At 60.9% G+C, this 57,671-nt stretch carries 47 protein-coding genes and 1 pseudogene (2 of these 48 running past the window's edge); 10 read left to right on the top strand and 38 right to left on the bottom strand.

Annotated elements, in window-relative coordinates; genetic code table 11:
• Positions 1-982, top strand: the 3' portion of a protein-coding gene (locus tag FJ972_RS26015) for a glycosyltransferase family 4 protein (RefSeq protein ID WP_140498441.1). The gene continues 149 nt to the left of window position 1, outside the view; the window shows 982 of its 1,131 coding nt (coding positions 150-1,131); its start codon lies off the left edge, out of view; it ends in the stop codon at positions 980-982.
• Between the two features lie 36 nt (positions 983-1,018).
• Here the strand turns inward: FJ972_RS26015 and FJ972_RS26010 are convergent, their stop codons facing one another.
• Positions 1,019-3,316, bottom strand: coding sequence for a GumC family protein (locus FJ972_RS26010; RefSeq protein ID WP_140581298.1), 2,298 nt, complete (start codon positions 3,314-3,316; stop codon positions 1,019-1,021).
• Between the two features lie 279 nt (positions 3,317-3,595).
• On the opposite strand from FJ972_RS26010, the gene FJ972_RS26005 reads away from it, so the two are divergent.
• Positions 3,596-4,936 carry an O-antigen ligase family protein gene (locus FJ972_RS26005; protein ID WP_181165376.1) on the top strand — a complete coding sequence of 447 codons (1,341 nt, stop codon included), beginning with the start codon at positions 3,596-3,598 and terminating at the stop codon, positions 4,934-4,936.
• Positions 4,937-5,041: 105 nt separating this feature from the next.
• Here the strand turns inward: FJ972_RS26005 and FJ972_RS26000 are convergent, their stop codons facing one another.
• A complete protein-coding gene (locus tag FJ972_RS26000) occupies positions 5,042-6,496 on the bottom strand; it encodes a hypothetical protein (RefSeq protein WP_140525320.1) in 1,455 nt (484 codons plus the stop codon).
• A 20-nt stretch (positions 6,497-6,516) separates the two neighbouring features.
• The gene (locus tag FJ972_RS25995) at positions 6,517-8,781 is read right to left on the bottom strand and encodes a nucleoside-diphosphate sugar epimerase/dehydratase (protein ID WP_226880442.1); all 2,265 of its coding nucleotides are present in this window, start codon (positions 8,779-8,781) and stop codon (positions 6,517-6,519) included.
• Between the two features lie 330 nt (positions 8,782-9,111).
• Here FJ972_RS25995 and FJ972_RS25990 point away from each other — a divergent pair, with 330 nt between their 5' ends.
• A complete protein-coding gene (locus tag FJ972_RS25990) occupies positions 9,112-9,990 on the top strand; it encodes a sulfotransferase domain-containing protein (RefSeq protein WP_140513519.1) in 879 nt (292 codons plus the stop codon).
• 98 nt (positions 9,991-10,088) lie between these two features.
• On the opposite strand, the gene FJ972_RS25985 is transcribed toward FJ972_RS25990, so the two are convergent.
• The 8 genes from FJ972_RS25985 to FJ972_RS25950 all read right to left on the bottom strand — a co-directional run bounded on the left by FJ972_RS25985 (position 10,089) and on the right by FJ972_RS25950 (position 22,581).
• A complete protein-coding gene (locus FJ972_RS25985) occupies positions 10,089-12,152 on the bottom strand; it encodes an acyltransferase family protein (protein ID WP_181171809.1) in 2,064 nt (687 codons plus the stop codon).
• Positions 12,153-12,441: 289 nt separating this feature from the next.
• On the bottom strand, positions 12,442-13,659 hold the full coding sequence (locus tag FJ972_RS25980; protein ID WP_140498434.1) for a glycosyltransferase family 4 protein: 1,218 nt from the start codon (positions 13,657-13,659) through the stop codon (positions 12,442-12,444).
• 6 nt (positions 13,660-13,665) lie between these two features.
• The gene (cysN, locus tag FJ972_RS25975; RefSeq protein WP_140513523.1) at positions 13,666-15,597 is read right to left on the bottom strand and encodes a sulfate adenylyltransferase subunit CysN; all 1,932 of its coding nucleotides are present in this window, start codon (positions 15,595-15,597) and stop codon (positions 13,666-13,668) included.
• On the bottom strand, positions 15,597-16,592 hold the full coding sequence (gene cysD, locus FJ972_RS25970) for a sulfate adenylyltransferase subunit CysD (protein WP_226880440.1): 996 nt from the start codon (positions 16,590-16,592) through the stop codon (positions 15,597-15,599). The genes cysN and cysD overlap by 1 nt, the downstream gene beginning before the upstream one ends.
• Positions 16,593-17,996 (bottom strand): lipopolysaccharide biosynthesis protein, encoded by a 1,404-nt coding sequence (locus tag FJ972_RS25965; protein WP_226880438.1) that lies wholly within the window; start codon positions 17,994-17,996, stop codon positions 16,593-16,595. It lies immediately after the preceding gene.
• A gap of 288 nt (positions 17,997-18,284) precedes the next feature.
• Positions 18,285-20,105, bottom strand: coding sequence for a sugar transferase (locus FJ972_RS30285; RefSeq protein ID WP_140513525.1), 1,821 nt, complete (start codon positions 20,103-20,105; stop codon positions 18,285-18,287).
• Between the two features lie 371 nt (positions 20,106-20,476).
• The gene (locus FJ972_RS25955) at positions 20,477-21,580 is read right to left on the bottom strand and encodes a glycosyltransferase family 4 protein (protein WP_140525323.1); all 1,104 of its coding nucleotides are present in this window, start codon (positions 21,578-21,580) and stop codon (positions 20,477-20,479) included.
• 17 nt (positions 21,581-21,597) lie between these two features.
• Positions 21,598-22,581, bottom strand: a complete 984-nt coding sequence (locus tag FJ972_RS25950; RefSeq protein WP_140513529.1) for a sulfotransferase domain-containing protein — start codon at positions 22,579-22,581, stop codon at positions 21,598-21,600.
• Positions 22,582-23,014: 433 nt separating this feature from the next.
• Between FJ972_RS25950 and FJ972_RS25945 the strand changes: the two genes are divergently transcribed.
• Complete coding sequence (locus tag FJ972_RS25945; protein ID WP_140513531.1) at positions 23,015-23,914, top strand: formyltransferase family protein; 900 nt, start codon at positions 23,015-23,017, stop codon at positions 23,912-23,914.
• Between the two features lie 57 nt (positions 23,915-23,971).
• On the opposite strand, the gene FJ972_RS25940 is transcribed toward FJ972_RS25945, so the two are convergent.
• The 3 genes from FJ972_RS25940 to FJ972_RS25930 all read right to left on the bottom strand — a co-directional run bounded on the left by FJ972_RS25940 (position 23,972) and on the right by FJ972_RS25930 (position 27,558).
• Positions 23,972-25,000, bottom strand: coding sequence for an NAD-dependent epimerase/dehydratase family protein (locus FJ972_RS25940; RefSeq protein ID WP_140513533.1), 1,029 nt, complete (start codon positions 24,998-25,000; stop codon positions 23,972-23,974).
• Positions 24,997-26,346, bottom strand: coding sequence for a UDP-glucose dehydrogenase family protein (locus FJ972_RS25935; RefSeq protein WP_140525324.1), 1,350 nt, complete (start codon positions 26,344-26,346; stop codon positions 24,997-24,999). The genes FJ972_RS25940 and FJ972_RS25935 overlap by 4 nt, the downstream gene beginning before the upstream one ends.
• A gap of 537 nt (positions 26,347-26,883) precedes the next feature.
• Complete coding sequence (locus FJ972_RS25930) at positions 26,884-27,558, bottom strand: hypothetical protein (protein WP_140498426.1); 675 nt, start codon at positions 27,556-27,558, stop codon at positions 26,884-26,886.
• Positions 27,559-28,160: 602 nt separating this feature from the next.
• Between FJ972_RS25930 and cysT the strand changes: the two genes are divergently transcribed.
• The 3 genes and pseudogenes from cysT (at position 28,161) to FJ972_RS25915 (ending at position 31,177) form a co-directional block, all read left to right on the top strand.
• Positions 28,161-29,024 (top strand): sulfate ABC transporter permease subunit CysT, encoded by an 864-nt coding sequence (cysT, locus tag FJ972_RS25925; protein ID WP_140581282.1) that lies wholly within the window; start codon positions 28,161-28,163, stop codon positions 29,022-29,024.
• Positions 29,017-29,903, top strand: a pseudogene (cysW, locus tag FJ972_RS25920) (sulfate ABC transporter permease subunit CysW). Before cysT ends, cysW begins: the two are co-directional and overlap by 8 nt.
• A gap of 125 nt (positions 29,904-30,028) precedes the next feature.
• Positions 30,029-31,177 (top strand): sulfate/molybdate ABC transporter ATP-binding protein, encoded by a 1,149-nt coding sequence (locus FJ972_RS25915; RefSeq protein ID WP_226880436.1) that lies wholly within the window; start codon positions 30,029-30,031, stop codon positions 31,175-31,177.
• Between the two features lie 309 nt (positions 31,178-31,486).
• Here the strand turns inward: FJ972_RS25915 and FJ972_RS25910 are convergent, their stop codons facing one another.
• The 10 genes from FJ972_RS25910 to FJ972_RS25865 form a co-directional block, all read right to left on the bottom strand.
• Complete coding sequence (locus tag FJ972_RS25910; protein ID WP_140514973.1) at positions 31,487-32,722, bottom strand: UxaA family hydrolase; 1,236 nt, start codon at positions 32,720-32,722, stop codon at positions 31,487-31,489.
• Positions 32,719-33,015 (bottom strand): UxaA family hydrolase, encoded by a 297-nt coding sequence (locus tag FJ972_RS25905; RefSeq protein WP_140498421.1) that lies wholly within the window; start codon positions 33,013-33,015, stop codon positions 32,719-32,721. Before FJ972_RS25905 ends, FJ972_RS25910 begins: the two co-directional genes overlap by 4 nt.
• Positions 33,016-33,022: 7 nt before the next feature.
• Complete coding sequence (locus FJ972_RS25900) at positions 33,023-33,712, bottom strand: RraA family protein (protein WP_140498420.1); 690 nt, start codon at positions 33,710-33,712, stop codon at positions 33,023-33,025.
• A 28-nt stretch (positions 33,713-33,740) separates the two neighbouring features.
• Positions 33,741-34,502, bottom strand: coding sequence for an SDR family NAD(P)-dependent oxidoreductase (locus FJ972_RS25895; RefSeq protein ID WP_140514976.1), 762 nt, complete (start codon positions 34,500-34,502; stop codon positions 33,741-33,743).
• Positions 34,499-35,533 (bottom strand): zinc-binding alcohol dehydrogenase family protein, encoded by a 1,035-nt coding sequence (locus FJ972_RS25890; RefSeq protein ID WP_140498418.1) that lies wholly within the window; start codon positions 35,531-35,533, stop codon positions 34,499-34,501. Before FJ972_RS25890 ends, FJ972_RS25895 begins: the two co-directional genes overlap by 4 nt.
• A gap of 5 nt (positions 35,534-35,538) precedes the next feature.
• Positions 35,539-36,648, bottom strand: a complete 1,110-nt coding sequence (locus tag FJ972_RS25885) for an enolase C-terminal domain-like protein (protein ID WP_140514980.1) — start codon at positions 36,646-36,648, stop codon at positions 35,539-35,541.
• Positions 36,649-36,717: 69 nt separating this feature from the next.
• A complete protein-coding gene (locus FJ972_RS25880; RefSeq protein WP_181173461.1) occupies positions 36,718-37,494 on the bottom strand; it encodes a transporter substrate-binding domain-containing protein in 777 nt (258 codons plus the stop codon).
• 34 nt (positions 37,495-37,528) lie between these two features.
• Positions 37,529-38,188, bottom strand: a complete 660-nt coding sequence (locus FJ972_RS25875) for an amino acid ABC transporter permease (RefSeq protein WP_210239844.1) — start codon at positions 38,186-38,188, stop codon at positions 37,529-37,531.
• Positions 38,185-38,856 (bottom strand): amino acid ABC transporter permease, encoded by a 672-nt coding sequence (locus FJ972_RS25870; protein WP_140524822.1) that lies wholly within the window; start codon positions 38,854-38,856, stop codon positions 38,185-38,187. Before FJ972_RS25870 ends, FJ972_RS25875 begins: the two co-directional genes overlap by 4 nt.
• Positions 38,857-38,871: 15 nt before the next feature.
• On the bottom strand, positions 38,872-39,555 hold the full coding sequence (locus FJ972_RS25865) for a GntR family transcriptional regulator (RefSeq protein ID WP_140524821.1): 684 nt from the start codon (positions 39,553-39,555) through the stop codon (positions 38,872-38,874).
• Between the two features lie 119 nt (positions 39,556-39,674).
• Between FJ972_RS25865 and FJ972_RS25860 the strand changes: the two genes are divergently transcribed.
• Positions 39,675-40,421: an amino acid ABC transporter ATP-binding protein gene (locus tag FJ972_RS25860; RefSeq protein ID WP_140524820.1), complete on the top strand. Its 747-nt coding sequence runs from the start codon at positions 39,675-39,677 to the stop codon at positions 40,419-40,421.
• A gap of 27 nt (positions 40,422-40,448) precedes the next feature.
• Positions 40,449-41,567 (top strand): mandelate racemase/muconate lactonizing enzyme family protein, encoded by a 1,119-nt coding sequence (locus FJ972_RS25855; protein ID WP_140524819.1) that lies wholly within the window; start codon positions 40,449-40,451, stop codon positions 41,565-41,567.
• 38 nt (positions 41,568-41,605) lie between these two features.
• Here FJ972_RS25855 and FJ972_RS25850 read toward each other — a convergent pair whose 3' ends face one another.
• The 13 genes from FJ972_RS25850 to FJ972_RS25790 form a co-directional block, all read right to left on the bottom strand.
• Entirely contained in the window at positions 41,606-42,499 is an 894-nt protein-coding gene (locus FJ972_RS25850; RefSeq protein ID WP_140498410.1) for a carbohydrate ABC transporter permease, read from the bottom strand.
• 1 nt (position 42,500) lies between these two features.
• Positions 42,501-43,400 (bottom strand): carbohydrate ABC transporter permease, encoded by a 900-nt coding sequence (locus tag FJ972_RS25845; protein ID WP_411908976.1) that lies wholly within the window; start codon positions 43,398-43,400, stop codon positions 42,501-42,503.
• Between the two features lie 145 nt (positions 43,401-43,545).
• A complete protein-coding gene (locus FJ972_RS25840; protein WP_140524818.1) occupies positions 43,546-44,871 on the bottom strand; it encodes an ABC transporter substrate-binding protein in 1,326 nt (441 codons plus the stop codon).
• A 38-nt stretch (positions 44,872-44,909) separates the two neighbouring features.
• Positions 44,910-45,992, bottom strand: a complete 1,083-nt coding sequence (locus FJ972_RS25835; RefSeq protein WP_140524817.1) for an ABC transporter ATP-binding protein — start codon at positions 45,990-45,992, stop codon at positions 44,910-44,912.
• 230 nt (positions 45,993-46,222) lie between these two features.
• On the bottom strand, positions 46,223-47,200 hold the full coding sequence (locus FJ972_RS25830) for a branched-chain amino acid ABC transporter permease (RefSeq protein ID WP_140524816.1): 978 nt from the start codon (positions 47,198-47,200) through the stop codon (positions 46,223-46,225).
• Position 47,201: 1 nt separating this feature from the next.
• Positions 47,202-48,089, bottom strand: a complete 888-nt coding sequence (locus tag FJ972_RS25825) for a branched-chain amino acid ABC transporter permease (protein WP_140514993.1) — start codon at positions 48,087-48,089, stop codon at positions 47,202-47,204.
• Positions 48,090-48,096: 7 nt separating this feature from the next.
• Complete coding sequence (locus tag FJ972_RS25820; protein WP_140498404.1) at positions 48,097-48,801, bottom strand: ABC transporter ATP-binding protein; 705 nt, start codon at positions 48,799-48,801, stop codon at positions 48,097-48,099.
• Positions 48,794-49,594, bottom strand: a complete 801-nt coding sequence (locus FJ972_RS25815) for an ABC transporter ATP-binding protein (protein WP_181167435.1) — start codon at positions 49,592-49,594, stop codon at positions 48,794-48,796. The genes FJ972_RS25820 and FJ972_RS25815 overlap by 8 nt, the downstream gene beginning before the upstream one ends.
• Complete coding sequence (locus tag FJ972_RS25810; RefSeq protein ID WP_140514995.1) at positions 49,591-50,799, bottom strand: ABC transporter substrate-binding protein; 1,209 nt, start codon at positions 50,797-50,799, stop codon at positions 49,591-49,593. The genes FJ972_RS25815 and FJ972_RS25810 overlap by 4 nt, the downstream gene beginning before the upstream one ends.
• 238 nt (positions 50,800-51,037) lie before the next feature.
• Entirely contained in the window at positions 51,038-52,147 is a 1,110-nt protein-coding gene (locus tag FJ972_RS25805) for an ABC transporter ATP-binding protein (protein WP_140498401.1), read from the bottom strand.
• A gap of 13 nt (positions 52,148-52,160) precedes the next feature.
• Positions 52,161-54,371: an ABC transporter permease gene (locus tag FJ972_RS25800; RefSeq protein WP_226880430.1), complete on the bottom strand. Its 2,211-nt coding sequence runs from the start codon at positions 54,369-54,371 to the stop codon at positions 52,161-52,163.
• 78 nt (positions 54,372-54,449) lie between these two features.
• Positions 54,450-55,496, bottom strand: a complete 1,047-nt coding sequence (locus FJ972_RS25795; protein WP_140524815.1) for an ABC transporter substrate-binding protein — start codon at positions 55,494-55,496, stop codon at positions 54,450-54,452.
• Between the two features lie 35 nt (positions 55,497-55,531).
• Positions 55,532-56,332: an inositol monophosphatase family protein gene (locus FJ972_RS25790; RefSeq protein WP_181168461.1), complete on the bottom strand. Its 801-nt coding sequence runs from the start codon at positions 56,330-56,332 to the stop codon at positions 55,532-55,534.
• A 236-nt stretch (positions 56,333-56,568) separates the two neighbouring features.
• Between FJ972_RS25790 and FJ972_RS25785 the strand changes: the two genes are divergently transcribed.
• Positions 56,569-57,594 carry a substrate-binding domain-containing protein gene (locus FJ972_RS25785; protein ID WP_140498399.1) on the top strand — a complete coding sequence of 342 codons (1,026 nt, stop codon included), beginning with the start codon at positions 56,569-56,571 and terminating at the stop codon, positions 57,592-57,594.
• Positions 57,595-57,635: 41 nt separating this feature from the next.
• On the opposite strand, the gene FJ972_RS25780 is transcribed toward FJ972_RS25785, so the two are convergent.
• A protein-coding gene (locus FJ972_RS25780; RefSeq protein ID WP_140498398.1) for an aspartate aminotransferase family protein crosses the window boundary here: on the bottom strand, positions 57,636-57,671 show its 3' end. The gene runs 1,296 nt beyond the window's last position; 36 of the gene's 1,332 nt are visible here — the last part of the coding sequence; its start codon lies off the right edge, out of view — the gene reads right to left on this strand; it ends in the stop codon at positions 57,636-57,638.

Raw genomic sequence — 57,671 nt, 5'->3', positions numbered from 1 at the left:
GGCAATTGGCGTGACCTTCCGACAGATTCCGATGGCCAGGACGGGTACCAGTCCGCTGGCCGATTTGCGAACGCTCAAGGCGCTTTACAAGCTCATCCGCGGCTTGGCGCCCGAAATCGTCCTGGCGTATACGATGAAGCCGATCATCTATGGTGGATTGGCTGCCCGCCTTGCCCGTGTACCGCGCCGGTTTGCGCTCTTTACAGGCTTCGGCTTCATATTCAGCGGCAGCATGACGGGACTGCGCGCAACCATCTTGCGCCGGTTGAGTATTGGTCTCTACCGCTCGGCTCTGGTCGGCTGCGAAGCAGTTTTCGCTTACAATGACGCCGACGCTTCCGACATCCGGCGCCATGGGATGGTTTCTGCGACGACGCCAGTGATCATGATCCCAGGTTCAGGAGTGGACCTGACACTGTTTGCCGCAAGCCCCCCACCTTCAGGGCCTCCCGTCTTCCTTCTGATCGCTCGCTTGCTTCGCGAAAAGGGAATTGCCGAGTTTGCTGCCGCCGCGCGTATCCTGAAGACCAAGTATCGCGCTGCACGCTTTCAGATTCTCGGGCCCTTCGATCCCAGTCCCCTCTCCATCTCGAAAGCCGAAATGGACCAGTGGACCAAGGAAGGCGCCGTTGAATATCTCGGCGAAACACACGACGTCGGTCCCTATTTGACCGCGTCCACCGTGTTCGTGTTGCCGTCCTATTACAGGGAGGGCATTCCCCGCAGCGCGCTGGAAGCCTTGTCGACCGGTCGGCCGATAATCACGACCAACGCCCCTGGCTGTCAAGAAACGGTGATCGAGGGCGAGAACGGTTTCCGGGTCGAGCCGCGAGACGTGGAAGCTCTCGCCTCGGCGCAGCGGGCTTTTCTCGAGGATGAGGAACTCGCTGCAAAAATGGGCGCCAACTCAAGAAAGCTCGCGGAAGACCGGTTCGATGTTCACAAGGTGAACCAAACCCTGCTCGAGGCGATGGGGATATAGTCGGCCGCGCCTGATCGGCCGCGCGGCCGATGGCGGTCAAGCGGGAAAATAACGACGAATCTGCTGCCGTTTCAAATAGGCTTTCCGCAGGGCACCACGGGCCTGTCGGAAGGGGTCGACGCGGTTGAACACCCAGCCGATCGATGGACCGCCGGCGAACCGCAGGCGCTCGACAACCTGGGAGAGAGCCTCTTGCGTGGTGTTGTCGCACGCGGCCACGACCACGACGGTATCCACCGAGGCGGCAATCCTGATTGCGTCTTCGACGACGAGCACAGGCGGCGCGTCGATGATCACCACGTCGTATTCGAGCCGGAACGCCTCCAGCAATTTCGCGAATTGGCTGGAATTGAGGAATTCAGGCAAGGTCTGGTCGTCGGCAGATGGCGCCAGCACATCCAGTCGCGGAACTTCAGGAAGCGTCTGAACGATCTCTGCCAGGGTGCAACCACCATGTAGGTAGTCGTTGAGTGTCTTGTCGGCGGGCCCAAACTGCATGGCGCTATGGATGCTGCGGGTTCGCAAATCCAGATCAATCAGCGCTGTCAGGGCGCCGTCCATTCCAGCTGCCACGGCGAGGCCCATGGCCGTCGTTGTCTTGCCTTCCTGTGGTAGTCCTGAGCTGACCAGGATCACCTGTTTGCTCCGGCCACCGTTCATCCGGGTGCAGGCCATGTACAGCGACCGGAAGGCATCGGAGAAGGCCGACCGTGGTTGCGACAACAAGGTTTCAAGAGGAGGCGTGGCGCGTTGCAGGAATTTCTTGGGCAGTTGCGGAATCGACGCCAGCAGTGGCGCACGGATAAGCTTCGATACCCGTTGTGACTCGCGTATTCTCACATCCATGCTTTCAAGCGTCAGCACAAGGATCAGGGCTAGGATCAGCGACGCGGCGAAACCGCCTGCCGTCATCAGACGAAGTTTGGGAAAGGAAGGGCTCGTCGGAATCTCGGCAGCGGAAACCGTCCGCACGCCGGGCTCGACCGCCTCGGAAAACGGATCGAGGCTGCCAAGCCTGCCTGATACGAGGTCGTAGAGCTTCTGCTCGGTCGACAATTGGTTGTTCAGTTCCCGAAGCTTCGCTTCCGCCAGGCTCCTTTGCCGTAGTTGCTCGTTGGACTCCTCCAAAGTCTTGGCGAGTTGGTTGACCCTGCCTTCGTTGACGCGGACGTCGTTTTCCAAGATTGCGATCGTACGCAGCATCTCCTGAGAGATCATCGCGCGGACGGCCGCTACTTTTGCATCCGCCTCCTGGACCAGGGGATGATTGCGCCCGTAGTTGCTGGCCAGTTGCGCGCGATCCCTCATCGCCGTCGCTTCGTCGTTGCGCAGGGATGTCAGGAAGTCCGATGAGAGCAGGGGATCGACGTTGGCGCCCGCGTCGCCGGTCTTGGCCGCCAGCCTGACCTGGGCGAGGCGCGCCTGCGCTTGCGTGTATTCACCTCTGGCGGTGCTGAGCTGCTCGTTGCTTTGCTGGATCGAGGCGCGCAGCAGATCATCGCGTGGATCGCTGGATACGCCGTGTTCTCGCGCATATTGGGCGATCTGGCCTTCTATGGCGGCTATCCGTGACGCAAGCTCCGTCGATTGCTGCCTCAGAAAGCTAACGGCGTCCTTGATGTCCTGCCGCTTGTTGTCCCGGGACCATTCCACGAACAGTTTGGCCGTCGCATTGGCTATCAGGGCCGCCCTCGACGCGTCGTCATTGAAAAAGGAGATCGTCATCGCCGAGCTCTCTCCGGACCGGTCAACCGAAACGCTCGACAGATACGATGAAATCGCCCGATCTTGCTGAACCCCCTTCGATGGCAGCGACGCGGGATCCTGCGGGTCGGCGCCGGCGACAAGGCTCCATAGCGCTCGCGGTATCGAGACGATCAAGCCGACGGCCTGTGACAGCAGTCCAGGGCCCGAATCCGAAGGGGAAGCTCGGCTCGCGGCTGGTTTCAGATAGGTGTTGAAGTCCGGGTCCTTGATGAGGTCCAGTCTGTCGACGACCAGGCTGGCAAAGACACGAGAGGTGATCAGATCCGCCTCGGTGTCCATTCGCGACTTGTCGGGCTGTTGATTAGGCTGCGCTTGTGCGGTGTCGAGAGGATTGGGATCGTCGGATTCGACAACGATCATCGAGCGAGCGGTGTACGTCTTGGGAAGTTCCACGGCCGTGATGAGCGCGAGAGCGGTGCCGGTAGTCACGACCGCAAGGATCAAGGGGAGGCGCCTTCGGAAAAGCGTGTAGAGCTCGCGCGGGCCGAAAGTGCGTTCCTTCGACGGCTCGATCGGCTCTTGAAGAAATGGTTCCAGACGGCTCCACACGCTGTTGTCGTCTATCAAGCTCACAGATCCCGCCCCTTTTTGTTTGTCTTCGACTGGTCCAAGCCGGCCCTGCCACATCGGACCTGGAGGCTACCCAACATCGAATTCGCGACTTACCGCGACGACAGTTTTAACATGGTTGCGCGGCCGCAATCGCGCTCAAGAGGCTTAGCCGCAAAGGCGACATCATCCAAAAGGATAGCGTAACCGGCCCGGGCCCTATCTTGGCAGATAGGCTGAACTGCAGGCCCAATGAAGGCTGGCGAAAAGGACTCTCAAGCAGATTCAGGAGTGAGGATGAACTACGCCAGGGCTCCTCGCCATTATTGGACAAGGCCCGGCCCCAAACCGGCCGTCACATCGTTGCCAGAGGTAGCCGGGAGACTCGGGCTCTGGTTCGCCGTGGCGTCCGTCTTTCTCACGCCCTTCAATATTCTTCGGTTTGATGCATTCTATTTTACCATCAGCGACGGCTTCGCTCTCGCGGCCGTATTCGCAGCCATACTCGGGAAATCCTTTTCGATCTCTCCCTTGGGCGCGGGGACGTTTCTATGGAATATCGGCATCGCCCTACTATGCGGGATGCTGCTGCTAAGCAGTCTGATCCACGGAGATCCGCAGCGAGGCTTCATCATCTCGGCGCAATATCTGTACGCTTACTTTCTCCTGGCCTTCATGATCGTGTCGAGGCCCTGGGCGGAAATCGTTCTCTTGATGAAATCATTTCTTTGCTCGATCGCCGTGATGTGTCTGCAGGGGATAGTGATAATCGACATCCTCAAGCAACGCGGCACCGTCTTTGTCAGCGGCAATGGTCGTTTCCAGGGTTGGGTGGAACGCGAGAATGAGTGCGCAACGCTGATAGCGCTCTCTGTCCCGCTAATGTTGTGGCTGGTGGCGTCAGGTTGCATAAGGCCTCGCTGGCTTTGGGTCGGACTGCCGCTTTTTGGTTATGGCATTATTTTGACAGGATCCAATACCGGCCTGATCGGCCTTGTCTTTGCGGTCACCATCTTCGTAGTCGCGACGGGCTCGTGGCGCCGCATCATTTCTTTAGCGGTGACCTCGCTCGCCGCATTCTTCATTGCCGTTACCTGGGGCCGCGACTTCTTGCCCGAGGTCTTCCAACACCGCGTGCTGAATGCGCTGCAGAATGGTGACCTCGATGAGGCTGGCACGTTTGCAGACCGTATGCGGCTCATCCATGAGGCCATTGGCAAAGCGGACAATAATTCACTGCTTGGTATCGGTGCCGACCAGTATCGGCAGGTCAGCGAATTGCACGCCCCGGTCCACAACACCTACCTCCTCATATGGGTCGAGGCAGGGCTGCCCGGATTCATCGGTTTTCTGCTCCTGCTCGTGGCAGGCATCACCATCGCCATCCTTGCCGCTCGGAGTCGTGAAGGCAAGGTATCCGCCATTTGCACGGCGACGACAGTTCTCCTCTTCGCGGCGCTGGCAAATGCGCTACCGCATCTTTACAGTCGTTTCTTTCTCGTGCCTCTGCTGCTTGGAATGGCGCCCAGTGTTGCGATTTTGCGCGACGGCCCAGCTTCAAGAACGGTCACGCGCTTTCTTCGCGGTACTCGCTCCAAGTACGGTCGTTCGCGGCCTTTCCTACGCAGGCCGATCTAAGGGGCCCACCAGCCGAGCTTTCCAGCTTCTACAAAGGCTAAAATCGGCGCACCCGGAAGATCTGGTCAGGGTCTCCCCATGGCAAGAGCGAGCGATATATAGAAGCTATTTCGCCGGCTCTGATGCTTGCGCGGAGATGAAACGAGCGAGGGCGAACACGCCCTCGACGAAGTCTTCTCCCTCGATAAACCGGCCCTCAACCCAGCGTCCCTGGGTATCCTGACTGTCGACGAGCTGACGCACCTTTGAATTCAGTTCGCCAGTACTCAACTCATCCGCGGCACTGATCCACAGTCGTTGACGTGAAACTCTCTGCCCCCGCGTTGCACTCTCGAGCCGAGCGAACACCGGCTCGATCTCTGCACCGGTTTTCATGCCGTAGTGTTTCAGGAGGTCCATGTCGTCGAACGTCACTTGGCCGCCCTCATCGATGTAAAGCGGCCGGTTGGTGTTGAGTTCGTAGAAACGTGCCCAACTGCCGTCGGACAGGCGCGCCGCCTGTAGCCAGGTGGCTGCAGTCGTCGCCGCGTGCAGCAACCGCGCATCCCTGTTTTGCTCGTTCAACTCGATCAGGTAATCGATATTGCCGGCGGTTTCGCGCGAGACGACCGCTGGCGGCTCAAACCTGCGTCCCCAAACCGGCTGCATGGAACGATCGTAACCCTGAGCCCAGCCCTGTTGTGGCGCGGGCAACTGGGCTGCAAGGAGAAAATCACCGACCTTCTCCGCCGTCTTGAGATATGCGGGATCGTGATATGTGCGGTAGGCGTTGAGAAAGAGACGACCCATATCGCGGGGAAGATTGTCATTGATGATGAAATAGGGCGGACGATCAGGCTTCTGCCACTCGTGAGACCAACTGGCCGGAATACTCGCCTTGGCCGCAGCCTTTACATCCGCCCCAGGCGCGACTCCCTTGAAGAATACCGGGAAGGCCCCATTCGGGTATTGCACCCGCATCAATCGATGAAGCGCCCTGTCGATGCAGGAACGGACGTCCGGATCCGAACCGCCGCTCGCCAGGTCGAACCACATCAGAAAATTCAGCACGCTCTGTGTGTTGTTGTCATCGAGGACAGTCTCGTTGCGTTGCGGATTGTCCTTGATATCGCGACAGGTATTCCCGCCCAACTTCAGTGCGCGGTAGCACCATGTCGCCGCCTTTTGCGGGTCGGTCTCGATCTTGTAAAACCATCCGCCGGACTCCAGCTGAGTCTTGACCAGAGCGGTTGCCACGACCTGGGCAGACTGAAGCCATTGCTTGTCGCCGGTAACCTCGAAAATGCGCAGGAACGCAGCGCCGACAGCCGGCGTACCAGGCGGCTGCACCCAGCCAACGCTCGCGGGCACGGTACCGCCCTCGCCCACCCTCTTTTGGCCGTCGAGGGAATATTTCCATACATAAGTTCCCGCTACACCGAGATGATCGCGGAAATAGGCCCCGGCAGCCTCGACCGCCTTCCGTGCCTCGGCCACTGTCGGCTGAGGTTGAGGCGCCCCGGCCAGTGCAGTGCCGCACGACAGCGCGACAAACAGAGCCGAGGCAATATGCCTTAGCACGGCAGCGCTCCCGCTGGGCCTCAAGCGGCCGCCTCGTGTGGACGCGTGGTTGCCTTGGCTGAACCGAGGATCACATGAGGCACGAAGGGCGCCGTCACCGCCGCCGCAGGCTTGGCTTCCTCTCTGCGGTAACTGGGAAGCATATCCGCAACAAGATTTAACACTCCCTCAGTGTCGCCGGCCCTCGCCAAGCGACGCAATTGCGAAAATCCCTTGCGAAGCGTGTCAAGCGGCATCGCGTTGGGCACGGCGCCCAAGACTCCGGAAATCGGAACGTCGACACGTCTTTCGCTTTCGTCGAAGAGTTCCTCGAACAGCTTTTCTCCCGGCCGGCAGCCGACAATCTTGATCTTGACGTCCTCATCCGGCCGAAATCCCGCGAGCTTGATCATGCGGCGCGCCATGTCGATGATCTTGATTGGCGCACCCATGTCGAGAACGAAGATTTCGCCCTGTCCGAGTTTTTTCTCCAGACCATGGGCCGATGCCTGCAAGGTCAGTTCAACCGCCTCGCGTATTGTCATGAAGAAGCGCTTCATCTCCATGTCGGTCACGGTCAGCGGACCGCCGTGGGCGAGTTGGCGCTTGAACAGCGGGATCAGCGACCCGCTTGAACCCAGAACATTGCCGAAACGAACGGTCATGAAGCGGACGGGGGTATCGCCGGCGGTGAAGGCGAGGTCCAGGGACTGGCAGTAGAGTTCCGCAAGGCGCTTGGTAGCGCCCATGACACTGGTCGTGTTCACAACCTTGTCGGTGGATATCTGGACCATTGCCTTGGCGCCGCAAAGGCGGGTCGCTTCTGCCACGTTCATAGTACCGATGACGTTGGTAAGAATGCCCTCACAGGGATTCAACTCGACCATCGGCACATGTTTGAGCGCCGCCGCGTGGAAGACCAGGTCGACGCGATGGCGTCGGAAAATCTCGCCCAGGCGAACAGGGTCGCGTACGTCGCAGATATATGGCTTCCGGCGCACATTAGGGAATTTCTCCGCCAATTCCAGATCGATGGCGTACAGATTGTACTCGCTGTTATCGATCAGGACCACTTCGGTGGGGCCGAGCGCGGCAATCTGCTGCGTGAGCTCTCCGCCGATCGAGCCTCCGGCGCCGGTGACGACGATGCGCCTGTTTTCGATCATTCGGGACAACGCATCTTTATCAAGAACCGCCTGCGGCCTCTCCAGAAGGTCGGTAAGTTCGATGGGGCGCAAGTCGAAGCGACTCTGATATTTAGGATTGCGCAGTTCCAGGACCGGGGCGGGGCGAGAGACAGCGATGCCCAGACGGTCGGCCCGGTCGATCAGCGCTTCAAGCATCGGGTCGACGAGGCCAGGCACCCTTTCGGTGAAAATCACGTGGCGGGGCTTGATGCCGCGACCTTCCAGATCGCCGATGACCATGTCGAAGTCTTCGATGCTGCCCAGAACCGGCACGCCGCGCAGGAAATAGCCCTCTGTCGTTGCGCCATTATCGAGCACGCCGACCGGCCAATGGCGTGCATTCGGATCCCGCTGCAGCGCGCGAATATAAAGATCGGCCGCATCGCCTGCACCGATCAGCAGCACAGGGACCACGTCGCGTCCGTTTCTCGCTCTGTTCGCAGTCGGACCAAAGCGGCTTAGCTCAACGAGCTTGGAGCGGATGCGAACTGAAATAAGCAGCGGCACGAGCAACAGAAACTGGATCACTATCACCGAGCGCGGGATCGAATCGAGCCGTGTAGCCACAAACATCAGGAACACGAAGGCCAGCGATGTGACGAATGCCGCGCGAACGATACCGAGCATGTCGCCGACAGAAGCATATCGCCAGTTGCGGGTGTAGAGGCAAGTCACCGGGAAGACCACGGCGCATGTAAGCAGGAAGCAAGGGAGTGCGAAGAGCAACGAAGCGTGGCTTTCCGGACCGGTGAATTCTCCATCAAGGCCCAATCGCATGAATGAAGCAAACGACAGTGCCGCCAGCGCCAGGGCCAGATCGATGATGTAGAGATGAAGGTTCTTGCCAACGGCCTTGGCGCGCCCGGTCACCCGCCGGCGCAAGTAAGACAGCACATGAACAATCGTCCGCGGTTTGCTGACGAGACGGCCGAGAGCGATCGCAGTGGCCAGCAAAAGGGATTGGCCTCCCAGTGGACTGATTGCCTCAAACGGCTGATCTGACTGGCTCATTTCTAGACCTCGACAAAGCTTAGCCGCCGCGCCCCAAGAGAGCGCGTCAAGAGATGCGGCTGTTTGAACTCGCAGGCACAAATCCGTGCCTGCCAGTCCCTTGCTCAATCAAGAACAGGTTGGCCTGCAATCGTTCGGATTCGAGGCTACGATCTTATCGCTGCTATGGGGCGCTTTACCCGCTTTCTAAGCAACACATGCTTTTGTGCATGGGGGGGCTATCGGAACTGCAAGCGGACTTTGCCGCGTTAATCCAAAGAGGTACTCCCATCAGTCCGGGCCAGCCAGCTAGCTAGGTCTCGCTGCACCGACGCAATGGCTTACAATGGCGGAGATTAAAATGGTCGCTTGAGTTTCGGTCCGGCGGTCCCGTTCTTCGGGCACTTCATTGTTGACGCCGCCAATGCGCCAAACTCACGCTAGCAGAGGAAGCTTTCTATGCTCGGACAGTTGAAGAACAATCTTCGCGACGCTACCTTTTTCCTTGGCGAAGCCGTCGTTCCAAAGAAAATACGCTACTCGGGTCCCCTGGGAGCGTTGCGCCGCCAGATGATCTTTTGGTCGCGAGACTCCTTTGTGCTTTCATACCCGAAATGCGGTAGAACGTGGCTGCGCACCATGGTTGGCCGCGTCATCGACAAACACTACGGCCTTAACCTGCAGAATCCGATGGAAATCCAGCATTTCTGGAAGATCTCATCGAATATTCCCTGCATCGGCTTTTCTCACGACGACAGCCCAAACCTTAAGCGTCCCAGCGAAATCCAGGTCGATAAGTCAAAATATTCAGGAAAAAAGATCCTATTTCTGGTTCGGGATCCGAGAGACGTGCTTGTTTCATATTATTTCGACGCAACGCACCGAATGAAGGTGTTTGACGGAACGATCAGTGAGTTTCTTGCCCAGGATGTCGGCAGCATTGATTCCATCATAGCGTTCTACAACGCTTGGGCGCACAACCGCGATAAGGTGAAGGCATTTCAAATGCTGTCCTACGAACATATGCGCCAAGCTCCAAAATCGGCGCTTCGCACGGCGCTAGATTTTCTGGGCATTCAGGGCGTGCCGGAGATGATCCTCGATGAGGCGACAACCTTTGGCTCTTTCGAGAATTTGCGAAAGATCGAAATGGCAGACGCTTTCGGTCACGAAAGAATGCGCCCGACGGACCAGTCGAATCCCGACAGTTTTAAGGTGCGCCGGGGTAAAATTGGCGGTTATGTCGACTATTTCAACAGAGACGAGATCGCTTACATGGATGAGAGAATTTCCAGCTCTTTGGACCCGTATTTCGAAATATACCACCGCAAGGCATAGCGTCGAGCTCTACTGCAAGGGGAAGCCTTGTCGCTTCCGTGCTGGGACGTCGCATAAGACTTCCCGGTCGAAAAAGTCCACGGCTCTTCCTTCGCCTGTCATCGGTCATTTCCCCACCGTGCTTTGATGGCGTCCATGATCAAAACGTTGAGCTTGGACGCCCCGGTCTCGCTGAGATGGTTATCGTCCCGATAAAAAATCTGAGAGCCTCGATTGGCGAAACAGCGCTGTTGATCGCAGAAGGCCTTCTCCGGATACACACGCACGAGATTTGGATCGGATCCGACATTATCGTATAATGCGTATGTCCGTTGCGTTCGCCGGCGGAAATCCCCGTAGGAAACCGAAATCGGGTCCGCCTGCATATAAGCTGCAGGATCGTTCTGGCGTCTGGCCCGCATGAGAAGCACCTGCGGGACGTTCCAACCCATCTCCGGGACAGGATAGACTAAGACAACTTTCACCCCGCGCTCCAGAAGTGTGTTTATGGTGCGGGAAATGGCCGTGGCGACTGCAGCCGGATCGGCGGGCCCGGTTTCACCCAGCTTGGCCAAATGCGGGTGATCGTCGCCCGGCTCGATTCCCCCCTCGCCATTGTTGTAACGGCTCTGCTCCACGAGAATGGGGAGACGCCACAAGAGCACGGCTATCGGTCGCTTCAGCCTGCCTACGTAGTCGAGCCTCTTGTCATTGTAGTCGCCTGGACAACCCGGTTGGTCCACGTCAACCCTTTGCAGACCGAGGAGAAATACGCAGCCGCCTCGATTGAGCGGTGTGAACGAGGCGATATCTCGGTAGTCATCGAGGCTGTCTCGCATCGGACCAAGCAGAGTGCGAGCGTGAGAGTCACCTAAACTAACAAGAGCATAGCCCTCGGGATTCGAGCCATGAAAGGTACAAGGGCCCTGTTCAGGCGCAAAGTTGAGACAGCTCTTCCCGTTCTGAAAGATCTGAGCCTCGCGAATATCGGATGCAGCGGCAATCGGGGCCAGGCCGTCCGCAAAACGGCTTGGCATGCCATTTTGGACATACCAGTAGTATCCGCCGCCGCTGAGTAACACGGCCCCCAGTGAGGCAATCAGCCATATAACGCGCTTGCTGGTTCGCTTTCTGCTGCGAGTCGGCATCTCAACGAAGCGGTAAGTCGCAGTGGCAAGTATGACAGACATCAAAATCCAACAAAATACCATCGTTCCATCGACAGAATTGGTCACACTCAATCTGCCGAAAGCAAATATCGGCTGGTGCCAAAGGTAGAGGGAATATGATATCAGGCCGACAAATACAAATGGCTGGGAGGAAAGCGCTCGTGTAATGGGATCGCCGTGCCCTGTATACCAGATAAGCAATGCCGTTCCTGCAACCGGGATCAACGTTACAAGTCCTGGGTGATGCCACTGCGGCCTCATCAGCGGCACCGAGCAGATCAGGAGCGCCAAACCGACCGCAGGCGCGACTCGCGAAGAGCGCATCGACACAAGCCGGCCGCCAGTCAATTCACGTCTTGCCAGAAACACCCCCAACCCTAGTTCCCAGATTCGGGTTGGCAGTAGAAAAAAAGATGCGTCCGGGAAATGCCGCGTCATCCACTCCGCAAGAATGAACGAAACGACGAGCCCAATGCACAGGATGGCTGTTAAAAATTTCCGAGAAAATTTCCACACCAGTAGAAGAAAGCAAGGGAAGATCACGTAGAACTGTTCTTCGACCCCCAAGCTCCAGGTGTGAATTAATGGACGAAAAAGATTGTCGGCTGCGTCATAGCTCGCAACATGCCAGAAATATAGATTGGAGGCTGAAAACACGGTTGCCAAAAGGCTCGCCGAATAGTCTCTAAAGGCACTCGGCAGCATATATAGCCAAGCGAAGGGGATCGTTACTGCTAAGACGGTATACAGCGCAGGTAGGATCCGTCTCGCGCGACGCTCGTAAAAATTGGCGAACGAGAAAGTCCCATCCATGACTTCCCGCTGTACAATCGAGCCAATCAGATAGCCGCTAATAACAAAAAAGACATCAACGCCAATAAAACCGCCCGCAAAGGGGTCAAGGCCCGCGACGCGAAGCCCTGAATGGTAGAGGATCACCAGAACGACTGCGATCGCCCTCAGGCCGTCAATTTCGCGGCGATATCCAACTTGACCGGCCGGGGTCGTGGCCACGATCCCACTCTGGGCAGCTCCCGTGTCTTGGTTCGCATTGCGAGCAGGATGATGGGCTTCGTACGGCAGACCTCGATCAATGCCGAGGGAACCATATGTCAATGGCGCAGCTGACTTTTCGTGAAACTCACTCATATCAAAGGAGGCCCTTCCCTTGGATGCGTCTATCAGGATGCCGGCGTGCTGACGCTCGGATCGGCCTGAAGCTGCTGCTGCAGCCAGGTCGTTGTGCTTTTTGCGGCTCCGATGACAAGGAAATCGATGTGCTCACCCGCATTGCGAAAATCCTTTAACCGCCGATTTCGCTGGTTAGGTCGGTCGCCAAGCCGGCTTTGCGGGAGCAAAGCGCCCTGTCATAGATCTTCATGACATTTTCGACATGGCGGTGCGTGCTGTAGGAGAAGAAGGCGTGGTCGCGGGCTGCATCGCTGATCCGGGCCCAGAGCGGCGGATTGGACAGCAACCGCGATAGCGGCTCCATGAAGGCCCCGGCGTCTTCCGGTGTGACCAGAAATCCGGTCCGCCCGTTCTCGATAGCTTCCGGATTGCCGCCATGATCGGTTGCAACCACCGGCGTCCCAAGAAACATCGCCTCGATAAGGGTTCGGCCGAAGGGCTCTCCCATGGCGGGAACCACCAGAACATCCGTTGCCGCGAGGAAAGGTTCGATCGGGTTGCGAAAACCCATGAAGCGCACCGTTTGGCCGAGCCCGCGCTCGGCGCAGCGCACGCGGGCGGCCGCTTCAAGATCTTGCGAGCCCGCGGGTGAATTCCCGAACACGCAGCCGACGACCGGGATTTGCGGATGCTCCCGCACGAAACGATCAAGGATATCGATGAAGAGGAGCGGCCGCTTTCGTTCGATCAGCCCGCCGATGAAGCTCAGGACGCGTGTTCCTGGTGCAAGGCCTAGCTCGTCCAGAAGTGCGGCCTTGGCCGCGATCCTGTCAGGCACAGTCGACGGATGGTCGAAGGGACTATGGATGACGCTGAGCCGTCCCTTGAGGGATCTGATCGGATGCCGCGGTCGCGAAAATCGCGACACCGTCACCATGCGATGCGCGATGAGCGGCGCAAGCACGTTAGCGCCCTTGGCGTCGGGGTCGCCGCGATGATGCCAAACCAGCCGAGCACCTGCCAGCCTCGCCGCAATGCCCCAATTCACATGCGTCCTGCCGTCATTGGTGTGAACGATATCGAACTTCTGCTCCTTGATGAAACGCCGCATGCGCGGAAGCGTACTGGTCAGATAGGTCATGACATCGCCGGGGATTATTCCCTTTCCAGGCGAAGTCGTCGGCAGCGGAAAACCCGTGAAGGGCTGGCCCTCCATTTGCAGAAAGGCCGCCAGAGGCCCGGCCGTTTCCTGAAGCACCAGAATCGGAACGACCTTCGATGTATCGAGGTTCTGGATGAGCTTGAGCGCCGAGATGTGGCTTCCACCGACATCATCACCGATAAATGGAAAGCAAACCCGTATCGGCCCTTGGCTAGCTCCTCCAACCATCGCCTGTTACCCGGTCGCGGTTCCGAGGTAGCTGCCTCGTTCGAGGTAGCTGACGATCACTTCCGCGGCCTCCTCGGCGCTCAGATCCGGCGTAACCGTGATCTGTGGCGCTTCCGGGCGCTCATAGGGACTGCCGATGCCCGTGAAATTCTGGATCAACCCATTTCGGGCGCGTCGATAAAGGCCCTTCGGGTCGCGGCTTTCAGCGACCTCCAGTGGTGTGTCGATGAAGATCTCGATAAACTGCCCTGGGCCGAAGAGGTCGCGCGCCATCCGCCGCTCCGCCTGGAATGGCGAAATGAATGAAGTGAGCGCTATCAGCCCCGCGTCGACCATCAGCTTGGCGGCCTCGGCGACGCGACGAATGTTCTCCACGCGATCCGCGTCGGTAAAGCCGAGATCTCGATTCAAGCCATGGCGAACATTGTCGCCGTCCAGAAGGTAGGTGTGCCTGCCGATCGCATGGAGGCGCTTCTCCACGAGATTCGCGATCGTCGACTTTCCGGAGCCCGACAGGCCTGTGAACCACAGCACCACGGGCTTTTGACCTTTGGCGATCGCCCGCGCATTCATGTCGACATCCAGTGCTTGCCAATGGACGTTGTTCGCCCTGCGCAGACTGAAGTCGATCATTCCGGCACCGACCGTGTGGTTGTTGATCCGGTCGATGACGATGAACGCGCCGGTTTCGTGCACGTTGGAGAACGGGTCGAAGGCGAGCGGTGCCTGTGTCGTCAAGTTGACGAAGCCGACGTCGTTCTTCTCGAGGGTTTTTGCTGCCAGTTTTGCAAAATTATTGATGTCAACCCGGTGTTTTATCTGCGTAACGCTCGCACCCACCACGCTGGTGGCGAGCTTGATCAGATACGGGCGGCCGGGGATCAATGGATCCTCGTGCATCCAGAGCAGATGGGCCGCAAACTGGTCTGACACTTCCGGGCGCTCCGCCGCCCCCGCCAGGACGTCGCCGCGAGAAACGTCGATCTCGTCTTCGAGCGTCAGCGTGACAGCCTCGCCGGCCGCTGCCTCCGACAGGTCTCCGTCCTGGGTGACGATGCGCTTGACCAGGCTCGTCACGCCGGATCGTGCCACGACCACACGGTCTCCCGGCCGGATCACGCCGGCGGCGATGGTGCCGGCAAACCCGCGAAAGTCGAGGTTCGGGCGATTGACCCATTGCACCGGCATCCGGAAAGGCGCGCTACGGCGGTCTCGTTCCACCTCGACGGTTTCCAGATGCTCGATGAGCGTCGGGCCCCGATACCAGGGCAGGTTCTCGCCTTTCGAAAGAACATTGTCGCCATAACGCGCCGACAGCGGGATGGCATCCAGAGACGCGAAGCCAAGCGGTTCCGCGAAGCTTCGATAGGTCGCCTCGATCTCGTCGAATACCGTTTGCGAATAATCGACCAGGTCGATTTTGTTGACCGCAAGGACGACATGCCGGATTCCGAGCAGCGAAACGATGAAGGAATGTCGGCGTGTCTGGGTCAGAATGCCCTGCCGCGCATCGACAAGAATGATCGCCAGGTCGGCATTGGATGCGCCAGTAGCCATGTTGCGGGTGTATTGCTCATGGCCGGGCGTGTCGGCGACTATGAATTTGCGCCGTTCCGTGGCGAAGAAACGATAGGCCACGTCGATCGTAATGCCCTGTTCGCGCTCGCTGGCCAGACCGTCGACCAGAAGGGCGAAGTCGAGATCGCCGCCGGTTGTGCCGTGGCGTTGGGAATCGCGGGTAAGTGTGGCAAGCTGGTCTTCCATCAGCAGCTTCGTGTCGTAGAGCAGCCTGCCGATCAGCGTCGACTTGCCGTCGTCCACGCTGCCGCATGTCAAAAATCGCAGCAGGCTCTTCTTCTCGTGGACAGCAAGATATTGCGAAGTGATCTCGTCTATCGAAGAAGATTCGAGTTCCGCGGTTTGAGCAAAACCCAGCATCAGAAGTACCCCTCGCGCTTTTTCTTTTCCATCGAGGTTGCCTCGTCATGGTCGATCAGCCGACCTGATCGCTCGGAGGTCCTCACGACAAGCATTTCCTGGAGCACTTCGGGAACAGACGCGGCAGTGCTTTCAGTGGCCGCGGTGAGGGGATAGCAGCCAAGCGTGCGGAAGCGTACCGAGCGCATTTCGGGGGATTCGCCTGGGCGGAGCGGCAGACGATCGTCGTCCACCATGATCAACTGTCCGTCGCGCTCCACCACGGGGCGTTTGGCCGCGAAATACAGCGAGACGATGGGGATGTTCTCCCTCATGATGTACTGCCATATGTCGGTTTCGGTCCAGTTCGAGAGAGGAAAGACCCGGACGGACTCCCCTGGTTTCAGCCGGCCGTTGTAGAGGTTCCATAGTTCCGGGCGCTGGTTCTTTGGATCCCAGCCATGGCTATCGCTGCGCAGCGAAAACACCCGTTCTTTCGCGCGGCTCTTTTCCTCGTCGCGCCGCGCGCCGCCGAAAGCGGCGTCGAAGCCGAGCGAGGTCAGTGCCGATTTCAGCGCCTCCGTCTTCATGATCTGCGTGTAGGTCGACGAGCCATGTGTAAATGGCGTGATCCCTTCGGCCAGGCCGGCCTCGTTGCTACGCACCAGCAGCTTCAGGCCAAGCCGCGCGACAGTCTCGTCGCGGAAACGGATCATTTCTTTGAATTTCCACGTCGTGTCGATGTGGAGAAGGGGGAACGGCAGTTGCGACGGATAGAAGGCCTTCATCGCGAGATGGAGCATTACGGCCGAGTCCTTGCCCACCGAATACAACATCACCGGGTTGCGCAGTTCGGCGACGACCTCGCGAATGATATGGATTGATTCAGCCTCGAGTCGTTGCAGATGTGTGAGCCACGAAGGAGAGGAAGGCGAGCGCCGCTGCGCTGCAGGCAAAGTGACCAGGGCTTGAGGTGCCTGGGCTTGAGGCGCAAGAGCTTGAGGTGCAAGAGACATCTAGATCGCCTTTGAAGGGGCAAGACTTGCTTGGTTGAGAGCGTCCGCCGGCGGGGTTTGCCGGTCGGGATGATGGGCGGTCTTGAGCGCCTGTCGCAACGAAAGCGCCAGGCCGAAGGCCCACAGAATGCCCAGGACGATATGGGCAATATTGCCCCCCATCGCGCCGATCCGCGGGATGAGCAGGAGGGCCGTCACGTGGAAGGCGGCTGTGGCAACGACAACAATGCGCAACACCTCACGTTGCCGGCCCATGGCAAGCAGCGCCGAGCGGGCGGCTGAGCCCGAAAGCACGAACGTGACCGCCACCATCTGCACGATGACGAGGCTGGCTGCGCCTATGAACTCCGGTCCCGCGGTCCAGGCGAGCAGCGGCCGGATGAGCACCGCCACGACCAGGACGCAAATGACGCCAAAGCAGAGCAGCATGGCTTCGGTCTGAAAGATCACCCGCTTGAATTCCTCGATGCTGCCTTTTGCCCAAAGGCGGGCGACATCGGGATAGAGAACGTTTTGCACCTGCGGGCCTACTTGCTGGCCGACGCGGCCTATACGCTTGGCGATCTGGTACAAGCCAGCCGAGGCCGGGTCGGCTAGCCATCCCACCAGCAGCGTATCGAGTTCTTGCGCGCTCGCGCGCAAAGTGAGTGAGATGTTCGACGACCACGCGAAATTCCAGATGCCAGGGAAGCGGCGTGTGATGCCGGCCAAAGGCGCGCCCAGGACATTGTGGACACCCTGCCTGTGTAGCGCGCGCATGGTCAGCGTCAGGAGCGCCAGGGAGCCGAGGATCTGCGTTCCGGCCCAAACCGCCGTGAAGTAAGCGAGATCGCCGTTGAGCAGCACGCCGAGCAGACACAGCAATACGCGCAGAACGGCGTTGAGCAGCTGCCCATAGGCGAGGAGGCGAAAGTTGCCGGCCATGCGTTGGACAGCCACGGGGACGCCGGAAATCTGAAATAGCAGAACGCTGGAGTAGAGAACAAGAAGATGCACAATTTGCGTCGACCAACCGAAAACCGGCGCAATGAGAAGGGCCGCGCCAATGGCGACGACCCAGGCGCTGACAGCGGCGCCGACATCGATAAGCAGGCCGAACTTCATGAGGACGCGCAAATTCTCGTGGCCCTCGGATGCGTTCATGCCGGCTGCGTATTTGATAATTGGCTGCCACGACTGGAAGCTGACAACGCGTTCGACGACCCTTGTGAACGCGATGATCAATGCAAGCTCACCATAGTTCGTCACGCCAAGCGCTCGTGCTGAAAGCGTAAAGGCTACAAGCGCCAGCAATGAGCCAAGAAAATTGCCGGTCAGAAGGTGTGCGATATTGGCCAGGCGCGTGCGGCCCGCACTCTTGCGCCTGGCAGCTTGCAGCGCCCGTCGAGCCAGTCTTCCGATCATCGCAACCGTAGCCAAAGTCGCCCCGCTCATTCTTGATCGGCAGTACGCGTCCCTTGGTCGTTCTCCGGGATTGTTTCTGCCGATGCATCCATCATCGGCAGAAACCAGAAAGCCGCCACGACCAAGTTTGGTCCTGTCGCAACCCCAATAAGCTAGGACCTGATCGCCGCTACGACCGATGGCCTACCCCATTAGCGGTAGCAGCTTCATGGCCGTTTTATCGCTAAATATATGCGGAACAAAAAAGTAGAACTATAAGACATACCGAACTAATAAAGAGAAAATTGCCTAGATATTTGGCTTTGTAAATTTAAATAAAAGCAAACGGCTCCATATCCTATTAATCTCCTCGGGATGAAGCACGACATATATGGTGCGCCTCTTTCGCTGTTGGTCGAGGATTGATCTAAGGTTGGATCCGGTAAGAGATATGCCGAAATCCGACGGGCCCGAATAGGCTTGGCCGAGCATGCGATCCAGCATCAACTCTCCCAAGGCCGGAGTGTAACGCGCAGAGCTCCAGTACCACCGCATCGTCTGATGACGATCGCCCGGATCCGGAATGTCTTCCATTGTAACGGAGTTATAGCCGCTAAAATCCCACAGTTTCACTTCAGACGTGGCTGTCTTGGATGCGTTGACCTGACTTACGGTATACGTCAGATCCACACGCCAGCGGTCGTAAACCGGGAGTAGCCCCATGGCCCTGAGTGCTTCCATCTGACGAGCATGTATCGGCGAAATGAAGAGCGTGACGTCTACTCCAGCGGCGGTGAGACGATCCAGCAGGTCATGCAACAGGCCGATTCTGGTGATGTCATAATCGAAGCTGCCGGGAGACGAAAACTCCGCCATCAACCGATTCAGCCTCTGGTCGGACACCTGTCTGTAGCTGTAATTATGTGCCAACATGATCTGGTGAAAACCGTCTTCCTTGTCGGTCTCCCGAAATCCAATGCTGTTGGCGTGCACCGTCCGCAAAGCGTCGATAAAGCTTTCGGGGGAGAACAGGGACCGCGCATAAACGATAGGCATTGGGACTCCGGCAAAGCCGGACTCCGGAAAATCTTGGGTTTCCGTTCGGTCCGCCTCAAACATGGAGAAATCGAGATTGACGATCATCCGGCGGGGTGCGCCGTGAGCCAGGGCGAACATGCCAATGTCATAGAGTTCGACCATGCTCGCATGCGGAACCGCGGCATTGTAGGCCTTCAGCCTAGCTAGGCTCGGTCCGGCGGGATCAAGCCCGACGCGCGCCCGCGAGCCGCCGAGGATCAAAGTGTCGTAGTCGGTGAGCCATAGACGTAGTGAGCGCTCGGCTGTCGTACCGATCGAAAGGCGATGTGTCTTTTCGGCATTGAAATCAGGAATCTCCAGATGATGGTTGATCCCATATGGATCGACAACAAAAACGAAAGCGGCAGTCCCAAGTTCTAGCAGAATACCGATGGCTGCAACCCTTGCGGCCAACCGTGGCAGGCGCGATCCAGACGTCCTCAACGGCCCGCCCGACTGCAAAACCTGCGAGCCCATGAACTCGGGCATGGTGGCGTGTCCCGCGGCGCTGATCCCCTCTCGGGTGAAGATCTTGTAAAAGGTCAGGCAGAGAATTTTCAGGTCAAGTGCGAAGGTCCGGTGATCGACATACCAGACGTCCAGGACGAAGCGGTTCTCCCAATCAAGTGCGTTGCGGCCGTTCACCTGCGCCAAACCTGTGATGCCGGGAATGACTTGGTGACGACGCGCCTGCTCAGGGCTGTAGCGGGGGAGATACTCCATCAAGAGGGGACGAGGCCCGACGAGGCTCATCTCACCCCGCAATACATTGATCAATTCGGGCAGCTCATCAAGGCTGCTTGCGCGCAGAAAGCTGCCAAAGCCAGTCAGCCTGTCAGCATCGGGAAGCAGCCGGCCATGACGATCCCGACGATCGGTCATCGTTCTGAACTTGATTATCTTGAATGGTTTCCCGTGCAGGCCGGGACGTTCCTGGCGGAAAAAAACAGGCCGCCCAAGAAGCAGCGCGACTGCTATTGAAAGCACCGCGATGAAGGGCGACATCAGCAGCAGAAGGCAGGCGGCACCGAGCAGATCGAACGTGCGTTTCATGAGCGATGCTCCTTTCATCGGCATGCCTGCCGCAGCTCGCTGATACGTCCTCTGGCCAACCGCAAGGCTTCGTAGTGGTCAAAAGCCAGGCCACGCCACGGGACACAATCTCGAAGTCTACATGTGCCTTGTGTCTTGAGACCGATCCCAATCAGGGACGATGTGCGGGCATTGCCTTCCACGCGCGACAGGTCGCCGCTTTTAGTTACATTGGCTGTAAAGTGCGCCTATCAAAGATCATTCTCCGGATGAACATCAGGATATGTGCGCCAGATTTGAAAACGCTCGAGGTGTTCTTGTCCGGCATTGGATATTTTCATCCGTAGATCACGAACCTGAATAACTGAGTTCGTGATCGATTGCCTTCACTTTCAGAATTTCGTCAAAGCGGAGTCCCATTTTTCCGCAATCTGCTGCATTGAGAACCGATCGATTGTTTTCCGGGCCGATCTACCCATTTTGTGGCGAAGAGCATTGTTTCGCATCAGGCATGCCATCGCGGATGCCAACTCGGCAACATCGTCGACTGGTACCAGCAGACCCGAAACGCCTGGTTCGATGATTTCGGATGGACCGAAATCGCAGTCCGTTGCGACGACGGGCAGGCCTGCCGCCATCGCCTCGATCAGCACGTTGGGAAAGCCTTCGTAGCGTGACGGCAGGACAAAGAGGGAGGCGTCGCGCGCCCATTCGCCCGGACGCTCGGTAATGCCGGCAAGCTTTACCCTGTCCTCCAAATCCAACGCATCGATCTGACGTTGAAGAAGAACCCGATCAGGTCCCTCGCCGAAGATTGTCAACGCCCATGCCGGAAATTCGCTGGCGACTTTAGCAAACGCCTTTATCAGCGTGTCGAAGCCTTTCTGTTCCACCAGGCGTCCGACGGCGACCAGGCGAAACATCTCATTGCCATGGTCTTTGTAGGCATCGGTCGCCTCGCACGGATTTCCGATGACCTCGCAAGGATTTCCGATAACGTGGGCTTTTTTTCTGAGCGTATCCGGAAGCGTCTTGACAATCGCATCAGTCTGCATGACGAGCCGATCCGCCTGCCGAAGTATGATGCCAGAAACGAGCCGCCAAGCGGCGTGTTTCTTCTGCGCTTTGGGATTGTTTCTTTCCGAGATAATAACCCGGATGCCAAGATTCTTCGCCGCCAGCAGGCAGAGAATATTAATCTTTGTTAGAAATGAAACGATCAGAGTGGGCTGAAGCTGCTTGAATTCCGCGCGCAACACGACCACGCGCCGCAAGCTGCGGACAAATCCGAGTTTCGAAAGCCGCGAAGCTCCATCCTCTACAAGTCTGTGGACAGTGACCTTCGGGTGCAGGGCAAAATAGCTCTTGTCTTGCTCTCCCACGAAAGCAAATAGATGGACTTCATCTCCGCGCCTGCATCGATCTGCGGCAAGCAGACTGACGACGCGCTCCGTCCCTCCTGCACCCAGGCCCGCCTGCACAATCGCAAGTCGCATTTACTCCCCTCTTAACGTCAGGACGTCGATGGATTGTTTCCATACTTCTCGGCGATCTCCGCCAAGTTGCTGCATGGATTGGTGGAAAGGGATTCGACGACAGGAAGATCTCTCTTGATCGTCTCGCCTTGGCCGTGTTCATCCATGAATTGGCGGCGAAGTTCATACCAGCCGCATGCGAGCCGCGTTCCGCCACGGGCAAGCAGTTCGATCGCGGCTGGAGTTAGCCAGTCGATGCAGGTCTGCTCAATGAGTTCGGCTTGCGCATCACTAAGATGATCGGAAAAGCCGCCGACCTTGCCGGGACGCGCATGCTGGCTTTCGCCATCGTGGGCCGCTAGGCCGCCCGCCATCTCATGCTCACGCATTACATCGAAACGCGAGGCGTCGATAGAATCCTGAAGCGCGCGCACGGACGGTGTGTGGCCGAGAAATCTCAGGATACGCGTGCAGGCACCCATAGGGTCTTCCGTCAGTTCCCCATAGCCCAATACTGCACTTACGTGATGCTTTAGACCTCTACCCCAATCATTCAGATATACTATCAGAGCCGGCAGGCCTTGTTCGCGATCGGCAATGAACGCGTCCATGGTGCCTTCGAAGCAGCGTTTGTGACGTGTGGCATCGAAATAAGCTGACACGATTACGTCGCGCGGATCTCGAGTCATGAAGATGATGGGTCGGTTGAGAAAAAGCGAGCGTCTATAGGTGAGGTGCGAAACCAGGACGAGCGGCACACGATGGCGCTCATCTGTGTAACGAAAAGCCGGGATGCCCCTCGTCGGATCGAGATCGAAATCCGGAAGAACCTCGAACATTGGCGAAAGATGGACATTTTCGCCGTTGGCGTGGCGACGAAAGTATTCCGAAAGGATATGTCTAAGCTGGGTTGCTCCAGATTCGGGATAGGAGACAAGAAACGCGTCTGCGCCCGACGCAGCCCAGGTCATCCTGATCCGGGCGTCGATCTTATGCAATGTCAGACGGGTGGTCGTCAGCATGGTGACAGGTCTTCAGTCCTTGGGGATCGTAGCGCAGCATGTATGACGTCGCAGTCGAAGGACGCGATGGGCGGGCTGCCGGCCATGGCCTTGAGTGGTACCGCGCAATCTTCGTAGCGGGACGAAAGCACAAATGCGTCGGCGTCCAGAAAGCAGGATCGCCATGCGTAGCAGATCAGATCCGCCCTTCCCGACTGTAGTGGCGCTGCGATCCAGAAATGCCAAGCCGGCGAAGCTGTCCATCGCGTATTCCAATCCCGCTGTCGCAACCCCTAAATACCCAGCTTTCTTTGAAGGGACGAGTTGCACATAGGGATGCATCGCCGGCTGCCGTTTACCTCTAAAGGAGGACTTGGGCGCAGAAACGAAGCAGACAATAGAAGAGATCTGTGTCCATCTATCGCTCACGCCGGTGAGTTGGAGCCTTGAATTCATGCGCATAGCCTTTGTCGGTGCGGTGGAGGGATCTCGGGTCGCATTCGATGCCCTTGTCGAAGCTGGCATGACGCCTTCGCTGCTTGTCACCCTTGCGGGCGAAGCTTCCAAACGCCATTCCGATTTCGTCGATCTGGCGGGGCCGGCACGCCTGGCCGGGGCCGCGGTCCACCTGACCAAGGACATCAATGCGCCCGACACGATCGACAGGCTCGAAGCCGAGCGGCCCGATTTGACGATGGTGGTCGGCTGGTCGCAAATCTGCCGCGGCGAATTTCGCTCGGTCGCCCGATATGGCTCGATCGGCTTTCACCCGGCGCCGTTACCGCGTTTTCGGGGCAGGGCGGTGATCCCCTGGACGATCATTGCGAATGAAAAGGAGACGGGCTCGACTTTCTTCCGGCTCGACGAGGGTGTCGACAGTGGCCCTATCGTCCTCCAGAAGCTTTTTGCCGTGGCACCGGACGAGACCGCGCGCTCGCTCTACGACAAGCACAAGCAGGCACTGTTCGAGATGACGCCGCTTGTCGTTTCGGCGATAAGTCGTGACAAGGCCGTGGGCGTCGCGCAGGACGAATCCCTTGCCAGCTATTGCGCAAAGCGCACGGCCGATGACGGAATAATCGACTGGAGCGATGCTGCCGAGAATGTCCTTCGTTTCGTCCGCGCCGTCGGCGATCCCTATCCGGGCGCCTTCACTTTCACTGCCGGTGCCAAGATCGTGATCGACAAGGCGCGCATGTTTGCCCCGCCTGGGCGCCATATCGGGCTGACCGGCCAGGTCCAAACTCATACCGACAGCGGCTTTACAGTGCTTTGTGGAGACGGAGCCGCCATTGAGGTGACATCCTGGCATGGCGAAAGGCCCAGGATACATGCCAAGCTGGCCTCGGCATGACCAACCTGTGTCGCGCCAAGGACCTAGGCGCGTGCACGGAGCACAGGTCTGCGCGCTTCAGGCGGCGATTGTCGGCCGCGACGGCCGTTCTTCCAGATACCAGCGTACGAAGGCGGTCACCCCGTCCTCGACGCTGGTGCAAGGGCGAAAGCCCGTAAGGGCCTCCAGCAGGCGGGGGTCGGCATAGGTTGCCCGCATGTCGCCAGCCTGCATCGGCAACATCTTGCGGATGGCGCGTTTGCCCAGGCAGTTCTCGATCGTCTCGATGAAAGGCAGCAGCCCGACAGGCTCGCCGCCGCCTATGTTGACGACACGCCACGGCGCGACGGGTGACAGCGTGTCGACGACGCCGGGAGCGGACGCCGCGCGACCTGTCGCCGGCGTGCATTCGACGAGTCGGACGATGGCTTCGACGAGATCATCGATATAGGTGAAATCGCGCTTCATCAGGCCTTCGCCATACACTTCGATCGGACGGCCGTTCTCGATCGCGTCGACAAATTTGAAGAGCGCCATGTCGGGCCGGCCCCAGGGGCCGTATACGGTGAAGAAGCGGAAGCATGTGGTCGGCGTTCCGAAGATATGTGAATAGGAGTGCGCCATCGCCTCCATCGCCTTCTTCGTGGCCGCATAGAAGGTTAACGGCCAATCAGCCTTGTCGGTTTCGACGAATGGCATCTTGTCGTTCGCTCCATAGGCCGAGCTCGTGGACGCAAGGAGCAAATGCCGGGGCTTGAGATCACGCGCAAGCTCAAGGACGTTGAACGAGCCGACGAGATTGCTGTCCGTGTAACTTCGCGGATTGTCGATTGAGTAGCGGACACCGGCCTGCGCGGCCAGATGCACGATCACATCGGGCCGGGCGTAGTCCGCGGCGCGGCGAAGGGCATCCAGGTCTTCCAGTTGGCCGATATGGGCGCGAAAGGCGTCGTATCTTTGAAGCAGGGCGTGTCGGGACTGCTTCAGGACGATGTCATAGTATGGCGTCATGCCGTCGAAGCCGGTGACGCGATGACCGTCGTCGAGGAGCCGGCGCGCCAGGTGAAAACCGATGAATCCTGCGGTGCCGGTGACCAGATACCTCATTCCGCGGCCGCGGCGAAAACTGCCTTGTCTCCGACCGCTCCCTCACCGATATTCACGTACTCGAAGCCGTGCTTGGAGATGTCTTCCCGCCGGTAAATGTTGCGCAGGTCGACCACCACCCGTTTCGACATCGTGCGGGACAGTCGTTCAAAATCCAGGGCGCGGAACTGATTCCACTCGGTCACGATGACCAGCGCGTCGGCGCCCTCGGCGCATTCATAGGCGCCTTCGGCATAGCTTACGCTTGTGCCGAGCACGATTTTCGCCTGTTCCATGCCTTCGGGGTCATACACTCGGACATGTGCTCCAAAATCGATCAAGGCCTGGATGATCGAGAGGGAAGGCGCTTCACGGATGTCATCGGTGTTGGGTTTGAAGGTAAGACCCAGCAAGGCCACTGTCTTTGCGCGGACATCTCCGCCGCAGGCAAATACGATCTTGCGCGCCATGGTGCGTTTTCGCTGGTCGTTCACGGCAACCGTCGTTTCGATCAGGCGCAATGGCGCGCCGCTGTCCTGCGCCGTCTTGACCAAAGCCAGCGTGTCTTTTGGAAAACAGGATCCTCCATAGCCCGGGCCGGCGTGCAGGAACTTTGAGCCGATGCGATTGTCGAGCCCGATGCCCCGCGCTACCTCGCGCACGTTCGCGCCCACGCTCTCGCAGAGATCCGCGATCTCGTTGATGAACGTGATCTTGAGCGCCAGGAAGGCGTTGGCCGCATATTTGATCAGCTCGGACGTGCGGCGGCCGGTAAACAGGATGGGTGCCTGGTTGAGATAGAGCGGCCGATACACCTCCGCCATCACCTCCCGGCCACGCTCGTCCGACGGGAGGCCGATAACGATCCGGTCTGGTCGTTTGAAGTCGTCGATCGCGGCTCCTTCGCGCAGGAATTCCGGGTTGGAGACGACGGCCACATCGGCCAGGGGATTGCATTGGCGAATGATCCGTTCGACCTCATCCCCCGTGCCCACCGGCACCGTGGATTTGATTGCCACCACGGTGAACCCGTGAACAGCGGCCGCGATTTCCCGGGCCGCTTCGTAGACATAGGACAGATCGGCATGGCCGTCGCCTCGCCTCGAAGGCGTCCCGACGGCAATGAACACCACGTCCGCATCGGCGACTGCCGCTGTAAGCGTGCTGGTGAAGGTGAGCTGGCCGCTCGCGGAATTCTTGTCGACGAGGTCGTCGAGACCTGGCTCATAGATCGGCATTCTTCCGGCCTGGAGATCGGCAATCTTGGCCTCCGCCTTATCGACGCAGACGACTTGATGGCCGAAATCAGCCAGGCAAGCGCCCGATACAAGACCCACGTAACCCGAACCAACAATCGCGATGCGCATGTAACCGCCACTCTGATGATGACAACTGACGCGATTAAGCCAGCAGCGGCCAAGAAAATGGAGTGCGCAATCGGATAAGACATTACCACTTCCGAGACCTGGTATGGGCCCGGACGGTCGTCTGGCGCGGTTTGACAACGCTAAGTGCTGATGGCCATTGCAAATGGACGAGACGAGATGATCTGGCGCGCAGCCACGCTCGGCTGCAAGCCGGCTGACGGCGCTTCATTGGCGCGTCGATTGCTTGAGTTCATTTTCCGTCAAAATTCCGGTCGGCGGCCGTTTGGTCTTTTGCCATGCTCTTAGAGGTAGTTCGGTTCTCGCTTCAACTTGCCGTCCGGGAGCCGAGTCAGGAAATTGCCCTCGAACAGCCTCGCCTGAGCATGATAGATCTTCGTCCGGGTGAGACTGCGCGCTGGAGTGTTCTGCCGTGACGAACAACGCTAGGCAGAGCACGCCGAGGCCGGCAGGGCGTTTTTCCGGTCCATGCAATGGAATTGTTGCGGGTTGCGCGCGGTCGCATTTGCCGGCGAACATTCAAAGAATGTAGCTGTGCGCCTCGCTTTCCGTCGCACTGTCAGCCGCGGAGACAGGCTTGGCGAAGAGGAAGGCACCATCTCGCGAGAACAGATCCGCCGGCATCATCTGGAACTCGCGCTGCGAATGCGGGACATCCAATTCACGATCGACAATATGCCAGAGGCTGTTGAAGAACGATCCGTCGGCTTGCCTCATGCTTTCCCCCCGAAGCGGCTTTCTCGATGAGAAAACCGTTGCTGGATTGGCCCACATGTCGGCAATGGCGATATCGTAATAGCCGGGATGCGCGGCATTGGGTTTGATAATCGCGAAGGGCGTGTTCTTTTCCGGCCAGCCTACGCGGCCCACCGTCAGGCACTCTTCCGGCTCGGGCAATCTTGCCTCCACAAGATAGGCCAGTGCCGCATCGATGCCGCCGATTTCCGAAACGACGCACGATGTCAGTCCCGCGCGGGCAAGCTGCATCAGCTTTCGAGCCTCTTGTTCATCCATATCGGCCCATCTCAGGAAAGCCATCCATTGCTGGTGCAGGCAGTCGTCCTTGGCCTGGCAAAGAAGTCGTCCTGCCTCCAAAGCGGATTCGACCCTCCTCCTGTCCGCCTCCGCGAAGGCTTCCCGCGCAGGGCGAATTCGGCCGGCAATTTCCATCAGGTCATTTGAGATGTTTTTCATATCCTCCTCCCCAGGCGGATTTCTAATCTGATTTATGCGCTCCATGATGCGTTGGTTTTGTATTGCGTAGAAGGCCATCACGGGAACGCGTGAGATATCTTAGTGGCGTGGCCAACCTATTCTTTTGAGCAAGGGTCCCACTTCCGACTGTCGGCTGATCCGCGCGCGATTGTGTTCGCTACTACTTGCTGCCATAGCTTCGCTTTCGTCATTGTCGGCGTCGCCTGGTCCACACGACGACGTCTGCAAATTCTGCCGTCCGATCCGCCGAACGCCGTCTGCCGGGCGGTATGCGCGCGGTGGATGCTCGGGACCCAACGCTGGTCGCGACATGCAAGGCTTGTGGCTTTTCGACGATTGAAGAATACGCGTACCCTATCATTTCGGTGATGGTGCTCGTCCAATCAGACCTGGAGACCTGCGCAGTAAGGAGTAGTCAGAAGAGCCGGAGAAAGCCCGAATGACGACGAAGGAAGAAAATCCACACGCCTTTGGGCGAATGGAAGTAGGCACCATATCTTTCAACGAACTTGCACGTCCAAGGCTCTTGAAGTCATAGCGAAGGGCAATCTGGCTTGAAGAGTGGGGCGATCCGGAACTCCATGACAGCAGTGGCCATCACAGCACCCGCTCGGGCGGGTTGGCGATTTCGACAGCCGAGCGTCATTCCGGGTTTCGGATTGACGCTCGGCTTCTCGCTTGCCTACCTGACCCTCATCATCCTCATTCCGCTGTCGGGGCTGATCTGGCGCTCCGCGGCGCTCGGCTGGACCGATTTCTGGGCGATCGCCACCGACCGGCGCACCATCAACGCGCTCCGCATCAGCTTCGGCACCGCCTTTGTCGCGGCCGCCGTCAATGTCGTCTTCGGCACGCTGGTCGCCTGGGTGCTGGTGCGCTACCGCTTTCCCGGCCGCCGCATCGTCGATGCCATGGTCGACCTGCCCTTCGCGCTGCCGACGGCGGTGGCCGGCATCGCGCTGACCACGCTCTACGCGCCCAATGGCTGGATCGGCAAGCTGTTGCTGCCGCTTGGGCTCAAGGTCGCCTACACCCCGCTCGGCATCGTCATCGCGCTGGTCTTCATCGGCCTGCCCTTCGTCGTGCGCACCGTGCAGCCGATCATGGAGGAGATCGACAAGGAGGTGGAGGAGGCCGCCGCCACGCTCGGCGCCAGCCGCTTCCAGATCGTCACCCGGGTGCTGTTCCCGGGCCTGGCGCCGGCCATCGTCACCGGTTTCGCGCTGGCCTTCGCGCGCGGCGTCGGCGAATACGGCTCGGTCATCTTCATCGCCGGCAACCTGCCCTACAAGTCCGAGATCGCGCCGCTTTTGATCGTCATCCGGCTGGAGGAGTACAATTACCCGGCGGCGACCGCCATCGCCGCGATCATGCTGGCCTTGTCGTTCCTGATGCTGCTCATCGTCAACCTGGCGCAGACATGGAGCCGCAAGCGCTATGGCTGATCCGGAGATCAAATCCTACGAGCCGCATCACGACAGCCGCTCGGCGGCGGTAACCGAAAGCCGCCCGGCGCAGGCCGTGCTGATGGCGATCGCGTTCGCCTTCCTCGGCATCTTCCTGCTGTTGCCGCTGATCATCGTCTTCAACGAAGCCTTCGCCAAGGGCGTCGGCGCCTACACCGAGGCGCTCGGCAATCCCGATACGCGCTCGGCGATCCGGCTGACGCTGCTGGTGGCGGCGATCTCGGTGCCGCTCAATGTCGTCTTCGGCATCTCGGCCGCCTGGGCGATCGCCAAGTTCGAGTTCAAGGGCAAGGCCTTCCTGACCACGCTGATCGACCTGCCGTTCTCTCGGTCTCGCCGGTCATCTCGGGCCTGGTCTATGTGCTTCTGTTCGGCGCCCAGGGGCTGCTCGGCGCCTGGCTGAAGGCGCACGGCATCGTCATCCTGTTCGCCGTGCCCGGCATTGTGCTGGCCACCGTCTTCGTCACCTTCCCCTTCGTGGCCCGCGAGCTGATCCCGCTGATGCAGGAGCAGGGCAATGGCGACGAGGAGGCCGCGCTGTCGCTCGGCGCCAATGGCTGGCAGGCCTTCTGGTATGTGACGCTGCCCAACGTCAAATGGGGGCTGCTTTACGGCGTGCTCTTGTGCAATGCGCGCGCCATGGGCGAGTTCGGCGCGGTCTCGGTGGTGTCGGGCCACATACGCGGCCTGACCAACACCATGCCGCTGCATGTCGAGATCCTCTACAATGAATACAACGCCGTCGGCGCCTTTGCCGTCGCCTCGCTGCTGGCCGGCCTGGCGCTGGTGACGCTGGTCCTGAAGACACTGCTCGAGATGCGTTACGGCGCCGAGATCGCCGCGGCGCGTGGACATTGATGCATGTCGCCCAAAAGTGGAAACCGGTTTTGGGATAACGGCATGCATGAAACAAAAGACATGTCGCCCAAAAGCGGGAACCGGTTTTGGGATAACGGCATGCAGCCACTACAAAGGGACTGTTGATGGAAGTTCGCGTTGCCAATGTGCGCAAGGAGTTCGAGCGGTTTCCCGCGCTCCATGACGTGTCGCTCGACATCAAGTCGGGCGAGCTGATCGCGTTGCTGGGGCCGTCGGGCTCGGGCAAGACGACGCTGCTGCGGCTGATTGCCGGGCTGGAGCGGCCGACGCGCGGCAAGATCTTCTTCGGCGACGAGGACGCCTCGCACAAATCGATCCAGGAGCGCAATGTCGGCTTCGTCTTCCAGCACTACGCGCTGTTCCGGCACATGACGGTCTTGGACAATATCGGCTTCGGCCTCAAGGTCCGGCAGGGCTCGACGCGGCCGCCGGCGCAGGAGATCCGCCGCCGCGCCTCCGAACTGCTCGACCTGGTCCAGCTCTCGGGCCTGGAAAAGCGCTATCCGGCGCAGCTATCCGGTGGCCAGCGCCAGCGCGTCGCGCTGGCGCGCGCCATGGCGATCGAACCCAAAGTGCTTCTGCTCGACGAGCCGTTCGGCGCGCTCGATGCGCAGGTGCGCCGGGAACTGCGCCGCTGGCTGCGCGACATCCATGACGCCACCGGCCACACCACCGTCTTCGTCACCCACGACCAGGAAGAGGCGCTGGAGCTTGCCGACCGCGTCGTGGTGATGAGCCAGGGCCGCATCGAGCAGGTCGGCACCGCCGACGACATCTATGACAGGCCGAACTCGCCTTTCGTCTATGGCTTCATCGGCGAATCGAGCTCGCTTCCCGTCAAGGTCGAGAATGGCGAGGTCTGGCTCGCCGATCGCCCGATCGGGCTGTCGGCGCCGGACGCCGCCAGCGGCAATGCCAGGCTGTACTTCCGCCCGCACGATGTCGAATTGCTGAGCGGCTGCTCTGGCTGCATCGCCGGCACGGTGGTCGCCAGCCGCCGCGTCGCCGGCACCCGCCGGGTGGAACTCGAGATCGGCGGCGAACGCCAGCGCGTCGAGATCGAGCTGCCCGTCGACCATCCCGCGGCGCAGAAGAGCCGGGTAGCGTTCCGCCCGGGCCGCTGGAAGCTGTTTTTTTCGGATCAGGCAGGCAGCTCATTCGCGCCGGCGGAACAGAACCCTCGCCAAAACGAGAAGACGCTTCCCCCAGATATCAGGAAGCGGCGTATGGCTGACGCAGGCCCGGTGATTTGAATTGTCCGCATGGGGGTGAGGCGGTTGCGAGCCGCCAGCCCAATGCTGGTTTGCCGCAACCCTTTTTTGCGCACCTCGTTTCCAATGCACGTTGCCCAAGCAACCTCGGTTCGATCTAGCGACATGCAAAACAAGACCTAAGCGGCTCGCATGAATCCGTTTCGGCGTGCCGCGCTTCAAACAAAACGAGTGAGCTTGTCGCCAGATTGTTCGGCCCGCCATGCATTTGCTCCTGCGCTGGTCAAGGATCGCGCCGCTTCAGCACAGAGGCAAACAGCGCTCGCAGGCACACGGCAAACGCCGGCAGCTTCAGCTTCGGTGACCAGCCTTTCGCTGTGCGCCCGGCAGACATGCGGGACCGATCGGTTCGAAAGTCTTGTAGGTCAGGATGAATTCGCGGTGCCCGAGTTGTTCGGATTTCGTCGCATGGCCATTGGCGACAGCAAGAACCAGATTGAAGATTTCGTCGCCGACATCCGACAAGGTGGCGGCCCCTTCGAGGATACGTCCGGCATCGACGTCCATGTCGCCCGACAGGCGACGGTATGTTTCGGGATTGGCGCAGATCTTTATGACCGGTGCGACCGCCGACCCCGAGACCGAACCGCGGCCGGTGACGAAGAGCGTGAGGTGACAACCGGAAGCGATGAGCTCCACGATCTCGGCATTGTCCGAGATGTTGGGGAAGCCAAAACGCACGTCCCCGTCCGGCACGACATCCATCAGGTAGAGTCCGCCGCCAGGGGGAATGTCGCCCGGCTTGATGAGGCCCGAAATCGGCGACGAGCCCGATTTGGCATAGGCACCCATCGATTTCTCCTCGATGGTGGATAGGCCGCCATCGGCATTGCCCGGAGCGAAACTGCCATAGCCTAGCGTCGCGTAGTATTGCGCTGCCTTTGCCACGGAGGCGCGCAGCTCGACGCCGAGTTCAGGCGTCACGGCACGGCTCGCCATGATCTCTTCGCAGCCGATCAGCTCGCCGGTCTCCTCGAAAATACAGGCTGCTCCCGCACGGACCAGCCGATCGAAGGCAAGGCCGGCGGCGGGGTTGCCGGTCATGCCGCTGGTGCCGTCCGACCCGCCGCAGATCGTGCCGACAATAAGTTCACTCGCATCCATTGGCACTCTCGCGACCGCGCCCAGCTCTTGCAGGCGTTGCCCGACCCATTCGATGCCGTCGGAAATCGTCGACAAAGTACCGCCGTTTTCCTGGATCGTCAGCGTGGCCACCGGCCGTCCGCTTGCCTCGACGGTGCGGGCGAGCGAGAATTTGTTGAAGCTTTCGCATCCCAGTGACAGCAGCAGTACCGCGGCGACATTGGGATGCGTACACAGACGCTCCATCATCCGCTGCGCATAGGGATTGGGAAAGCAGCCTGGAAAGCCGATCAGATGCACGTCCCTGCCGCGGAAATGGGAGACAATTTCGCGACCGACATGATGCGCGCACTCTACCAGATAGGCCACGATCACAATGTTGCGGATGCCCTTGCGACCGTCCGGCCTGAGATAGCCGAGGATGGTGGACTGTTCGCCGGTCATGATCCGGTCTCCGCTATTACGTGCGTTTTGGTGTAGTCGCTCTTCAGATTGTGAATATGGACGTGCTCGCCGGGTCCGATCGACCGCGTCGCCGAGCCGATCGGGACGCCGTATTTGATGACCTTCATCCCCGGGGCGATCGGCAGCCGCGCCAGCTTGTGGCCGAGCTCCACGGCCTTGATCAGAATGCGCGACTCGCCGCCAACGATGATGGTCTCACCGGCTTCGATGCGCCGGCAGGCGACCAGCACATTGTCGTGATCGCAGAGCAGGAGCAGACGAGGATCGTCCATCGTCGGCTCACATGACGCCGAAGGTACGGAAGGCTTCGCAGGCGCTCATGCCGTCGCGGATCGCGGTTGCGACCTTGTTCTCTGTGCTGACCTTCTCGATCGCGCGCTCGATCGCTTCCTTTTCCGCCTCGCGCGGGATCACAAGCACGCCCTCGCGGTCGCCGAAGATCAGGTCGCCGGGCGTTACCAGGATGCCTTCGATCTCGATTGGGCAGCCATAGTCGATCACCTTGCCTCGCGGGCCCTGGTCTTGGGCATAGATGCCGCGCGAGAAGACCGAAAAGCCGAGCTTTTCGATTTCCCAGGAGTCGCGGATATAGCCGTTGAGGACGGCGCCGGCAGCCTTCAGCTTCTGGGCCCTGGTGGACATCAGCCCGCCCCACAGCGCGTAGCGGAAGGAGGAGCCGCTGGCGATGTAGACATCGTTCTCCGTCAGGCTGTCCAGCGCTTCCATCATGAGGCCGAACGGTTTGTTCGCGAGCGGACCGTGCGCATCCGGCGAACCGCCGGAAAACACGTCCGCCTCCAGCACCGGCATCGCGCGGCCGATGACTTTCATCTCCGGCTGCAACGGCACGATCCCGGCCGGCAGGAACTGCCGGCGGTGGCCCATTACATCGAGCACGTCGCCGACGACGGCCGTGAAGAGTTCCTTGCGGATGACTTCGAAGATCGCCTTGTCAGTATCGGTCGTCATCTGTTTTCTCCCTCGAAAAACTATGGTGTCAGAAGCCGTGCAGCGCGCCGCCGTCGACCACCAGTATATGGCCGGTCACATAGGCTGAGGCGCGTGAGGCGAGATAGGTCATGGCCCAGCCGATATCGGCGCCCTCGCCGAAACGACCCATGGGAATGCGGCTGTTGATCTTGCGCGCCCTTTCCGGATCGGCTGCGGTGGCCTGGCGTAGAAGCGCGGTGTCGATCCAGCCTGGTGCCACACCGTTGACGCGTATCCCGCTGGGCGCAAGTTCGGTCGCGAGCGCCCTCACCATGCCGACATAGGCGGCTTTCGCCGCCGAATAGCCGATCACGTTGGGAATGCCGAGGAAAGAGCTCATCGAGGCGGTGAAAAGAATGCTGCCCCTTGCTTCCGTCACCTGCGGCAGGAAGGCGCGCGAGAGGGCGAAGGCGCCGCCGACATGGACGTTCAGCACCGAATTGAAAGCCTCGACGCTCATCTCGCCGAGCGGCTTCTTGACCGTGTTGCCGGCATTGTTGACGAGGATCGAGACGCGTCCGGATTTTTTTGCCACCTCGCTGGCGAAACCCGTGGCACCGGCAGTGTCGGTCACGTCGAAGACATGGCTCGTGGCGGAAGGCCCCAGCGTCTCGCAGGCGGCAGCGAGCTTCGCGGCGTTGGTGCCGACGATCGTCACCTTGGCGCCGGCTTCGACGAAACAGGTGGCGATCGCAAGGCCGAGACCGCTTCCGCCGCCGGTCACCAGCGCATGCTGCCCCTCCAGCCCGAAGATATCCTTGATGCTCATGCGTCTTCCTTCGCTTCGATCCGGACGACGATCTTGGTGAAGCCTCCGGGGTTCTTGTCCCAGGCTTGCATGGCCGCACCGGCTTCCTCGATTGGCACGACGCGTGAGACGATGCGGTCGCCGGCGTCCCGATGTTGCTTCAGATAGCCGATAACATCGTGGAAATCGGCGATCTCGGAGCCGCGCGACCCGCGGATATCCATCTCCTTGAGCAGGAAGAACTTGGTGTCGTAAGCGATCTTGTTCTTGGCGTAGCCGACATAGACGACCCGGCCGCAGGACGCCACGAGATCGATCGCCTGCCGAAAGGTCGCATCCGCGCCGACCGCCTCGATGACGACCTGCGGACCGTCCCCACTGGTCAGTTCCAGGACATGCGCCAGGACATCTTCGCGCGACGCATCGATGGTGTCAGTGGCGCCGAGCACCTTGGCAACGGCGAGTTTGTCGGCGCTAAGGTCCACTGCGATCACGCGTGAGCCCCGCCTGACAGCGCCGAGCAAGGCGCCGAGCCCAATGACGCCGCAGCCAAGGATGACGACGGTTTCTCCAGCCGAAAGCTCGGAGCGGCGGACGGCATGGAAGCCGACGGCAAGCGGCTCGATCAGCGCGAGGTCCCGCTGGCGCATGCCCTCGACCGGAATGATCTTGCCCGCGGGAACGACGATGATCGAGGCCATCGCGCCCTCGCGCTGGACGCCCATCGTCCGGTTGTCCTTGCAGGCGTTCGGCCTGCCAAGGCGGCACGCATGGCACCTGCCGCAATTGAAATAGGGAAGAATAGTCACGGACTGGCCGACCGCAAGCGCGCTGACGCCGTCGCCGAGCGCCGAGATGGTGCCGGAGATTTCATGGCCCAGGACGCGCGGGTAGGAGATCAGCGGATTGAGGCCGCGAAACGACGTCAGGTCGGAACCGCAATACCCCACATACTCCATCCGCACCGCGACTTCGCCCGGGCCCGGTTTTGGTTCGGGCAATTCGACCAGCGAGATCTTGCCGGGTTCCTCGAGGCAGACAGCTTTCATCATGGCGCTCAGGCCTCACAGATCGTGCTGTTGTCGATGGCATCCCAGTCGATCTCGACCCCGAGGCCGGGGGCTGACGGCGGCGCGGCGTAGCCGTCCTTGATCGGCAGCGGCTGCTTGAGGCCGAAGGCGAAGTTCTCCATTGGATAGAGCACTTCGAAGAAGTCGCAGTTCTTGATCGCCGCGGCGCAATGCAGGTTGACGATCTCCATCGGGTGGAAGATGGCGGTATGGATCTCGCAATTGACGCCGAAGGCTTCGGCGAGGCGGGCCGTCTTCATGACGCCCGTGACGCCGCCCGTCCAGGAAACGTCTGCCCGGACGCGATCGACGACACGCGTCGAGATGCATTCGGCGATGCTGTAAGGGTGCTTCGCAAGGACTTCTGTCCCGACGAGCGGGATTTCGAGCGTGCGTGCGAGCTCCCGCAGCGAATGAACGTCCTCGTCGTATAAAGGCTCTTCCAGCCAGTAGAAGTCGAGCCTTTCCAGCTCGCGGCCGAAGCGGATCGACTGCTCGAGATTGAACATCGAGACCGGATCCGACATCAGCGTGAAATCCGGCCCGACGGCGGCGCGGACCTGGCGATGGACGTCGATATCGTAGTCGAGATCGAGACCGGGTGTATGGAGCTTGTAGGCCCGCAACCCTTCGGCCCTGGCGCGCAGCGCCTCTTTCACATAGTCCTGCGGCCCCGACAGGATCATCGAGCTGCCATAGACCGGCACGCGTTCGCGGAAGGCTCCGAGATATTTGTAGAGAGGCTGCCCGGCGGCGGTGGCCGACAGCAGCCAGAGGCAGGTGTCGAATGGTCCGTAGGCATAGATCGGCAAGTGGCCCCACCAGCGGTCGGCCACCCGGAAATCGTGCCATGCCTTTTCCCGGTCGAGCGGGTCACGGCCGATGAAGAACGGACGCAGCGTGTCGGCAATCAGCCTGCCGGCGCCCGCCGCCGAACGACCGGCGAACCCGAAGGCGGTTGCCTCGAGCCCGGTGTCCGTCATCATGGTGACGGTGAGAAATTCGAACTTCGCGAAATCCCCGGTTCGAAACGCGCTGGCGGCAAAATCGCCTGGTTTGCGCTGGCAGCAGCGCACCTTCACATCCGTGATTTTCATGGAAAAACCTTCGATAAACCGATCGCAGCGGCATGTGTGGATCCGGGGGAGTCCCGGATCCAGTCATTCTCAGAAGCGGGGCAGGTCGACTTCGACACCCATCCATTTTTTCTGCAGGGCCTGCAGCTCACCTGTCGACTGAAGCATGAAGAGCTCCGTGTTCAGCCAGTGCAGGAAGTCCGGGTCGTTGCGGCGCAGGCCTATGCCCATCGGCGCCTGCGCCACAACGAACTGCTTCTTGAGGTTAGGATCGTGCTCCTCGACGGCGCGGGCAAGCGCGCCGCTGGTCACGATGCCTTCGACCTGGCCTGCGAACAGCGCCTGGGATGTCGACGCGTCATCGTCATAGCGCTGGATCTGTGCGCCTTCGACGGCCTTTTTGGTCATGACGATGTCGTTCGTGCTGGCCCGCGTCACGCCGATCTTCCTGCCCGCCAGATCCTCGATCTTGGTGATCGGCTGGTCGGCGGGACCGACATAGACCTGCTGGTCGACATAGTACGTGTTGGTGAACGCGATGGCCTTGGCGCGCTCGGCGGTGATCGAGAACGAATAGATCACGATGTCGAGCTTGCCCGAAGTCAGGTTCGGGATGCGGTTGGCTGCCGTCGTGTCGACGATGTTGACCTTGACGCCGAGATCGCGGGCGATTGCCTTTGCTACGGACACGTCATAGCCGGCGGGCTGCATGCTGCTGTCCATCAGGCCATAAGGCGGCGTTCCAAGGCCCACGCCGACATTGATGGTGCCGCGCTGTACGATGGCGTCCAGCGTGCTCTCGGCCTTCGCGGGCAATATCATCGCCAGCATGGCGGCGAGCCCGACAGCAAGTCTCTTCAATAGCATGATACTTTCCTCCCTGGTGTGATGAACCGGATCTTCAGTTGGCTGCCTGGTGCAGGCGGCACTCCAGGCGGCGGCTGGCATGGGACAGTATGGAGCAGATGCCGAAGTAGATGGCCGCGACCGTCAGATAGACGGGCAGCGGCTGGAACGTGGCGCTGGAGACGATCTGTCCTGCTCTCGTCAGTTCGATGAAGCCGACGACCGAAGCAAGCGCGGTGTTCTTGACGACCTGAACGGAGAAGCCGACCGTCGGAGGAATGGCGACGCGAAGCGCCTGCGGGATGATGACGTCGGTCATCGTGTGCCGCCAGCCAAGCGCCAGCACGAACGACGCTTCCCATTGCCCCTTGTTGATCGACTGGATCGACCCGCGCCAGATCTCGCCGAGGAACGCGCTGCTGTAGAGCGTAAATCCAAGGCCGGCCGCGTAGATCGCCGGAAGGTCATAGCCGAGATTGGCGACGCCGAAATAGGCGATGAAGAGAATGACGAGCAGGGGCGTTCCCTGGATGACATAGATATAGGCCTGTGCGATCCAGCGCAGCCAGGCGAAACGGGAGAGGCGCATGAGGGCGATAATCGATCCGCCGATGGCCCCGCCTGCAAGCGCAATTCCCGAGAGGACGACCGTCCACGTCGCACATTGCAGCAGAAACCCGACATGATGGAGGTTGAATGTCTGGAACATCGTCATCGCCCTGCAAAGCGGAAGGAGAAGAGGGCACGGTCAATCAGTTTGAAGACGCCTTTGAATGCAGCCGTCAGGACAAGGTAGATGGCCGCGACCACGAGATAGGCTTCCAGGCTGCGGAAGGTCAGGCCCTGCACATCATTGGCGACGCCGGTCAGTTCCGGGACGGAGATGACCGAAACGACGCTGGAGGCCAGCATGATCAGGATGAACTGGCTGGTCAGTGCCGGAAAGATCGCTGAAATCGCCGGCAGCAGAACGACATAGCGGAAGGTGAGATACGGTGACATGCCAAGCGTGTGCGCCGCCTCCCGCTGCCCCTTGCCGATCGTCTGGATGCCGGCACGGACGATCTCGGTGATATAGGCGCCCGCGTAGAGCGTCAGGGAGAGGATGGCCGCCGTCACTTCGGAAATGCGAATGCCGACCGAGGGCAGGCCGAAATAGACGATGTAGATCTGCACCAGAAACGGCGTGTTTCGGATGATTTCCACATAGGCGGCCGCGATTGAGGAGAGGACTTTCGAACTCGAAAGTCTCATCAGGGCGCCGATGATGCCGACGCACATGCCCAGTACCAGCGCGGCGGCCGACAGGCCGACGGTCAGCATGGCGGCGTGCACGAACAGGTCGCCGCGCGCGAATGTCCCGGAAAAATCTAGGTACTCCACACTCGTCCCCGGTCTTTAAACAAGGTTCGGTTCGATCGCTCGCGCAAGGACTTTTACCTGGCGCAAGGTGTTCTGCCGGCTTCTCTCGAGATGTCGCTGAAGCGCCGCGAGGATTTGGCTCTTCTTGCCGGCGACGATGGCATCGAGAATATCCTGGTGCTCCTCGACCGAGCGGCTGTAATCGCCTGGAATCGAGACGAAGACCGTATGCGTCTGGCCGACAATGCGGGAGTGGACCTCGGAGATCATCGGTATCCCCGCGGCGCCGACGAGCGAACTGTGGAAGGCCCGGTCATGGGAGAGCGCCTTCGCCAGATCGTCGAGCGACGACCCTTTGGCGAAGCGCCTGTGGTTTTCGAGGCTGTCCTGGAGCTTCGCCCGCAGCGCCTCATCGAGCCGTCCTGCGTCGAAGGCTGCTTCCACGGCCCCTTTCTCGAGCAGTGTCCTGGCCGCGTATAATTCCTCGACGGCTTCCTCGTTGAAGCTGCGGACCACCATGCCGCGCCGCGAGGAATTGACGAGAAGCCCGTCCGCCTCCAGCCGCAGGCAGGCTTCCTTGACAGGCGTGGGACTGATGCCCAGTTCCGCCGCCAATTCGTTAGGCAACAGGCGTTGCCCGCCTGCCAGCCTGCCGCCGACGATCCGCGACCGCAGCTCCCGGTAGGCCTGCTCGGCCAATGTTGTCTTGATCATGCTCATGGCCCAAGCATCGGTCAGGTTCCGGTTCGGCGCAACAGAAAAATTAAAAATAGAAAATTTTTTATTTTCCGATTTCGATCTTTCGGGTTACAAGCCAACCTCGCAACAAGGAGGAGTTCATGGACGCCAACGGCAGCGCCTTTGTGAAACTGCGCGACGCGGTGAAGATGTTCGGCGGGTTTCAGGCGCTCGATCACGTCAGCCTTGAGGTGGCGAAGGGCGAAAAGATCGTCGTCTGCGGGCCGTCGGGCTCAGGCAAGTCGACCTTGATCCGCTGCATCAACGGCTTGGAAGACCTCCAGCAAGGCTCGGTGGAAATCGACGGAAAACCGCTGGTCGAGAAGTCCCATGGACGTATGGTTCCGCGCCGGGACATCGGCATGGTGTTCCAGCAGTTCAACCTCTTCCCGCATCTCAAGGTAATCGAGAATTGTACGCTGGCGCCGGTCCGCGTGCTCGGAAAATCCCGCAAGGACGCTTCGGAGAGAGCGCTGGAGATGTTGCAAAAGGTTCGGATCGCAGATCAGGCGGACAAGTATCCGTCCCAGCTTTCCGGCGGTCAGCAGCAGCGCGTCGCGATCGCCCGAGCGCTCTGCATGCAACCCAGGATCATGCTCTTCGATGAACCGACCTCGGCTCTCGATCCGGAAATGGTCAAGGAAGTGCTCGACACCATGGTCTCGCTGGCCTCCGAAGGCATGACGATGATCTGTGTGACGCATGAAATGGGCTTCGCCAGCCAGGTGGCCGACCGGGTCGTCTTCATGGACAAGGGCCGGATACTCGAGGAGGCCACGCCGAAGGACTTCTTCGCAGCCCCGAAGCATCAGCGTGCACGCGAATTCCTCTCGCAGCTCCTTCATTGACAAATTCATATCCGCCAAGGGTCATAGATGAAAATCGCCTCCGTCCGCCCGTTCATTCTCCATCTTCCACTCACCTCGGACTCCATTTCGGACTCGACCCACAGCATCACCCATTGGGGTGTCGTGGGTGCCAAGATCGTCACCACGGACGGGCTGGAAGGTTATGGCTTCACCGGCACGCATGCCCATCTGGCCGCCGACCGGCTGATAACGTCCTGCATCGGCGAGTGTTACGCGCCGCTTCTGGTAGGCGAAGACGCCTCGGATCATCAGCGCCTATGGACCAGGCTTGCGCGCCATCCTTCGCTTCAATGGGTCGGTCGGGCCGGCATCACGCATCTGGCGCTGGCTGCAATCGATATCGCGCTGTGGGATCTGAAGGCGAAATGGGCGGGCCTGCCGCTGTGGAGTTATCTCGGCGGCGCGCGCACCGATGCCCTGGAGGCTTACAATACCGATATCGGCTGGATTTCGTTCGACCTGGACACGTTGCTGCGCGGCTCCGCGAAAGCCGTCGAGGAGGATGGATTCACACGCATCAAGATCAAGGTCGGCCATGACGACCCAAATGTCGACGTCGAGCGCCTGGCGGCTGTGCGCAAACGTGTCGGATCAAGGATCCGGATCGCAATCGACGGCAACGGCAAGTGGGATCTTCCGACCTGCCAGCGGTTCTGCGCGCTGGCGCGCGACCTCGATATCTACTGGTTCGAGGAGCCGCTCTGGTATGACGATGTCGCCAGCCACGCCACGCTCGCGCGCAATACATCGATCCCGATCGCGCTCGGCGAGCAGCTCTACACCATCGACGCGTTCCGCTCCTTCGTCGATGCAGGAGCCGTCGCCTACGTCCAGCCGGACGTCACGCGGCTCGGAGGAATAACGGAATACATCCAGGTCGCGGACCTGGCACTGGCGCATCGGCTTCCCGTCGTTCCGCATGCAGGGGAGATGAGCCAGGTGCATGTGCATCTGAGCTACTGGCATCCTGCATCGACGATCCTCGAATACATCCCCTGGATCAAGGATCACTTCGAGGAGCCGATCCGCGTCGAAGGCGGCATCTACAAACGGCCCGAACGGGCCGGTGCGAGCACGACCGTCCTGGCCGAAAGCTTTGCCCGCTACGGCAAAAGCCTGGGCTAGGGCATTCCAGGAAAAGCGCCCGCGGCATCGGGGCGGCGCTATTCCTTCACCGCGCCGGTCATCGAGGAGACATAGTGCTCGACGAAGAACGAGTAAAGCACGACGACCGGCAGGGATCCGATCAGCGCGCCCGCCATCAGGGCACCCCACTCATAGACGTCGGAGCGGACGAGTTCGGTGAGCACCCCGACCGGCACGGTCTTGTTTTCGGACGACTGGATGAACGTCAAGGCATAGATGAACTCGTTCCATGACAGGGTGAATGCGAATATGCCCGCCGAGATCAGGCCTGGCACCGACAGGGGCAGCACGATCTTGCTCAGGATCTGCCAGCGGCTTGCCCCGTCTATGAGCGCGCATTCTTCCAGTTCAAAGGGGATGGAGCGGAAGTAACCCATCAGCAGCCAGGTGCAGAAGGGGATCAGGAAGGTCGGGTAGGTGAGGATGAGCGCGAAGGGTGTGTCGTAAAGCCCGAGGTTGAACACCATCACCGACAAGGGGATGAACAGTATCGAGGGCGGCACGAGATAGGCGAGGAACACCGCGAGGCCGACCTGCCGTGCCCCGGAGAACCGCAGCCGCTCGATCGCATAGGCCGCGAAAACCGACGCCACCAGCGACAGGAAAGTGGCGGCGGTCGAAATGATGATCGTGTTGAGCAGCCAGCCCGGATAGGACGTCTCGAAGAGAAGATAGCGGATGTGCTCCAATGTCGGATGCACGACCCAGAGCGGGTTGAAATTGGCATAGTCGGTCATTTCGACATTGGGCTTAACCGCTGTGATCGTCATCCAGTAGAACGGGAATAAGAGCACGATGACGAACACGAGCAGGGGGAGATAGACCGTCACCACACGGCGCGGCACGCTCTGCAAATAGCCCATGCCGCCTTCATCGAGCTGCGGCTGTTTTGTCTTCCTGGTCGCAGCCATGTCAGTCTCCGCCCCCCTGCTGCCATTTACGGCGTTGCAAGCCGAAATAACTGAACAGGATTGCGGCAAGGAGGAATGGGATCATGGCGACCGCGATCGCAGCGCCCTCGCCGAGCTGGCCGCCCGAAATGCCGCGCTGGAACGACAGCGTCGCCATCAGATGGGTGGCATTTACCGGTCCGCCGCGGGTCAGCACATAGATCAGCTGGAAATCCGTGAAGGTGAACAGCACCGAGAACGTCATCGTGATCGCGATGATAGGGGTGAGCAGCGGCAGCGTCACATGGCGAAACAATTGCCAGCGGCTGGCGCCGTCGAGCGTGGCGGCCTCGTAAAGCGATTGGGGGATTGTCTGCAAGCCGGCAAGCAGCGTGATGGCTACGAAAGGGATGCCGCGCCAGACATTGGCCGCGATCACCGAAGCACGCGCGTTCTCCGGATCGCCGAGGAAATTGATGCGATGGTCGATCAGGCCCATCTGCTGGAGCGCCCAGGACAGGATCGAGAACTGCGAATCGTAAATCCACCAGAAGGCGATTGCCGAGAGCACCGTCGGCACCACCCACGGCAGCAGGACAATCGCGCGGAAGAACGATTTGAAGGGAAGGTTCTGATTGAGGATAAGCGCCAGCCAAAGGCCGAGCGCGAATTTCAGGATCGAGGCGCTGACGGTGTAGAGCAGGGTATTGAAGACGGAGAGCCAGAAAACGGCGTCGCTCCACAGATATTCATAGTTCTCGATGCCGATGAAGATGCCGGGACGGCCGATGCGGGCATCGGTGAAGCCGAGCCAGACGCCGAGCCCAAGCGGATAGGTCAGGAAGACAAGCAGCAATGCCGCCGCCGGCAGCATGAAGCCGAAGCCAAGCGCGTTCCTGCTCTCGGCCAGGCGCGACAGCATCGAGGAACGCGGCTGAGCGGCGACGGACGGCACGGCCATGGGGCGGGCTCCCTGCAAGGGTCTCGTTGATCGGCCTGGCGGCCGCCCTGCGCTTCCGGAGGGTCGGATAGCGCGGGGCAGAGCCGCCAGGCTCAGCTGGCATGGATCAAACGCGATAATACCGGTTTGCGCGCTTTTCCGCCTCTTCCATTGCCTTCTGGGGCGTGGCCTGTCCCGTGACGGCCTTGGCGAACATGTCGACCAGGACATAGTCGGCCATGGTCGCCGCGGAGGCATAGCCAAGCGGCCCGGCATAGCCGTTGGGCCGCAGCGTCGCCGAAGCCTTGGCGTAAGCGGCATTGTTCGGATCGGCTGTCCACACCGGATTGTTGTCGAACGCCTTGAGCGTCTGGCAGCAGTAGCCCGCCGAGGAGGTGATCCAATCTGGCATTTGCGGGTCCTCGAACATGAATTGCAGATAGGCTTTGGCCGCGTTGGGGTAGGGCGTGTAGTCGAAGATGACGGCTGTGGTCACCTGGAACAGTTCGACGGATTTGCCGACAGGACCGATCGGCAGGTTGGTGGTGCGTATGTCCTTGGCCATTTCCGCCAGCTTCGGATCATTGTCCTTGTTGATCTTGGCCGTGTTGTAGGCGGAAATGCCATTGGCGATCACACTGAGTTCGCCGGCCAGGAAGGCGCGATTGTTGTTGACGTCGAGCCAGCTTTCGGTGCCTGGAATAAAAGTCTTGTAGAGTTCCTGCGCGTATTCGATCGCCTTGAGGGTCTCGGGGCTGTTGATCGTCACCTTGCCGCTCTCGTCGACCATCTGGCCGCCATGGCTCCACAGCAGCCAGTGCGCGTAGTTGTTGCCGTCGCCGACACCATGGCCGTGCGTGAAGCCGGCCGGATGCCCCTTCGCCTGCAGGGCCTTGCAAAGTTCGAGGAAGCCTTTCGTATCCTTGGGGAACTCCGAAAAGCCGGCCTCTTTCACCCAGCTTTCCCGATAGACGATGGCATTTCCGATGGTGGCGAGCGGCAGGCCGATGAATTTGCCTTCCCGGGTCGCATATTGCTTTGGTCCGTCGTGCCAGCCGCCATATTTCGACCCCAGATACTCGCCCAGTTCCGTCACGTCGTGCAGCTTGTCGGGATACTGATGCGGGTCGTCGAACCAGACGAACATCAGATCCGGACCTGAACCGACATTGGCGGCGACCGCTGCCTTGGGGCGAATGTCTTCCCAGCTTTCCTTGTCGACACGTACCTCCACGCCCGTCGCTTCGGTGAACCGCTTGGTGTTTTTCAGCCACTGGTCCTCGTCACCCTGCACGAAAGGCGACCAGCGCAGCAGCCTGAGCTTCGCACCGTCCTCCGGCTTGTACTTCAGCCCCTCCTGGGCGAATGCCGGAGAGCCGGCGAAGCGGCTTCCCAAAACGCCGGCAGCAGCGCCGGCCGTCGTGCGGATCACGTCACGTCTGGTGAATTTCATGCTCGTTCCTCCTGTTTGTTTCTCTTGCCCTTTGGTCTCTACAGCTTGCTGCGCGTTTGAAGCCGCTGCCCGGTTTCGCCGTGGAAGAGATGAATGAGGCCGGGTTCGGCGGTGAGCCGGATGGTTTCGCCCGGCGTGAAGGAATGACGTTCCCGGAAGTTGGCCACGATCTCTTCACCGCCGGCTGTCCGGCCGATGAGCTGTACCTCCGACCCGGTCGGCTCGATCACCGCGATGGTGACCGCAATGCCTTGATCGGACAGCCGCAAATGCTCGGGCCGTATGCCCAGCACCACCGGCTCGCCGCCTTTGACGGACGATGCTGCGTCCAACGGCACGGAAATTCCGCCCGCGCCCCGAAAGGACGGCGACCCGTTCGTCGCGATTTCGCCCCGCAGCAAATTCATGGCGGGCGAGCCGATGAAACTGGCGACGAAGAGATTGTCCGGCCTGTCGTAGAGTTCCAGCGGCGGCCCGATCTGCTCGACGATGCCGTCATGCATGACCACGATCTTGTCCGCCATGGTCATGGCTTCGATCTGGTCGTGGGTAACATAGACCGTCGTGGTTTTCAGGCGCTGGTGCAGTTCCTTGATCTCGGCGCGCATCTGCACCCTGAGCTTGGCGTCAAGATTGGACAGCGGTTCGTCGAACAGGAAAACCGCCGGATCGCGCACGATCGCCCGCCCCATGGCAACCCGCTGGCGCTGTCCGCCGGAAAGCTGGCGGGGATAGCGCGCCAACAGCGGCACCAGCCCCAGAATTTCCGCAGCGCGCTGAACGCCGGCGCCGCTCTCAGCCTTCGAAACGCCCTTGAGCATGAGCGAGAATGCCATGTTCTCGGCGACGGTCATATGCGGGTAGAGCGCATAGTTCTGGAAGACCATAGCGACGTCGCGTTCCTTCGGCGCAACGTTGTTGACGACACGTTCGCCAATCGCAATCTCGCCCCGCGAAATCTTTTCCAGGCCCGCGATCATCCTGAGCAGGGTTGATTTCCCGCAACCCGACGGCCCGACCAGCGTGACGAATTCGCCATCGTCGATGTTCACGCTGACGCCGTGCAGAACCTCGACGGTCCCGAATGATTTGTGAACCTCGCTAATCGCGACAGACGCCATCGATCCTCCTCCCGAACGATTCCCGCGACGTCTCTTCGAAGGAACCGCTGACCTCTCCCGGCGACGGCCCTCCAACCTTCATGTGGTCACGCGATACGGAGACGGTAGCGCTACCAAACCTGCCTGTAAAGCAGGCGCTGCGATAAACATCCAGGCTGCATTCCCGGTTGCTCACTGGACTGCCCACCACATGGCTGGAGACAGCAGGGAGATCGGCCACGGGATGAATATCAACCACTTGCACCGTCCGCCGGCCTGGGCAACCGCGCATGGAATTCGCCGACGATGCCGCGCCGGAAGACGAGCACGCAGACCATGAATATCAGGCCGGTGGCGATGGTCACCGGAAAGCCTGAGGTGGCGAGCGTGTTTTCAAGGCCGACGACGAAGCCGGCGCCGACGACCGGGCCGACCATGGTGCCGATGCCGCCAAGCAGCGACATCAGGATCACCTCGCCCGACATCTGCCATGTCACGTCGGTGAGCGTCGCGAATTGGAACACGATTGCCTTGACCGCACCGGCAAGCCCCGCAAGTGCGGCCGACATGACGAAAGCGGCGAGCTTATACCTGGCGACAGAATAGCCGAGCGAGATGGCGCGGTTCTCGTTCTCGCGGATCGAGCGCAGGATCATGCCGAACGGCGAGTTGATGATCCGCCAAATGGCGAAGACGCCGATCAGGAAGATGGCCAGCACGACATAGTACATGTTGACCGTGGCGTTCAAATCGATGATGCCGAAGAGGTTGCCGCGCGGAACGCCCTGGATGCCGTCCTCGCCTTGCGTGAACGGTGCCTGCACGCAGAAGAAGAAGAACATCTGCGCCAGCGCCAGCGTGATCATGGCGAAATAGATGCCTTGCCGGCGGATAGCGAAGAAGCCCATGACCAGCCCGAGCAGGGCCGCGCCGGCGGTACCCAGCAGAATGCCTGCCTCTGGCGGCCAGCCCCATACCTTGACGGCATGCGCGCAGAAATAGGCGGCGCCACCGAAGAAGGTCGCGTGGCCGAAGGACAACAGGCCGGTGTAGCCGAGCAACAGGTTGAAGGCGCAGGCAAACAGCGCAAAGCACAGCATCTTCATAAGGAAGAACGGGTAGACGAAGAACGGCGCGGCGATGAGCGCCAATACCGCCAGCGCCACCAGCGCGCGTTCCAGCCGCACGGAGGCCGCGGCGCGCTTTTCGTGAAGCGTCAACTCGCTCATCTCAGGCGTCCCTTCCGAACAGGCCGGCCGGCCGCAGTAGAAGCACGATCGCCATGATGACGAAGACGACAAGGTTCGACGCCTCGGGATAGAACACCTTGGTTAGGCCCTCGGCGAGGCCGAGCATGTAGCCGGTGACGATGGCACCCAGGATCGAGCCCATGCCGCCGACCACGACGACGGCGAAGACGACGATGATCAGATCCGACCCCATCAGCGGACTGACCTGGTAGACGGGAGCCGCCAGGATCCCGGCAAGACCGGCAAGTGCCGCACCCAGTCCATAGGTGAGTGTCAAAAGCAGTGGCACGTTGACGCCGAAAGCCTGGACCAGTTCTGGATTTTCGGTCGCGGCGCGCAGATAGGAGCCAAGCCTGGTCTTCTCGATCAAAAGCCATGTGCCCAGGCAGACGAGAAGCGATGCCAGCACCACCCAGCCGCGATAGTTGGGCAGGAACATGAAGCCGAGATTGGTGCCGCCCGCAAGTAGCGCCGGCACCGCATAGGGATTTCCCGAGACGCCGTAATAATAACGGAAGACGCCCTCGATGACCAAGGCCAGGCCGAAAGTGAAGAGCAGGCCGTAGAGAGGGTCGAGCTGGTAGAGCCGCGAGAGCGCTGCACGCTCGACCGCAATGCCGAACAGCCCGACGGCGAGCGGCACCAGGATCAGCGCCGGCCAATAGCCGATGCCGAGATGGACAAGCAGCAGATAACCGATGAAGGCGCCCAGCATGTAGAGCGCGCCGTGGGCGAAATTGATGATGCGCAGCAGGCCGAAGATGACGGCGAGGCCAAGGCTCAGCATCGCATAGAAGGAACCGTTGATCAGCCCGACCAGCAACTGCCCGAGAAAGGCCTGGATGGGGATGCCGAAGATCATCGTCATGGCGCGATCATACTCCGAGCACCTCGTGAAGTTGAGCGTCGTGGGCGGCCAGTTCGCCGACCGGAAACCCGCTCAGCACCTTGCCGTGCTCCATCAGGTAGAAGCGGTCGGCAATGCGGGCGGCGAAACGGAAATTCTGCTCCACGAGCAGGATCGTCATGCCGCGCTTTTTCAACGTCGCAAGCAATTCGCCGATGCGCTGGACGATGACCGGCGCCAGGCCTTCGGTCGGCTCGTCGAGGAGCAGCATCCGGACACCCGTCCTCAGGATGCGGGCGATCGCCAGCATCTGCTGCTCGCCGCCGGATAGCCTGGTGCCCGGGCTGTTGCGGCGCTCCTTCAGGTTGGGAAAGAGCTCGAAGATCTCCTCGACGCTCATGCCGCCCTTGGCCACCACCGGCGGCAGGATCAGGTTCTCGTCGACTGTCAGCGTGGCGAAAATGCCGCGCTCCTCGGGAACGAAACCGATGCCTTGGTGGGCGACACGGTGCAAGGGCAGGCCGATCAAGTCGTTGCTGTTGAAGACGACACTGCCGGTGCGCTTGCGGATCAGCCCCATGATGGCGCGCAGCGTCGTGGTCTTGCCGACGCCGTTGCGGCCAAGCAGCGTCACAGTTTCGCCGCGGAACACATCGAGGTCGACGCCGTGCAGCGCGTGGCCCTCGCCGTACCAGGCATGGAGATCGCGCACGGCAAGCAGCGGCTCACTCATGCTCGGTTCCCATATAGGCTATCCGGACGCGTTCATCCTGGCTGACCGTCGGATAGTCGCCCGCGGCGAGCACCTTGCCGCGCTGCATCACGGTGATCCAGTCGCAAAGATCGGCAACGACGGTCAGATTGTGCTCCACCATGAGCACGGCCCGATCGCGGGCCAAGGCGCGGATGATCCCGGAGATCATGCTGACATCCTCGTGCCCCATGCCGGCCATCGGCTCGTCGAGCAGCAGCACCTTTGGATCGAGCGCCAGCGTGGTGGCGATCTCGAGCACGCGCTTGCGGCCATAGGAGAGATCGCCGGCGAGCCGGTGCGCCGCGTCGTCGAGGCCGACCGTGCCGAGAAGCTCGCGCGCCCGCGGCGTCAGTTGGTCGAGCGCCGAAAGCGGGCGCCAGAACTGGAAACCCAGCCCGCCTGGCCGCTGCAGCGCGACGCGCACATTGTCGAGCACGCTCAGATGCGGAAAGATCGCCGATATCTGGAACGAGCGCACGAGGCCCATCCGCGCCACCTTGGCCGGCGGTGTCCGGGTTATGTCGGTGCCGAGCAGTTCAATCGTGCCGCTGGTCGGCTGCAGGAACTTGGTCAAAAGATTGAAGATCGTGGTCTTGCCGGCGCCGTTGGGTCCGATCAAGGCGTGAATCCTGCCGTGATGAACGTCGAGATCGACATCCTTCACCGCAACGAACCCGGCGAAGTCGCGCCTGAGGCCGCGGGCGGAAAGCACCACCCGCGGCACGGCTCCATCGCCGTCAGGCCTGACGGCCGCGGCGGTTGCCGTCGTCACTTGCTGACGAGCGGGCAGCCGCTATCCGTGGCCTTCATGAAGGCCTGGTCGCCCGGAATGGTTGCAAGATAGGTGTAGTAGTCCCAATCCTTCTTGCTCTCCTCGGGCTTCTTGACCTGATAGAGGTACATGTCGTGCACCATGGAGCCGTCGGCCTGCACCTTGCCGTTGGCGGTAAAGACGTCATTGACCGGCATCGAATGCATTTCCTTGGCCACCGCTTCGGTTTCGTCGGTGCCGGCCTTGTCGATGGCCTTGAGATACTGCGACACCGCCGAATACGTCCCGGCCTGGATCATGTTCGGCATCCTGCCGGTGCGTTTGAAGAAGCGGTTGGCGAACTCGCGGCTCTTGTCGTCGCGATCCCAGTAAAAGCCTTCGGTCAGCACGACGCCCTGGGCCGCCTGCAAGCCAAGGCCATGCACTTCGGCCAGCGTGAACAGAAGTGCCGCGAGCCGCTGGCCGCCAGCGACGATGCCGAATTCGGCCGCCTGCTTGATCGAGTTGGAAGTGTCGAGACCGGCATTGGCAAGGCCAACGATTTTGGCGCCGGAGGATTGCGCCTGCAGCAGGAAGGATGAGTAGTCGGTCGAGCCGAGCGGATAGCGCACTTCACCAAGCACCTTGCCGCCGCGATCCTTGACGAGCTTGGCGGTCTGCTCCTCGAGCGAATAGCCGAAGGCGTAGTCGACGGTGATGAAATACCAGCTGTCGCCGCCTTGCTGCACCAGGGCACCGCCTGTGCCGACGGCCTGGGAATGGGTGTCGTAGGCCCAATGGAAACCATAGGGCGAGCACTGCTTACCGGTCAGGTCGGTCGCAGCCGCGCCGGTGACGATGTCGATCTTCTTCTTTTCCTTGGAAAGTCCCTGCACGGCGAGCGCCACCGAGGAGGTGGTCAGTTCCATTATGGCATCGACCTGCTCGGTGTCGTACCACTGGCGCGCTATGTTGGAGGCGATGTCCGGCTTGTTCTGGTGGTCGGCGCTGATGACCTCGATAGGCGCATTCTGGACCTTGCCGCCGAAATCCTCGACAGCCATCTTGGCCGCCTCGACGGACCATTTGCCGCCGAAATCGGCATAGACACCCGACTGGTCGTTGAGGATGCCGATCTTGACCTTGCCGTCGGAAATTTCGGCTGCCGCCGCTGGCATCGCGGTACCCACAAGCAGCGCGGCTGAGATGAGATAGGATGCTTTCACTGGTATTTCCTCCCTTGTGGCCACTGTCGAAAACGCCCATTGCGGCCCTGTGACGGCTTCGAGTGTACCGTCTGGTCCCGCGTGAAGAATACGTCCTGTGCTCGCCACAGTTCCAAAGTGCCCGGACACATGGTCACAAGCGCACATTCGGAATGCACAGAGATTCGTAACATCGACATGGAACGTCGAGAACCACTATTTTCGTATCAGGCGCACCGGTAGCGGTGTCCGCTGCTGGCTAGGACTTGTCGCGCGCTATCAGCACGATCTTTGCCGGATCGAAATCGACCGCGACGACGCTGCCTTCCGGCAGGGCGGGTGTGACGACCGGCGACGTCGCAAACAGCTCGACCGCCGGATCGTTTATCGCGACGCGGTATTCCATGTGGTCGCCGAGATAAGAACTCTTGACCACGCGCCCTCTCATCCCGCCGGCTGCCGGCTGGCCGGCGACGAGGCGCACGGCATTCGGCCGGACGGCCAGCACCGCCGGCCCCGCCGCGATGCCGCGATGCCGCATGTCGAGCCGCAGCGGCCCGACCTTTACCTCGGCATTCGTCCCATTGCTGGCGAGAACCTCGACATCGAGCAGGTTGGCGTCGCCCATGAAATCGGCGATGAAAGAGTTCCTGGGTTCGTTGTAGAGGTCGCGCGGGGTTCCGTCCTGGGCGACGCGGGCAGCGTTCATGACGATGATGCGATCGGACACGGCCAGCGCCTCCTCCTGGTCATGCGTCACATAGACCACGGTCAGCGCGAGGTCCTGCTGAAGACCGCGGATCTCATCGCGCACGCGCCGGCGCAGCTTGGCATCGAGATTGGACAGCGGCTCGTCGAACAAAAGCACCTTCGGCTCCAGCACGATGGCGCGCGCCACGGCCACGCGCTGCTGCTGGCCGCCCGAAAGTTCGCTCGGCTGGCGCTTCTCGTAGCCGGACAGGCCGACCTGTGCCAGCTTCTCGGCGGCGCGCCCTGCGGCCTCAACCTTGCCGAGCCCCGTCGCCCGCAGGCCGTAGCCGACATTTTCCATGACGTTCATGTGCGGGAACAGCGCATAGGACTGGAAGACCATGCTGACGTCGCGCTCTGCGGCTGACAGCAAGGTGACGTCCTTGCCGTCGATTACGATGCGCCCGTGGCTTGCGTGCTCCAGCCCGGCAATCAGCCTGAGCGTCGTCGTCTTGCCGCAGCCGGAGGGTCCAAGCAGCGTCACCAGGCTGGCCGGTGCGATGTCGAAGCTGACATTGTCGACGGCAGTGACGGCGCCGTATTTCTTGGTGACGCCCTCGAAGCGCACTGCCGGTCTGTCGACCACGCCGGGGGCAGCGTTCTTCGCCGTTTGATCCATACGCATCTCCCGATCAGATTGGTGCCACGACGGCTTGCGCTTCGGCCCGGCGCCGGCCGAGCCGGCGTTCCCCGACCAGCAGCTGGATGCCGATCAGAATGATCATCATGACGACGATCAGCACCGCCGAATAGACGATGGCGATCCCGTATTCGCCGACATCGGCTCGCCCGACAATATAGACGGTGGCGAGATTGAAGCGGCCGGTCGCCAGGAAGATGACGGCGCTGACGGCGGTCACCGCACGCACGAAACTGTAGATCATCGCGGTCACGATCGCCGGCTTCAGGATCGGCAGGATCACCCGCCGCAAGGTGGCGAAGGAACGCGCGCCCAGTGTCAGCGATGCCTCGTCCAGGCTCTTGTCTATCTGCCCCAGATTGGCGAGGCCGGCGCGGATCGCCACCGGCATGTTGCGGAAGATGAACGAGATGACGATGATCAGTCCGGTGCCGGTCAGTTGCACCGGCGGCACGTTGAAGGCGAGGATATAGCTGACGCCGACGACGGTGCCGGGAATGGCAAAGCTCATCATGGCGAGGAATTCGAACATCGTGCGCCCGGCGAAATGCTGCCGGTCGAGCAGGTAGGCGGTCAGGATGCCGAGCGCGGCGGTGAACGGCATTGCCACCAGCGCAAGGCCGATGGTCATCAGCAGCGACGGCCAGGCCGACCCGCTCAGGAACCAGCCATTGACGCCTTTCTCGACGGAGAAAGCGGTGAGGAAATATTCGAGCGTCGGCGTGTTGTCGCGGCCGATCGATTGCACGAAGCCGCCGCCCAGGATGATGCCATAGACCACGACGGTCAGAAGCAACCAGGGAACGACGGCGGCGTAGCAGCCGATGCGCAAGCCCTTGGGCAGCGTGGCCGGCACACCGCCATCGCCCTTGCCCGCGACGGTGACGTAGCTGCGGCTGCCGATCCAGCGGCGCTGGATGACGAAAGCGGCGAGCGTGAATCCCAGAAGCACGATCGCCAGCACCGCCGCACGGCCTTGATCATGCGCAGCGCCCACCACCGCAAAGAAGATGTCCGTCGACAGCACGTTGAAGTTGCCGCCCAGCACCAGCGGGTTGGCAAAGTCGGCCATGCTCTCGATGAACGAGATCAGGAAGGCGCTGGCCAGCCCCGGGCGGATCAGCGGCCAGGTGATTGTGCTGAAAGTGCGCCAACGGCTGGCGCGCAAGGTCTGCGAGGCCTCCTCCATGCTCGGGCTGACGCCCTGCAGCACGCCGGCCAGGACCAGGAAAGCGATCGGCGTGAAGGCCAGCACTTGCGCGATGGTGATGCCGGCCATGCCGTAGATCCAGCGGCTGCGCGGAATACCGAGATGTTCTGACAAAAGATTGGTGACGATGCCGGCCCGGCCGAACAACAGGATCAGCGCCAGGCCGATGACGAAAGGCGGCGTGATGATCGGCAAGATGGAGAGGCCGCGCAGCAGCCATTTGGCAGGCAGCCTGGTGCGCAACGCAATCAGCGCCAGCGCCAGGCCTAGCGCCGTGCAGAAGAATCCGACCAGCACCGCGATCGCCACCGTATTCCACGCCACCCCGCAGGAACCGTCGCCATAGAGGCAGCGCAGGCTCCAGATGTTGGCACTGAACAGCTTTTCGGCAAACAGAGCCGGCACGATATCGCCGTCATTGTCCTCGATGGCGGAAGCGAGGATCGACAACAGCGGATAAGCCACGAACAGGATCAGCGAAGCGATCACGATCAGCAGCGAGCCGACGACAAAACGGTCGCCCTTGCACCAGCCACGCGCGGCCAGCGCCTCGGCGATGAACATCAGCATCGCCAGCGCGTACAGCACCGCACCCCAGCCGAGCCCCGGCTGCACCGGTCCCGGCGTACTGGCGAGATGCCCGAGCCAGGCAAATCCCCAACCCGAATGGATGATGGAAAAACCCTCGATCACCAGCCAGGCGAGGCCGGCTGCGCCCGCCACCGCCAGGCCGGGGAGGTTCCGGCGCGCGACGAGCCAGCTTGCCAGGAGAAGTGGCAGGATTAAGGGAAGCAGCCACAGCCGACCGTTCAGCGACAGCAGGATGGCTGGTGCCGCCTCCGCCGGACGCGCCAGCCAGTCAAAGGAAAGCAAGCCGCCTTCGACTTTGTACCATGGCAGCACAATGAAGCTCGCCCATGCCAGCGCCAGCCATCCGGCGGCACTGCGCCCCGGGAGGTCATTGGCCATGGGATAGGGCGAAGCCCGTGCCATTCGACATCTTCCTTCGGTATGGTCGGGGTTGCGCCGGCTGCCCCGCAGGCAGCCGGCGGATCGGCCGTACGGACCAGATCAGCCGCCGTTGCGGACCTCATCGGTGAACTTCTTCAACAGCCGCTTGCGCTCCGCTGACGATCCGTATTTGGCGAAGTCGTAGTCGATCAGCTTGATCTTGCTGAGGTCCGGCGCCTCGGGGGGCACCGGGGTGCCGGTGTTCGACGGGATCTGGTAGCTGCCGTTCGGAGCCGCCAGTTTCTGCGCGTCTGGCGTCAGCGCCCAGTCGTAGAATTTCCGCGCCTCGTCGATGTGCTTGGCCCCGGCAACAATGCTCATCGACCCGATCTCGAAACCGGTGCCTTCACAGGGCGAGACCACCTTGACGGCCGGGTTCTGCTTGGCGGCGTTGATGACGTCGTGCTGGAAGGAAATGCCGACCAGCGTCTCGCCCTTGCCCACGGCGAGCGCGGGTGCGGCGCCCGCCTTGGTGTATTCGGCGATGTTCTTGTTGAGCTGCTTGAGATAGTCGAAAGCCTTGTCCTCGCCCATCAGTTGCACGATTGTCGCCAGCATCGTCCAGGCGGTACCCGAGGAATTGGGGTCGGCCATCTCGATCTCGCCCTGGAAATCGGGCTCGACCAGATCCGCCCAGCAGGCCGGCGCCGTCAGGCCGCGCTGTTTCAGGTCTTCCTCGTTGTAGCCGTAGCCAAGCGCGCCGAGATAGATGCCGACGGTGCGGTTCTTGGCGCGTTCAGCCTGCCTCAAAGCCCAGTCGCGCAGGTTCGCCAGCTGCGGCGACTTGTATTCCTGGGTGAGACCTTCTTCCGCCGCCTGAAGATGCGGGTCGCCGGTGCCGCCCCACCAGATGTCGGCTTGCGGATTGTCCTTCTCGGCCCGCAGGCGCGCATAGATCTCGCCGGCGCTCATGCGGGTCATGTCGACGCTGACGCCGGTTTCCTTCTGGTAGGTCGTGGCCATGGCCCGGCACCAGGCTTCGTCGACGCCGCAATACATCACGAGGTTGCGATCCGCCGCATGGGCGCCGCCGGCCAGACCGAAAATGGCCAGCACCGCAAGGCCAAGCCACGTCCTGCCTTGTCTGCGATCAAATGGACCTTTCATCGATAATTCCTCCCTTTCATGCTCTCTGGAATTGGTTATTCGTCGTCGAGCGGCACTCCGATCACCTGGGACAATCTCGCCGCCACACCCGGCGCCGCAGCAAGCACCGGATTGCCCTTCGCCATGCCGTCGCCGTCGAGAAAGCGGTTGACGCGCCCGCCGGCTTCCTCGACCAGCAGCAATCCGGCCAGGCAGTCCCATGCATTGATATGAAGCTCGGCATAGGCATCCGAGCGGCCGTCGGCCACATAGGCAAGGCCGAGCGCCCCCGAACCGGAGCGGCGCACATTGGCGCCCAGCGACCAGACCAGGGCCACCTTGTCCAGATAGTCGCGGTTGGGAATCCGCGGCGACCAGCCGAACTCCACGGAGGCGCGGTCGAAGGCCTGGGTGCGCGAAACATGGATCGCCGCGCCGTTGCGCGTCGCACCGTGCCCGCGGCGGGCAAAATAGACCTCCCCGATGGCCGGATTGGCGATGCCGCCGATCTCGCTGCGGCCGTCCTGGACGAAGGCGATCGAAACGCAGAAATGCGGAATGCCGCGCATGAAATTCGCCGTACCGTCGATCGGGTCGACGACCCACATGCGATCAGAGCCGCCGCTGCCACCGGTTTCCTCGCCCAAAAACCCGTCCTCGGGAAAGGCCGCGGCCAACGTCGTGCGGATGTGATGCTCGACCTTCCCGTCGGTCTCGGTCAGGAAATCCTGCGGGCCCTTCATCTCCACGGGCTGCGCGGCGTCGATTTGGCTGTAGCCCTGCATCGCCATGTTTCCCGATGACAAGAGCAGTTGCCGGCAAACATCGGCGCGCCTGTCGAGTTCGGCTTCGGACATCCGGCTCGGTTTCGGCCGCACCGCCACGCTGTTCATGCTGTCCGTCCAGGCGATGGCAGCTTCGATGCGGTCCGCGAAGAAATGGACAAGGTAGCCTCCGGCGCCGGCTTCATGCACGGCTGTGCAAAGCTGTTTCATTTACGCATGTGTGTCAAGGCCGGCGGTGACACCTGTGACTGGCTTGCGCTATGCTGCACGTGCGTGCAACGAATCGGCGAACGCCAGTGGGAGTGTGCATGACGACGCCAAGAGGCCGTATTGGCTTTTCCAGTGCCCAGCAGGTCGCGGAGCTTGCCGGCGTTTCGCGCTCGGCCGTGTCGCGCACCTTTACGCCCGGCGCCAGCGTTTCGGAAGAAACCCGGGAGCGGGTGCTGCTGGCGGCCGAGCAGCTCGGCTATCACGTCAACCATCTGGCGCGCGGCCTGATGCGGGCATCGACGGGCATCGTCTGCCTTGTCGTCGCCGATGGCGACACGCCCTATCAGGCTCGTATCCTGCGGGCGCTGACACAGCATTTGAGGGATGCCGGCAAAGTGGCCATGGTATTCAACACGTCGGGCCCCAGCCACCATGTCGACCAGGCGCTGCGCAACACGCTGAACTACCGTGCCGATGCGACGATCGTGCTGTCCGGCACGCCGCCGCAGGAGCTGATCCGAACCTGCCTCGAGAACGGGCAGCGCCTGATCCTGATCAATCGCGACGACCGGTTCGACGGACCGCATAACATCGGCGTGGACAACGCCGCCGCCGCCGAGGCGGCACTTCACGCCTTTCTTCGTGCCGGTTGCACCAGGCCTGCCCTGGTGACGTCGGCAGCCGGCACGCCCAGTCTGGTGGCGCGCGAGACGGCCTTTCTTGCCGCAGCGCGCAAGGAAGGACTGGAGGTGATCCAGTGGCGCGAGGGCCGCACGGGTTATGCGACCGGGGCAGAAGGCGCAAGGCGCCTGCTTTCGGGCCGGCAGCGACCGGATGCGGCATTCTGCGTGACCGACCTGATCGCCTGCGGTTTTCTGGACGCGGCGCGCCACGAGTTCGGCGTCGACGTCCCGCGCGATCTCTGCGTCGCCGGCTTCGACGACATCGAGCAGGCTGACTGGGCTTCCTACCGGCTGACGACCTTTGCGCCGCCGATTGAGGAGATCGCCACGCACGCCGTGCGACTGGCCGCCGGTTCGCGCGAGGAAGCAGGCGCCGGCAGTCGCCTGACCTGCCACGCGCCGATGGTCTGGCGCGGCACTGTGAGGCCAGGTCGGGGCTGATGCCGATTGGACCAGAGTCCGGTCGGTGAGCGTCTCATGCGCTAGATCGCAATGCTGCCGATCGCGGCATCGACGGC

Origin of the sequence: Mesorhizobium sp. B2-1-1, from assembly GCF_006442975.2 — a bacterium.
Classification (GTDB): domain Bacteria; phylum Pseudomonadota; class Alphaproteobacteria; order Rhizobiales; family Rhizobiaceae; genus Mesorhizobium.
This window is presented reverse-complemented; position numbering and strand designations above follow the sequence as displayed.

Excerpts from the sequence above, each read along its gene's own strand:
- FJ972_RS26005 (WP_181165376.1), top strand. The coding sequence starts at position 3,596 with ATGAACTACGCCAGGGCTCCTCGCCATTATTGGACAAGGCCCGGCCCC.
- FJ972_RS25990 (WP_140513519.1), top strand. The coding sequence starts at position 9,112 with ATGCTCGGACAGTTGAAGAACAATCTTCGCGACGCTACCTTTTTCCTT.
- FJ972_RS25980 (WP_140498434.1), bottom strand. The coding sequence starts at position 13,659 with ATGGTTGGAGGAGCTAGCCAAGGGCCGATACGGGTTTGCTTTCCATTT.
- cysN (WP_140513523.1), bottom strand. The coding sequence starts at position 15,597 with ATGCTGGGTTTTGCTCAAACCGCGGAACTCGAATCTTCTTCGATAGAC.
- cysD (WP_226880440.1), bottom strand. The coding sequence starts at position 16,592 with ATGTCTCTTGCACCTCAAGCTCTTGCGCCTCAAGCCCAGGCACCTCAA.
- FJ972_RS25965 (WP_226880438.1), bottom strand. The coding sequence starts at position 17,996 with ATGATCGGAAGACTGGCTCGACGGGCGCTGCAAGCTGCCAGGCGCAAG.
- FJ972_RS30285 (WP_140513525.1), bottom strand. The coding sequence starts at position 20,105 with ATGAAACGCACGTTCGATCTGCTCGGTGCCGCCTGCCTTCTGCTGCTG.
- FJ972_RS25955 (WP_140525323.1), bottom strand. The coding sequence starts at position 21,580 with ATGCGACTTGCGATTGTGCAGGCGGGCCTGGGTGCAGGAGGGACGGAG.
- FJ972_RS25950 (WP_140513529.1), bottom strand. The coding sequence starts at position 22,581 with ATGCTGACGACCACCCGTCTGACATTGCATAAGATCGACGCCCGGATC.
- FJ972_RS25945 (WP_140513531.1), top strand. The coding sequence starts at position 23,015 with ATGCGCATAGCCTTTGTCGGTGCGGTGGAGGGATCTCGGGTCGCATTC.
- FJ972_RS25940 (WP_140513533.1), bottom strand. The coding sequence starts at position 25,000 with ATGAGGTATCTGGTCACCGGCACCGCAGGATTCATCGGTTTTCACCTG.
- FJ972_RS25935 (WP_140525324.1), bottom strand. The coding sequence starts at position 26,346 with ATGCGCATCGCGATTGTTGGTTCGGGTTACGTGGGTCTTGTATCGGGC.
- FJ972_RS25930 (WP_140498426.1), bottom strand. The coding sequence starts at position 27,558 with ATGAAAAACATCTCAAATGACCTGATGGAAATTGCCGGCCGAATTCGC.
- cysT (WP_140581282.1), top strand. The coding sequence starts at position 28,161 with ATGACAGCAGTGGCCATCACAGCACCCGCTCGGGCGGGTTGGCGATTT.
- FJ972_RS25915 (WP_226880436.1), top strand. The coding sequence starts at position 30,029 with ATGGAAGTTCGCGTTGCCAATGTGCGCAAGGAGTTCGAGCGGTTTCCC.
- FJ972_RS25910 (WP_140514973.1), bottom strand. The coding sequence starts at position 32,722 with ATGACCGGCGAACAGTCCACCATCCTCGGCTATCTCAGGCCGGACGGT.
- FJ972_RS25905 (WP_140498421.1), bottom strand. The coding sequence starts at position 33,015 with ATGGACGATCCTCGTCTGCTCCTGCTCTGCGATCACGACAATGTGCTG.
- FJ972_RS25900 (WP_140498420.1), bottom strand. The coding sequence starts at position 33,712 with ATGACGACCGATACTGACAAGGCGATCTTCGAAGTCATCCGCAAGGAA.
- FJ972_RS25895 (WP_140514976.1), bottom strand. The coding sequence starts at position 34,502 with ATGAGCATCAAGGATATCTTCGGGCTGGAGGGGCAGCATGCGCTGGTG.
- FJ972_RS25890 (WP_140498418.1), bottom strand. The coding sequence starts at position 35,533 with ATGATGAAAGCTGTCTGCCTCGAGGAACCCGGCAAGATCTCGCTGGTC.
- FJ972_RS25885 (WP_140514980.1), bottom strand. The coding sequence starts at position 36,648 with ATGAAAATCACGGATGTGAAGGTGCGCTGCTGCCAGCGCAAACCAGGC.
- FJ972_RS25880 (WP_181173461.1), bottom strand. The coding sequence starts at position 37,494 with ATGCTATTGAAGAGACTTGCTGTCGGGCTCGCCGCCATGCTGGCGATG.
- FJ972_RS25875 (WP_210239844.1), bottom strand. The coding sequence starts at position 38,188 with ATGACGATGTTCCAGACATTCAACCTCCATCATGTCGGGTTTCTGCTG.
- FJ972_RS25865 (WP_140524821.1), bottom strand. The coding sequence starts at position 39,555 with ATGAGCATGATCAAGACAACATTGGCCGAGCAGGCCTACCGGGAGCTG.
- FJ972_RS25860 (WP_140524820.1), top strand. The coding sequence starts at position 39,675 with ATGGACGCCAACGGCAGCGCCTTTGTGAAACTGCGCGACGCGGTGAAG.
- FJ972_RS25855 (WP_140524819.1), top strand. The coding sequence starts at position 40,449 with ATGAAAATCGCCTCCGTCCGCCCGTTCATTCTCCATCTTCCACTCACC.
- FJ972_RS25850 (WP_140498410.1), bottom strand. The coding sequence starts at position 42,499 with ATGGCTGCGACCAGGAAGACAAAACAGCCGCAGCTCGATGAAGGCGGC.
- FJ972_RS25845 (WP_411908976.1), bottom strand. The coding sequence starts at position 43,400 with ATGCTGTCGCGCCTGGCCGAGAGCAGGAACGCGCTTGGCTTCGGCTTC.
- FJ972_RS25840 (WP_140524818.1), bottom strand. The coding sequence starts at position 44,871 with ATGAAATTCACCAGACGTGACGTGATCCGCACGACGGCCGGCGCTGCT.
- FJ972_RS25835 (WP_140524817.1), bottom strand. The coding sequence starts at position 45,992 with ATGGCGTCTGTCGCGATTAGCGAGGTTCACAAATCATTCGGGACCGTC.
- FJ972_RS25830 (WP_140524816.1), bottom strand. The coding sequence starts at position 47,200 with ATGAGCGAGTTGACGCTTCACGAAAAGCGCGCCGCGGCCTCCGTGCGG.
- FJ972_RS25825 (WP_140514993.1), bottom strand. The coding sequence starts at position 48,089 with ATGACGATGATCTTCGGCATCCCCATCCAGGCCTTTCTCGGGCAGTTG.
- FJ972_RS25820 (WP_140498404.1), bottom strand. The coding sequence starts at position 48,801 with ATGAGTGAGCCGCTGCTTGCCGTGCGCGATCTCCATGCCTGGTACGGC.
- FJ972_RS25805 (WP_140498401.1), bottom strand. The coding sequence starts at position 52,147 with ATGGATCAAACGGCGAAGAACGCTGCCCCCGGCGTGGTCGACAGACCG.
- FJ972_RS25800 (WP_226880430.1), bottom strand. The coding sequence starts at position 54,371 with ATGGCACGGGCTTCGCCCTATCCCATGGCCAATGACCTCCCGGGGCGC.
- FJ972_RS25795 (WP_140524815.1), bottom strand. The coding sequence starts at position 55,496 with ATGAAAGGTCCATTTGATCGCAGACAAGGCAGGACGTGGCTTGGCCTT.
- FJ972_RS25790 (WP_181168461.1), bottom strand. The coding sequence starts at position 56,332 with ATGTCCGAAGCCGAACTCGACAGGCGCGCCGATGTTTGCCGGCAACTG.
- FJ972_RS25785 (WP_140498399.1), top strand. The coding sequence starts at position 56,569 with ATGACGACGCCAAGAGGCCGTATTGGCTTTTCCAGTGCCCAGCAGGTC.